Genomic DNA, 57,671 nt, shown 5'->3' on the forward strand with positions numbered 1-57,671 from the left:
GTACGTGGCGATGCGGCGTGAGGACCTGCACCTGCACTTCTTCGAGATCGCGGGCTTCGACCCGGAGCAGTCGTACGGCTCCTGCCTCGTCCTCACGTCGGACATCGAGGGACTGCACCGGGCGTTCGCCGCGGGCATGCGCGCCGCGTACGGGAAGGTCCTGGTGTCCGGGACGCCGCGGATGACCCGGCCGCGGGCGCGGAAGAACGCCGACGGGATGACCGGGTTCAGCGTCATCGACCCCGGCGGCAACTGGATCCGCGTCGCCCAGCCGGCCGCCGTCACCGAGTCCGGGCCGGTGGGGCGGCTGGCCAAGGCCCTGGCGGACGCCGTCGTGCAGGCCGACTCCAGGGGCGATGTCCGGCAGGCCGTCCGGATCCTCGACAGCGCGCTGGCCCGTACCCGGCCCGGAGACGATCCCGTCGCCCGGATCGAGGTCCTCGTCTACCGCGCCGAACTCGCGATGGTGCTGCGCGACCCCGACACCGCGGCCGAGATGCTGGCCCGGGTCGAACACGTCGTGCTGGACGCCGACGAGTCGGAACGGGCGGCCCCGGCGTTCCGGGACGCCGCCGAACTCGCGTCGGCGCTCAGTGACCCGGCGGACGTCGACGCACGTCGGTAAATCCCTGGCCGGCGGGCACGTGTATCGCCGATGATTGCCACCACCATGGATGTCACCGATCGTCCGGATCCTGGCCGCCGGCCGCCCGACGGATACCTCAGCGGCCCCGACGCCCCGGTCCTGGCGACGGCCCGCGCCCTGGCGAAGGTCGACGACGCCGTGGCGGTGGTGCTCGTCGAGGGCATCAGCGACCAGATCGCGCTGGAGACGGCCGCCGTGTGCCGTGGCCGCGACCTCGATGCGGAGCGGGTCGTGGTCGTGCCGATCGGCGGCGCACACGCGATCCGCCGCGTCCTGACGAGACTGGGCCCGCCGGCCGACCGGCTACGCGTCGCCGGTCTGTGCGACCTGCGGGAGGAGGAGCTGTTCCGGCGCGGCATCGTCGCCCGGATCGGCCCGGCCGCCACCCGCACCGACATGGAGGACCTCGGCTTCTACGTCTGTGTCGACGATCTGGAGGACGAGCTGATCCGTGCGGTGGGCGTCGCGGACGTCGAGGCGCTCTTCGCCGCCCACGGCGACCTCGGGTCGTTCCGCTCGTTGCAGAGCCAGCCCGCCTGGCGCGGCCGGCGGCCGGAGGCGCAGATGCGGCGGTTCCTGGGCAGCGGCGCGCACCGCAAGCTGCGCTATGCCCGGCTGCTCGTCGAGGCGGCGGTCGGCCGGGACGCCCTGCCCCGGCCGCTCGACGCGCTGCTGGCCGCCGTCTGACCCACCCGCTGCCAGGCGCGCACGAATCGCTGTCAGGCGCGATCAAGGAGAAATCGTGGCCCTCCCCGCCCGATTCGCGGCACACATCCCCTTGATCGCCGAGCCGCCCGAGCCGCCCCGGCCCTGTCCCGTCCGGCGGATGGTCAGAGGGTCAAGAGGTTGCCTTCCGGGACGACCACGCGGGGGCGGCCCCCGGCGAGTTGGGCGGCCGCCTGGCGGGCGGCGAACGAGGCGTTGTCGCGTTCGGCGGACGCGTACGCCGCGGCGGTGCGGGCGGCGATGGTCGCCCAGCCGTACCGTTCGCTGACCATCGACCGGGCCTGGCGGGCGACCCTCCGGGCGAACGCGGCGTTGCCGAGCAGGCTGTCGACGGCGCCGGCCAGGGCGCCGGGGTCGCTGTGCGGGAAGGTGACGCCGGTGACGCCGGGTTCGACGATCTCGGCGAGTCCGCCGGTGGCGGCGACGGCGAGCGGGGCGCCGGCCGCGGCGGCCTCCAGGGCGATCATGCCGAACGGCTCGTAGAGGCTCGGGATCACGGTGGCGTCGGTGGCGGCGAGGACGGCCGGCAGCTGGGTCTCGTTCATGAAGCCGGCGAAGCTGATGGTGTCGTCGAGGCCGAGGCGGCGGGTTTCGTCCTGCAGTTCGGGCCGGTACGGCCCGTCGCCGGCGATGACGACGCGCAGGCCGGGGTGCCGGTCGGCGAGTTCGGGTACGGCGCTGACCAGGTGCTGGACGCCCTTCTCGTAGACGAGGCGGCCGGCGAAGCCGAGCAGCGGGCCGTCGCCGGCGAAGCGGGCGCGGGCGGCGGCGACGGCGCGGGGGCGGGGCCGCCAGGCGCGGTCGTCGACGCCGTTGGGGATGACCTCGACCCGGCTGGCGGGCATCTCCAGCAGGCGGGTCACCTCCCACTTCATGTATTCGGAGCAGACCAGGACCCGGCCGGCCTCGTGGCCGAGCCACCACTCGACGGAGTGGATGCACCTGTTCATCTCGTCGGGCAGCCAGCCCTGGTGGCGGCCGGCCTCGGTGGCGTGGATGGTGGCGACCAGTGGCAGGTCGAGGTGTTCCTTGAGGGTGACGGCGGTGTGGGTGACGAGCCAGTCGTGGGCGTGGATGACGTCGTATTCGCCGGACTCGGCGGCGCGCAGCGCGGCCCGGGTCAGGGTGTGGTTGAACGCCATGGTCCAGGCCAGCAGGGACGGGGTGGCGAGCGGGAACAGTGGCGGGTCTTCGGGGGCGCGGACGATGCGTACGCCGTCGGCGTACTCCTCGAGCGGGGCGCCGGCGGCGTGCCGGGTGACGACGGTGACCTCGTGGCCGGCGGCGGCCAGGGCGACCGACAGCGCGTGGACGTGCCGGCCGAGGCCGCCGACCACCACCGGCGGGTATTCCCAGGACAGCATCAGCACCCGCTGCCGCCGCGGACTTCTGATGTCGAACACTTCGGCGTTTGTTGACATTGGCCCCGCCCCCTCGGCATCGTCCCGGCGCATGCGCGACCAGACACCTGTGCGGGTGTCAGCGCATCGTCTGGGTTGTGGCCAATCGTGCCGGGAACCAGATAACCAGCGAAGACACGGCCGTTGCAGGTGTGTAACGGCAAACGGTCAAAACCGTCGGGCGCGCCTGAACTCCGCAACCGACCAGGCCTGGAAAGGGCAGCCGGTGGCGGCGTGCGGGGCTTGCCCGTCCGCGGTCTCACTGACAGACCCTAGGCCAAATTCGGGCAAATGAGACTCGATTCCGATCAACGACTCGCCGATTTCCAGCCCGGCCCGGTGCATCGCCTCGGCGTACGGGCCGATCAGCCACGGCCAGACGGTGCCCTGGTGGTAGGCGCCGTCCCGGTCGGCCGGGCCGCCGCGGTGCTGTCCGGTGTAGTCGTGCGAGCCCGGGGCCAGGCTGCGCAGGCCGAGCGGGGTGAGCAGGGCCGCGCCGACGGCCTGCAGCATCCGCCGGTCCGGTGCCAGCGGCGCGTGCGGCAGCGACCAGGCCAGTAGCTGGTTGGGGCGCAGGTGGTCGTCGTCGTGGTGCGGCGCCCCGCCGAGCGGGTAGGTCGGTGCGGGGGCGTCGACGACGTCGTGCAGCCAGCCGGACGACGACGGGAAGCGCCGGCGGAACGACTCGACGGCCCGGGCGTGGGCGACCGGTACCGGTCCGGCGTCGGTGCCGGCCAGTTCGGCGAGGGCGGCCACCGTCGCCAGCCCGTTGATCCACAGCGCGTTGACCTCGACCGGCTTGCCGGCGCGCGGCGTCACGGGTACGCCGTACACGCGGGCGTCCATCCAGGTCAGCGCCTCACCGGGGGCGCCCTGGGTGAGCAGGCCGTCGGTCGGGTCGACGCGGATGCCGTAGCGGGTGCCGGTCAGGTGGGTGTCGACGACGGTGCGCAGCGCCGGCAGCAGTTCGGCGGCCAGGTCGGGGTCGCCGGCCACCTCGACGTGCCGGCCGACGGCGTGCAGGAACCACAGCGTGGCGTCGGCGGTGTTGTACTCGACCCGGCCGGTGTCGGCGGTGTTGGCGAGCATTCCCTCGGAGAGCCGGCCGGCGTACGCCCGCAGCAGCTCGCGTCCCTCGTCGGCGCGTCCGGTGGTGAGGAAGAGCCCCTCGTACGCCGTCATGGTGTCGCGGGACCAGGCGCCGAACCACGGGTAGCCGGCGACGACGTCCGGGCCGGCGGCGGTGGCGACCACGAACGCGTCGGCGGCCAGCGCGAGGGTCGCGTCGACGTTGTCGGCGGGTTTCGCGGCGGCGACGACCGACCGGTTGCGCCGGCGGGCGGCGGCGACCACCTCGACCGCCGGCGGCGGCTCGTCGGCGAGGTCGTCGGCCCAGGCCAGCACCTGCACCGTGGCGCCGGGGCGGTCCAGGGTGGCGGCGAAGCGGCCGGCGTACCAGAGGTCCTCGTTCGGGTTGAGGCCGCGCGCCGCCTCGGCGCGGTGGTGGGCGCCGTGCCACCACTGGCCCTCGGGCTCCCAGTCCGGGCCGGCGAGCCGGAACGCGCTCTCCACGACCGCGCCGCCGGCGACCGGCTCGACGTGCGGGGCGGGTCCGTCGGCGCGGCGCTCGCCGTGCGCGTCGCGCCAGGTGCAGACCGCGGCGAGGCTGAGGTGGACCGGGCCGCCGGTGACCAGCCGGTGCACGACGGCGACGCAGGACCGGCCGTACGTCATCGCGATCTCGCGTTCGATGACCACGTCGCCGATCCGCCAGCGCCAGCGGGGCAGCCCGTCGACCAGGTCGAACCGTTCGAGCAGTTCGTAGCCGCGCGGGTCGACGTCGCCGGAGGCCCACTCGTGGGCGCCGAGGCGTACGTGGGCGCCCGACGGGAACACCACGGCCGGGTCGAGGCCGACCAGGCCGACCCGGCGGTTGGCGCCGGTGTCGTCGGCGACGACCAGCAGCCCGTGGTAGCGGCGGGTGCGCAGCCCGCTGACGGTGCCCATGGCGTAGCCGCCGCGGCCGTCGGGAACCAGCCACTCGCGGGCGGTGCCGGCCTCCGGGTGACCGCACACCTGCGGGCCGAAACTGATCGGTATCAATGCTTCTCCTGGGGAGGGCTACGGGGAGTACCGACGGTGAGGCTGTAACACGCCGCGGTGACAATCACCAGTGTGGTCAAGTCTGCGGGCAAGATCGAGGATATGGCGGTGATCGACGACGTGCCGGCCCCCGGGGACCAGAACGTACGCGACGAGGAGGAGGAACTCAGGCGGATCGGATCGGCCGAGCGCCGGCGCCTGCGGGAGGCGGATTCCGGCGAACGGGCCTGGCGGTCGTGGGGGCCGTACCTGTCGGAGCGGGCGTGGGGAACGGTGCGCGAGGACTACAGCGAGCACGGTACGGCCTGGGACTACTTCCCGCATGATCATGCGCGGTCGCGGGCGTACCGGTGGAACGAGGACGGCATGGCCGGGGTCTGCGACGACCGGCAGACGTTCTGTTTCGCGCTGGCGCTGTGGAACGGCCGCGACCCGATCCTGAAGGAGCGGATGTTCGGCCTCGGCGGCGACGGCGGCAACCACGGCGAGGACGCCAAGGACTACTGGTGGTACGAGGACTCCACGCCCACCCACTCGTGGATGCGGTGGCGCTACCACTACCCGCAGGCCGCGTTCCCGTACGACGACCTGGTCGCGGTCAACGCCCGGCGCGGTCGCGACGAGTCGGAGTACGAACTGGTCGACACCGGCGTCTTCGACGACGACCGGTACTGGGCGGTGACCGTCGAGTACGCCAAGGAGTCGCCGACCGACATGTGCCTGCTGGTCACCGTCGCCAACCACGGCGCCGAGGCGGCCCGGCTGCACGTGCTGCCCACGCTGTGGTTCCGCAACACGTGGTCGTGGCGGCTGCCCGGCGGCGACCGGGTGCCGCACCTGGTCGGCGAGGACAACCGGCTGGTCGGCGAACACTGGGTGCTCGGCCAGATCGTGCTGGAGGGCGACGGCGAGCCGGTGCCGCTGCTGTGCGACAACGAGAGCAACGCCGACCGGCTGTGGGGGCTGCCGAGCCAGACCCGGTATCCCAAGGACGGCATCAACGACCACGTGGTGTCCGGGGCGGCGACGGTCAACCCGGAGCGTACGGGCACCAAGGGGGCGCTGCACTACGTGCTCGACGTACCCGGCGGGGGACAGGCCCGGATCCGGCTGCGGCTGCGGCTGACCGCGCCGCCGCCGGCCGGGGGAGCGGCGCCGCGGCTGGACCTCGGCGCCGGCTTCGACCGTACGATGATCGCCCGGTCGGCGGAGGCCGACGCCTTCTACGCCCGGGTCATCCCGGCCCGCGCCTCGCGGGCCGAGGCGGCGGTGGCCCGGCAGGCGCTCGCCGGGGTGCTGTGGGGCAAGCAGTTCTACCACTTCGACGTGCACCGCTGGCTGGTCGGCGATCCCGCGTCGACGGCACCGGAGGGCCGCCGCCACGGCCGCAACCACGCCTGGTGGCACATGAACAGCTTCGACGTCATCTCGATGCCGGACACCTGGGAGTATCCGTGGTACGCCGCCTGGGACCTGGCGTTCCACTGCGTCACCATCGCCCGCGTCGACCCGGGCTTCGCCAAGCAGCAGCTGCTGCTGCTGTTACGCGAGTGGTACATGCACCCCAACGGGCAGATCCCGGCGTACGAGTGGGCGTTCGGTGACGTCAACCCGCCGGTGCACGCCTGGGCGGCGCTGAAGGTCTTCGAGATCGACGGCGGGTGGGACCACGACTTCCTGGCCCGGGTGATGCACAAGCTCCTGATCAACTTCACCTGGTGGGTCAACCGCAAGGACGCCGACGGCCGCAACCTGTTCGAGGGCGGCTTCCTCGGCCTGGACAACGTCGGCCCGTTCGACCGGTCGGCGGCGCTGCCGGTCGCCGGGGTCCTGGAGCAGTCCGACGCCACCGGCTGGATGGGCATGTACGCGCTCAACCTGCTCGACATCGCGTCGATCCTGGCCCGACACGACCCGGCGTACACCGACATCGCGACGAAGTTCTTCGAGCACTTCGCGTACATCGCCGAGGCCGCCGCCGAGCAGGGGCTGTGGGACGAGGAGGACGGCTTCTTCTACGACGTGCTGCGACTGCCGGACGGCGACCGGGTGCCGTTGAAGGTCCGCTCGGTCGTCGGGCTGCTGCCGCTGGCCGCCGCCACGACGCTGACCTCGACGACGCTGGCCCGGATGCCGGAACTCGCCGCCCGGCTGCGCTGGTTCCTGACCAACAAGCCGGAGTACGCCGACGTGATCGGTGCCCGCCGGCTGGCCGGCGGCGGCCGGCAGCAGCGCCTGCTGTCGATGGTCGGCCCGGACCGGCTCGGCAAGATACTGGCCCGGATGCTCGACGAGGACGAGTTCCTGTCGCCGTACGGGCTGCGGACGCTGTCCCGGCAGCACCTCGCCGAGCCGTTCACGGTGTCGCTGGGCGGGCAGGACTTCACCGTCGGCTACGAGCCGGCGGAGTCGACCAGCGGCCTGTTCGGCGGCAACTCCAACTGGCGGGGCCCGATCTGGATGCCGACGAACTTCCTGCTGATCTGCGCGCTGCGCGACTACGCGGGCTTCTTCGGCGACGACCTGCTGGTCGAGCATCCGACCCGGTCGGGGCGCAAACGGACGCTGACCGAGGTCGCCGACGACCTCTCCGAGCGGCTGATCGCGATGTTCGTCCCCGACGAAGCCGGCCGGCGCCCGATGTACGGGGCGACCGAACTGTTCCAGACCCACCCCGGATGGCGGGATCTGATCGCCTTCCCGGAGTACTTCCACGGCGACAACGGCGCGGGACTGGGCGCCTGGCACCAGACCGGCTGGACGGCGCTGGTCGCCGACCTGATCCTGACCGTACGGGCCGGTGACCGGCCGCCGGCGGGCCCCCGGCCGCCGGCGCCGCGGGCCGGGCCCGGGCACAGGGATGGGAGCCGCCCGGCGGGGAACTCCGCCGGGTGACCACCAAGTGCGGCAAGTGCGGGTACGGCTACCACGAGGTGAAGAGCCCCGAGCTGGCCAACCGGATCCGCGCCTTCGGGCCGCTGTTCCGCGGCGTGCTGGTCGGCGTCGACCCACGGATCGTGCACCGGCGGCCGTCGCCGGACGAATACTCGGCGATCGAGAACGTCCTGCACGTCGCCGACGTCATGCGCCAGCAGCACAACCGGATCTGGCTGATGCTGGTCCACGACGAGCCCGAGGTGGTGCCGGTGCCCCGCGACGATTCGCTGGTCAACGCCGCCTACCAGAACTTCGACCTGGAAACGGCGCTCGACGGGCTGACCGAGGCGTCGTCGGCGCTGGCCGACGCGATCGAGGACCTGCGCGACGAGGAGTGGTCGTACACGGCGGTGCTGCACTTCCCGTACCGCAGTGTCCGCAACATCGACTGGGTGGTCCGCGACGCGATCCACGAGGGGGTGCACCACCTGGTCGACGCGCGGCGGTCGCTCACCCCGTGACGGGGTCGACGGCGAGCAGGTCCAGCAGCCGGCGGACCACCGGTGGTACGGCGCGGGCCGGGTGGGCCAGCGCGATGTCGACGGTCGGCACGGGGGCGGTGAAACGGCGCAGCCGTACGCCGGGCACCCGTAGGGCACGGGCCCGGCCGGCGGGCACCGCGGCGACGACCGAGCCGCCGGCGACGGCGCGCAGCAGCTGCTCGTCGTCGGGCTCGTGGCGGACCAGGTTGAAGCCGCCACGCGGCCAGACCTGGGCGATCGTGCGGTCGAACATGCCGGGGCCGTTCTCCCGGGGCCACATCACGGCGGGCTCGCCGACCAGCGGCTCGCGCGGGATCCGGCGCCGGGCCGCCAGCGGATGGCCGGCGGGTACGGCGAGCAGCAGTTCCTCGGTGTCGACGTGCACGCAGCGCAGGCCGGGCTCGTCGACCGGCGGGCGGACGAAGGCGACGTCGAACCGGCCGCCGAGCAGTCCCTCGACGTTCGGCGCGGTCCAGCCGGTCTCGGCGACGACCTCCACGTGCGGGTTCCCGGCGCGGAAGCGGGCCATCAGGGCGTCGACCCGGCCGCCGCGCGCCGACCGGGTGTAGGCCAGCCGGAGGCGTTCGGTGCCGCGTACGGCGGCCCGGATGCGGGCCTGCGCGGCGTCGGCGGCGGCGAGCAGGGTGGCCGCCTCGGCGGCGACGACGCGGCCGACCGGGGTGAGGCCGGCGGTGCCGGTGCGTTCGATCAGCACGGCCCCGACCTCGCGTTCGAGGGCGCGGATCTGCTGGCTCAGCGCCGGCTGGGCGATCCGCAGCCGTTTCGCGGCGCGGGTGAAGTGCAGTTCCTCGGCGAGCACCGCGAAGTAGCGCAGCCGGCGCAGATCCATGTCCGTCATCATAAGCTGTGCTTATCAGCTGGTAGCCGGGTCGTCTTGGACAGCACGGGGTGCGGCGCGGTTGCCTTGACGCATGACTGACGTGGTGATCGTCGGAGCGGGTGTGGTCGGGCTGACCAGCGCGCTGCGACTGCAACAGGCCGGCGCGCGGGTCCTCGTGCTGACCGCGGACGATCCGGCGGACACGGTCTCGCGGGTGGCGGCCGCGGTCTGGTACCCGACCCACACCGACGGCAGCGCCCGCATGCTCGAACGGGCCCACCGGACCTTCGACGAGTACGCCGACCAGGCGGCGCGGGGCGTACCCGGGGTCGTCATGCGCCCCACCCGGATGCTGCTGCGGGCACCCGCGCCGGCCGACCCGTGGTGGGCGCCGGCCACCCGCGACTTCACCGCCGACCGGGACGTGCCGGCGCCGTACACGGGGCGGTGGCGGTTCACCGTGCCGGGCGTCGAGATGGGGCCGTACCTGGAATGGCTCGCCGAACGGCTGGTCGCCGGCGGCGGGCGGCTGGCGCGACGCCGGCTCGCCCGGCTCGCCGACGTCGCCGACCTCGCCCCGGTCGTGGTCAACGCGTCCGGGCTCGGGGCCCGCACCCTCGCCGCCGACCCGGCGGTGCACCCGGCGCGCGGCCGGATCGTGGTGGTCGCCAACCCCGGGCTGCACGTGTCGGTACGCGACGAGGACGACCCGGCCGGGATCACGTACGTCCACCCGCGCAGCCGGGACGTCGTGCTCGGCGGCACGTTCGAGCCGGACGCGTACGACACCGGCCCCGACGACGCGGCCAGCGCCGCGATCGTGGCCCGGTGCACCGCCCTGGTACCCGAACTCGCCGGGGCCCCGGTGCTCGCCCGGCTCGCCGGGCTACGGCCGGCCCGGCACGGCGGGCCGCGGGTGGAAGCCGACCCGGTGGGGCTGCCCGGCGGGGTCCGGCTCGTGCACAACTACGGGCACGGCGGGGCCGGGATGACGCTGGCCTGGGGCTGCGCCGACGAGGTGGTGTCGCTGGTCAGCGGGCCGGGCGCAGCAGCGTGAAGACCGCGCCGGTCGGGTCGACCAGCGTGCTCAGCCGCCCGGTCGGGGTGTCCCGGGGCGGTACGACGACGGCGGCGCCGAGATCGGCGGCGACGGTGACGGTGTCGTCGACGTCGACACAGCCGAAGTAGACCATCCAGCCGGCCGGGACCGTGGCGGCGAGCTCCGGCGGCAGGGTGAGCCGGCCGGCGACCGGCCGGCCGCCGGCGGTGAACAGCACGAAGCCGTCGTCGGGTGCCCCGTCGGGACGCACCGGCGACAGGCCGAGCGCGGCCCGGTAGAAGTCGTCGGCCGCCGCCGGGGCGGTGGTCATGTATTCGAACCAGGAGGGCCGGCCGGGGCCGGGTGGCGGCGGGGTGTGCCCGGTGGTCACGGCGAAGGTGGCGCCGGCCGGGTCGGCGGCCCGCAGCATCCCGGCCGGGTCCGTCCCGTACACCCGGCCACCGGCGGCGACGATGCCGGCCCGGGTGGCGGCCAGATCGGCGGTGCCGAACACCGTCGACCATCCGGAGTGGAAGGTGCGGGTGGGGCGTACGGTCGCCACGGTGGCCCCGTCGACGGTGGCGACAACGGTGTCACCGGAGCCGTCGACCGACCAGCCGAGCAGCCGGGCGTAGAACGCCGCCGCGGACGACACGGCGGTGGTGGAGAGGTCGACGGCGACCGGAAGAGTCCAGGAGTCGGGCACGGATCCTCCACACAGGTCGAAGGACGCCGGATCGGCGCCAGAAAACCTTATGGGACCCCGGTTGCCGCGTCGAGGGGTATCGTGCGCCGCATCAGGTCGTCGAGGCGCTGCGGCCGGCCGAGGTGGAAGCCCTGCCCCCGGTCGACGCCGAGCATCTTGAGCACCCCGACCAGTTCCGGCCGGTCGATGTGCTCGGCCACGGTGTACATGCCCAGCCCGTGGGCGGCCCGTACGACGGCGTCGACGAGGATCGGGTCGGGGCCGCCGTGGTCGGCATGCCGGACGAACTCACCGGCGATCTTCACGGTGGTGAACGGCAGGTGCTTGAGGTAGACGAAGGAACCGTATCCGGCACCGAAGTCGTCGAGGCTGAACCCGCAGCCGGCGGACGTGATCGTCGAGGCGAGCCGGCGGGCGTCGTGCAGGTTGGCGATCGCGGTCGTCTCGGTGATCTCCAGGCCGAGCCGGGTCGCCGGCACCCCGGCCGACCGCAGGGCGTGGACCACCCAGTCGCCGAACGACGGGTCCTCCAGCGAACGGCTGGAGATGTTGACGTCGAAGCGCAGGGCGGCGCCGGCGGCGGTGGCCCGGGCCAGGGCCCGGATCGCCGTCTCCACCACCCAGCGGTCCAGCTCGCAGACCATGTCGCCGCGTTCGAGGGCGGGCAGGAAGTCGGCGGGTTCGAGTTCGGGCAGGTGGCCGTCGCGGACCCGGACCAGCAGTTCGTAGCTGTGCACCCCGAGGTCGGACAGGTCGATGATCGGCTGGGCGTCGAGTTCGAGCCGGCCGGTGTCCAGGGCCCGGCGGACCCGGGAGACCACACCGACCCGCTGGGCGGCCTGCCGGTGCTGCTCCGGGGCGAACAGCCGGGCGCGGTTGCGGCCCTCGTCCTTGGCCTGGTAGAGCGCCAGGTCGGCGTGGGCGAGGAGCAGGTCGTGGTCGTCGCCGGGCTCGAACGGGGCGGCACCGATCGACAGGGTCACCCGCAGCGGCTCGCCGCGTACGGCGAACGGGGTCCGGGCGACCAGGTCGCACAGCCGGCCCGCCACCGCCATCGCCGCTGCCGGGTCGTATCCGTCGAGCAGGACGGCGAACTCGTCGCCGCCGAGCCGGCCGACGACGGCACCGGCCGGCAGGTGACTGGTCAGCAGCCGGGCCAGCAGCCGCATGACCTCGTCGCCGACGCCGTGCCCACGTAGGTCGTTGATGTCCTTGAAATTGTCGACGTCGATGAGCAGCAGGGTGCCGCCGGCCCGGCCCTGGGCGGCCGCGCCGCTGATCGCCGCGGTCAGCGCCCGCCGGTTCGGCAGCCCGGTCAGCGGGTCGTGGTCGGCGAGATAGGTCAGCTCGTCCTGCACCCGCTGGACCTCGGTGACGTCGTGCGCGGTGCCGAGGACCCGGGCCGGCGCCCCGCCGGCGTCGGTGAAGACCTCGCCGTAGCACTCGAACACGCGCAGCGTCCGCCCGTCGGCCAGGTACATGCGGTGCGTGTAGCTGAACGGCGCCGGACGCTCCAGCGCCGCCGCCAGGGTCGACTCGATCATCGCGACGTCGTCGGGGTAGAGCATCGCCCGGTAGGCGGGGTAGTCGAGGGTGGAACCGGCCGGCAGGCCGAACATCGACAGCAGGGTCGGTGACCAGATGACGTCATTGGTCGCCAGGTCCCACTCCCACGTGCCGACCTTCGACAGCTGTTCGATGTGCTTCAGCCGCCACTCGTAGTTGTCGGCCCGGGCCCGGTCGGCGCGGGCCGCGGTGACGTCGGCGACCTCGTAGAGCAGTTCGGGCCCGACGCCGTCGCGCGGCGGCAGTTGCCGGCAGGTCACCCGCAGGTAGTGGGGCTTGCCGTCGGGCACCGGGCAGGGCAGCTCCCGGGACGGGCCGTCGGGGGTCACCGTGGCCAGCGGCAGGGTACGCAGGTCGGTGCCGATCGCCTGGCCGAGCCGGACGGCCGCCTCGTTGCACCAGTCGACCGTGCCGTCGGTGGTCGTCAGGAGGGCGCTGCCCATCACCTGGAGCACCGCGTCCGGAACACCCGGCGGCAGTGCTGCTGGCACGGTGCCTCCCCTGGATCGGTGACGGGGTCGGGGCCGACGACCGGGGGCACGGTCGGGGGCCACGGAGTGACCGAGTGTACAACCGGCTCGGCAACCGGCCGGCGGGCGAACCGCCCCCGCCGGCCGGTCCCCGCCGGACCGGGCCGGCGCCACCGGCCACGCCGGCCGGCGGCGCCGGGTGGGTTACGGACGGCCCCGCTTGACCTCGAAGAACGTCGGCGTACGCAGCAGCGGCTCGACGGCGTCCCAGATCGCCAGCGCCTCGGCCTTGTCGGTCACCTCGCCCACGATCGGGCCGTGCACACCGCGCGTGACCCCGTCGACGGTCAGCACGGGGGAGCCGATGTCGGGGCCGGCGGCCTCCCACGCCGTGGTGTGCGAGCGCCGTACGGCCTCGTCCCACGACGCGTCGTCGAGCGCGCCCGCGGCGTCGGCGACACCGGCGGCCTCGGCGGCGGCGCGTACCGAGGCGTCGGTGAGCGGGTTCATCGACTCGAAGGTGTGGGTGCCGAGTGCGGTGTAGAAGCGGCCGGCGTCGTCGTTGCGGCCGGCGGCCTGCAACGCCTCGATCAGCCGCAGCGCCTTGGTGGAGGCGGCCATCATCTCGCGGAACTCGTCCGGCGGCGGTTCGTCATTGAGCAGGGCGAGGCTGAACGGCCGCCAGCGGACGGCCAGATCACGCTCGGGGGCGACGCTGAGCAGCCAGCGCGAGGTGCGCCACGTCCAGGGGCAGGCCGGGTCGAAGTGGAACGTCACATCCATGCCCGAAAGTCTAGATCCGGAACGGCGCCGGGGAGGGGTGTAGCCGTCGGCCGGGCGACAGGATAACGGTCCCCGGTCGGGTTCGCCTGCTGGCCGCAGGTTTGCCGGCGGGCCGGGTAGGGCAGTGAGCGGTCACGCCCATCGCGTCACCGCCGACGCGCCTCGACGCGCCGCGGCCCACGCGACGGGCCTGATCAGCTGGCCTGCCGGGACCGCACCCGGCGGGGCAGCCGCCGAGGGAGGGGCGGAATGGGCAGACGCGTAGAGCGGACCACCGGGGGACGTGCCGGCCCCCGACGACGTGGCCGCCGGATGGTGGCCGCCGCGGCGGCGCTGGGGGTGCTGCTGCCGCTGGCCGCGTGTGGCGGCGGCGACGGCGGTGTGCCGACCATAAACCTGTACTACCCACCGGAGCAGAACCTGCAGACGGTGATCGACAACTGCAACGAGCAGGCGCAGGGACGCTACCGGATCGAATACCGGGTGCTGCCCCGTGGCGCCGACGACCAGCGGGTCCAGATGGTGCGCCGGCTCGCCGCCGGGGACCGGGGGATGGACGTGCTGGGGCTGGACGTGACCTGGACCCAGGAGTTCGCCAGCGCCGACTGGATCCTGCCGTGGACCGGCGACGCGCGGGCCGAGGTCGAGCGGGGCACGCTCGCCGGGCCGCTGGAGTCGGCCCGCTACGAGGACGAGTTGTTCGCGGCGCCGAAGAACACCAACGTGCAGCTGCTGTGGTACCGCACCGACCTGGTCGAGCAGCCGCCGGAGACCTGGGACGACATGATCGCGGCGGCACAGCGGCTCAAGGAGCAGGGGCAGCCGTACCAGGTGCTCACCATGGGCGCCCAGTACGAGGGGCTGGTCGCCTTCTACAACACCCTGGTCGCCAGCGCCGGTGGGCAGATCCTCAACGAGGACGGCACCGAGGCGGTCTTCGACGAGGGCGCGGTGCGCGCCCTGGAGGTGCTCCAGCGGTTCGCGACCGCCGGGGTGACCAGCGCGTCGTTCACCAACGCGCTGGAGGACGACGTACGGCTGGCGTTCCAGTCCGGCAACGGCGCCTTCCAGCTCAACTGGCCGTTCGTCTACCCGGCGTTGCAGGAGGGGGCGCCGGAACTGGCGGACAAGGTCGGCTGGGCCCGCTACCCGGGCGTCGACGCCGGCCAGCCGAGCCGGGTCACGATCGGTGGCGTCAACCTGGCGGTCAGCCGCTACTCCGATCATCCGGACGAGGCGTTCGAGGCCGCGCTGTGCATCCGCAACGCCGAGAACCAGAAGTTCTCCGCGATCAACGACGGCGTGCCGCCGACGATCGAGAGCATCTACGCCGACCCGGAGATGACCGAGGCGTACCCGATGAAGGACGAGATCCTCGCCGAGCTGCGGGACGGCGCCACCCGGCCGTTGACGCCGGCGTACCAGAACGTGTCGACGGTGCTGTCCGTGACGCTGTCCCCGCCGTCGGCGATCCGGCCGCAGGAGACCGCGGACCAGCTGCGCCGGTCGGTGCAGGACGCGCTGGAATCCAAGGGGGTGCTGCCGGGATGAGCCACCGAGCCGAACCGACCACCGAAGGAGGGCTCGCCGACCGTAAGGCCGGCCGGCGGGTCAAGGCGCCGCTGAGCGAGGGCAAGAAGGCCGAGCGCCGGCTGGGGTGGCTGCTGTGCGCCCCGGCCGCGCTGGTGATGGTCGCCGTGACGGCGTACCCGATCTTCTACTCGGTCTGGCTGTCGTTGCAGCGGTTCGACCTGAAGTTTCCCGACCAGCGCGAGTTCATCGGGCTGGAGAACTACGTGACGGTGCTGACCAACGAGTTCTGGTGGACCGCGTTCGGGGTCACCATGCTCATCACGGTCGTCACGGTCGCGGTCGAGCTGGTGCTCGGCATGGGGCTGGCGATCATCATGCACCGTACGATCGTCGGCCGCGGCCTGGTGCGGACCTCGGCCCTGATCCCGTACGGGATCGTGACGGTCGTGGCCGCGTTCTCCTGGCGGTACGCGTGGACGCCGGACACCGGCTACCTGGCGAACCTGTTCAGTGACGGGGCGCCGCTGACCGAGCGGGCCAGCGCGCTGGGCATCATCATGCTGGCCGAGATCTGGAAGACCACGCCGTTCATGGCCCTGCTGCTGATGGCCGGGCTGGCGCTGGTCCCCGAGGACCTGCTCAAGGCGGCGTCGATGGACGGAGCCAGCGGGTGGCAGCGGTTCACCAAGGTGATGCTGCCGGTGATGAAGCCGGCGATCCTGGTCGCGCTGCTCTTCCGGACCCTGGACGCGTTCCGGGTCTTCGACAACATCTACGTGCTGACCGCCGGGGCCAACCAGACCTCGTCGGTGTCGATGCTCGCCTACAACAACCTGATGAAGGGGCTCAACCTCGGCATCGGCTCGACGATGTCGGTGCTGATCTTCCTGACCGTGGCGGTCATCGCCTTCATCTTCGTGAAGCTGTTCGGCACCGCTGCCCCGGGCAGCTCCGACGAGGGGAGGCGCTGATGGCCGCGCTGGACACCACCCCGGCCAAGAAGTGGCGGTGGGGCCTGCTGGACGCGGTCGTCGTGGTCTTCGCGCTGACGCCGGTGCTGTGGATCGCGTCGCTGTCGTTCAAGACGCCGGGCACCCTGACCGACGGCAACTTCATCCCGCGGGAATGGACGCTGGAGAACTACCGCACGATCTTCCAGACCGACCAGTTCATCCGGGCGCTGATCAACTCGATCGGCATCGCGATGATCTCGACGGTGATCGCGGTGGTGCTCGGCATGCTGGCCGCGTACGCCATCGCCCGGCTGGACTTCCCCGGCAAGGGGCTGCTGGTCGGGGTGTCGCTGCTGATCGCGATGTTCCCGCAGGTGTCGCTGGTGTCGCCGCTGTTCGACATCGAGCGCCGGCTCGGGCTGTTCGACACCTGGCCGGGCCTGATCCTGCCGTACATCACGTTCGCGCTGCCGCTGGCGATCTACACGCTGTCGGCGTTCTTCAAGCAGATCCCGTGGGACCTGGAGAAGGCGGCGAAGATGGACGGCGCCACCCAGGGGCAGGCGTTCCGGCGGGTGATCGCGCCGCTGGCCGCGCCGGGCGTGTTCACCACCGCGATCCTGGTCTTCATCTTCTGCTGGAACGACTTCCTGTTCGCGATCTCGCTGACCTCGACCGAGCGGTCCCGTACGGTCCCGGTCGCGCTGTCGTTCTTCACCGGCGAGTCGCAGTTCGAGGACCCGACCGGGGCGATCTCCGCGGCCGCCGTGGTGATCACCGTACCGATCATTCTGTTCGTGCTGTTCTTCCAGCGTCGCATCGTCTCGGGCCTGACGTCCGGCGCGGTCAAGGGGTGAGTTTTCGTGGCTGACATCGTGCTGGACCAGGTGAGCAAGAAGTATCCGGACGGGACGGTCGCGGTCCGCGACGTCGACCTGACGATCGCCGACGGCGAGTTCGTCATCCTGGTCGGCCCGTCCGGGTGCGGCAAGTCGACCACCCTGAACATGATCGCCGGACTGGAGGACATCAGCTCCGGGGAACTGCGCATCGGTGGCGAGCGGGTCAACGACAAGGCGCCCCGCGACCGGGACATCGCGATGGTGTTCCAGTCGTACGCGCTGTACCCGAACATGACCGTGCGGGAGAACATGGCGTTCCCGCTCAAGCTGGCCAAGCTCGACAAGGCGACCATCGACGAGAAGGTCACCGAGGCGGCCAAGGTGCTGGAGCTGACCGCGCTGCTCGACCGCAGGCCGGCGAACCTCTCCGGCGGCCAGCGCCAGCGGGTGGCGATGGGGCGGGCGATCGTCCGCAGCCCGAAGGCGTTCCTGATGGACGAGCCGCTGTCCAACCTCGACGCGAAACTGCGGGTGCAGATGCGGACCGTGGTGTCCCGGCTGCAGAAGCGGCTCGGCACCACCACGGTGTACGTCACCCACGACCAGACCGAGGCGATGACACTCGGTGACCGTGTGGTGATCATGCGGGCCGGCGCGGTGCAGCAGGTCGGTGAACCGCAGAACCTCTACGACCACCCGGCCAACCTGTTCGTCGCCGGGTTCATCGGCTCGCCGTCGATGAACTTCCTCATCGCGACCGCCGAGGACGGCAAGCTGCGGACCTCGCTCGGCGACCTGCCGATCGGCGACCGGGTACGCCGCCAGCTCGAGGGCGGCGACGCCGGCCGGGAACTGATCGTCGGCATCCGGCCCGAGCACTTCGAGGACGCGGCCCTGGTCGACGCCGCGCACCGGGACCGGGGGATGGAGTTCGAGGCACCGGTCGACCTGGTCGAGTCGATGGGGTCCGACAAGTACGTCTACCTCTCGGTCGAGGGTGAGCGGGCCAGTTCCGCCGAACTGGAGGAGCTGGCCGCCGACATCGGCGCCTCGGACCTGCCCGGGGGTGGCGGCTCCAACCTGGTGACCCGGTTGTCGGCCGAGTCCGACGTACGCGAGGGCGAGAACCGGCGGATCTGGCTCAACCTGGAGAAGATCCACCTGTTCGACCCGTCCGACGGGCGCAACCTGACGCTGCACGAGGGCCGGTCCGGCGGGGTGACCGCCGCCTGAGCGGTTCGTACGGGGCCACCGTGGGAACGCGGTGGCCCCGTACGTGTGCTTGCCGGGGGTTTGGTTGCCGACCGGACGGGTAGCGACCACCAGACACGGTGCCGGACGGTTGAGGGAGTGGTTTCGGGATGGACGGCCAGGTCAAGGTCGCGGTTATCTACTACAGCGCCACGGGGACCACGTTCCAGATGGCCCGGGCGGCGGTCGTCGCGGCCGAGAAGGCCGGTGCCGAGGCCCGGCTGCGCAAGGTGCGCGAGCTGGCACCCGAGGAGGCGATCCGGTCCAACGCCGGGTGGCACGCCCACCACCTGGAGACCCAGGACGTCGACGTCGCCGAACTCGACGACCTGGAGTGGGCCGACGTGGTCATCTTCGGCACCCCGACCCGGTACGGGGTGATGGCGGCCCAGCTCAAGCAGTTCATCGACGGCAGCGGTCCACTGTGGTCGAGGGGCGGGCTGGTGAACAAGGTCTTCGCCGGCTTCTGCTCGACCGCGACCGCGCACGGCGGGCAGGAGGCCACCCTGTTGTCGCTGTTCACCGTCGTCTACCACTGGGGCGGGATCGTGGTCACCCCCGGGTACGTCGAACCGAGCCAGTTCGTCGCCGGCAACCCGTACGGCGGTTCGCACACCAGCAACAACGGCGAGGTCCCGCCGGACGAGCAGGCGCTGGGCGCCACGGCGCTGACCGCGCGGCGGGCGGTGGAGATCGCCACCGCGCTCAAGCGCGGCATCGCCTGACGTTGCCGGCTGACGGTACCGAGGGGGCGGGCGGATGCCGCCCCGACGCCGGTGATCGTCTGCTGTCCAGCCCGTCGACACGCCGTACCGCGACCGGCGGAGCAGCAGACGATCACCACGACCAGCCCCGGATACACCCTTGCGCACCCCGAAGACCGCGACCGCTACGCGGCACGGAAGGATGAGGTCGGCGCACCGCATCCGCTGCCGGGCGGCACCCGGGCCGGGTGCGCCTCCGATCGCGCAAGATCCGCGTGATCAGGGGCCGGAGGCGGCGACGCGCCGACGACACGCGCGACGTACTCCCTGATCACGCGGATCTTGCGCACGCGCTCACGCGGATCTTGGGGTGGCCGGAACCGGTGGTCCGGGCGGGGGCTCTCGTACCCACCCGGACCACCGGCCTGACTTCCCGCTACCCGTCTTCCGGCGGACTATTCCTCCGTGGTCAGACCGTTGCCGGCGGCTGCGTCGCCCCGGCGGGGGCGAGCAGGTGGCCGACCAGGTCGGTGAGGACCGGCAGGCCGTCCGGGCTGAGCACCGACTCGGGATGGAACTGCACCCCGGCGAAGGCCGGGCCACGTACGGCGTGCACGCAGCCGTCGGCCGGATCGCGGGCGACGTCGACCGGCCCGTACGCCGAGGCGAGGGCATCGGAGCCGGCCACAGCGGTGAACGTCGAGTAGAAGCCGACGGTACGGGTGGCACCGAAGAGTTCGACCCGGCGCTGCAGGCCCTGGTAGGGGGCGTCGCGGCGGTGCAGGCGCAGCCCGAGCAGCCCGCACAGCACCTGGTGGCCGAGGCAGACGGCGAGCAGCGGCCGGCGCCGGTCCAGCAGGCCGGCGACCAGCCGCCGCACCGCGGCCATCTTCGGGTCGGCGGCGTCGGTCGGGTCGCCGGGACCCGGCCCGGCCACCACCAGGTCGAAGCCCTCCGCCGGCTCGGTGCCGGCGGCCTGCCGCCACGGCCGCACCTCGACGGACATCCCGAGGGCCCGCAACTGGTGGGACAGCATGCCGGTGAACGTGTCCTCGGCGTCGACGACGAGCACCCGCCGGCCGGCCAGCGCGGGCACCACCGACGTACCGTCGCGCTGCTCCAGCCAGAACCGGGCCAGCCGGTCGTTGCGGGCGGCGAGCGCGGCGCGTACCTCGGGGTGGTCGGCCAGGCGGGCGGTGCCGGTGCCCGCGGCGGGCCCGGCCGCGGCGGGCCGCAGGCCGAGCGCCGCCAGCACCCCGGCCGCCTTCGCGTACGTCTCGGCGACCTCGCCGGCCGCCGTCGAGTGCCGGACCAGGGTGGCGCCGACCGGCACCCTCAGCCGCCCGGTGGGGGAGATCTCGGCGGTACGGATCAGGATCGGCGCGTCCAGCGTCTGCCGGCCGGCGTCGTCGTGGCCGAGCAGGGCCAGCACCCCGGCGTAGTAGCCGCGACCGCGCCGCTCGTGCCGGGCGATGACCCGGCACGCGTTCTCCATCGGGCTGCCGGTGACCGTCGGGGCGAACATCGTCTCGCGCAGCACCTCGCGTACGTCGAGCGAGCCCCGTCCGGCCAGCAGGTATTCGGTGTGGGTGAGGTGCGACATCTCCTTCAGGTACGGCCCGACGACCTGCCCGCCGTGCTCGGCGACGGTCGCCATCATCTTCAGCTCCTCGTCGAGCACCATGTACAGCTCGTCGATCTCCTTGGGGTCGGCGAGGAAACGCAGCAGCGCGGCGTGGTCGGCCGGCCCGTCCGGATGCCGGAAGGTGCCGCTGATCGGGTTCATCATCGCCAGCCCGTCCTCGACGCTGACGTGCCGTTCCGGGGTGGCGCCGACCAGGGTGCGGTCGCCGGTGTGCACCAGGAACGTCCAGTACGCGCCGCGTTCGCCGGTCAGCAGCCGGCGCAGCGCGGCCAGGGCGGCGGTCAGCGGCGGGTCGAGCAGGTCGGCGTGGAAGGCGCGGTGGACGACGAAGTTGGCGCCCTCGCCGCGGCCGATCTCGTCGCGCAGCACCCGGTCGACGGTGCGCGCGTACGTCTCGTCGTCGACGTCGAAGCCGCCCGGCCCGGTGCGTACCGGCGTGTCGGGCAGCGCGGCCAGTGCCGCCTCCAGCGGACTGGTGCCGTAGCCGGTGACGGTCAGGCAGGTGAGCGGGGTGCCGTCGTCGACGCAGGCGAACCCGCGCTCGGCGATCTGCCGGTACGGCACGAGGGCCAGGGTGCGCGGCCCGGGTGCGCCGGCCGGCAGCGGGATGTCGGCGAGCCGGTCGACGGCGTGCGCCGGCCCGGTGAAGATCTCCAGTTCGTCACGGCCCTCGCGGCGGATCAGGGCGAACGGTCCGGGGTCGGCGCCACCGGCGATGGTGGCGAGCAGTTGGTGCAGCAGCGGCATGTCGTTCCTCGGCTGGCCGGGGGCCGTCCCGGGCGAGGCGTCCGCTGGGGGAAGGGTTGCCGGCGGCCGCCTCGGTGGGGCGGCCGCGTGGATGAACTACGCGCGGGTGCGGGCCGCCGGGTCGGCGGGCCACCAGAACTTGCCCGCCGGGTCGGCGGGCTGCCAGGAACTGCCCGCCGGATCGGCGGGCTGCCAGGAACTGGCGTGCGCGGGCATGCGGTAACCCTATGCGCCGTACGACCCCGGCGGAAGCGGTCCGCGCGAAGCTGGCGGGTACGGCCGTGCCCGGCCGGGTACCGTGACCGGCGATGAAGGTTCTCGCCCTCGACATGGGCACCTCGTCGGTGCGTGGCATGGTGCTGGACGCCGACGCGGTGCAGTTGCCCGGCGCGCTGGCCCGCCGCAAGGTGCGGGTGTCGATCGACCGCACCGGTGCCGGCACCCTGGACGGCGCCGGCTACCTCGCCTGCCTGGTGGAGTGCCTCGACGAGTTGCACGCCGCCGGCCACCTCGACGGGATCGAGTTGGTGGCGACCGCCGCCCAGTGGCACTCGATCGTGCCGTTGGACGCCGCCGGTGACCCGCTCGGGCCGGTGCTGACCTGGCTGGACACCCGGGCGACCCCGCCGGGTTCGGTGACCGGCCCGGCCGACGAGGCGGCGTTCCACGCGCGTACCGGCGCCTGGTGGCACCGCTTCTACTGGACCGTACGGGTGCCGTGGCTGCGCCGGCACACGTCGGCGCCGCCGGCCCGGTTCGTCGGCCTGGTCGAATACGTCTTCGGGGTGCTGCTCGACGGGGCGCCGATGTCGGTGTCGCAGGCGTCCGGCACCGGGCTGCTCGACCTGCGGGCCATGACCTGGGACTTCGAGGCGTGCGAGCTGGCCGGGGTACGGCCGGGCGAGTTGCCGGACCTGGCCCCGACCGGGTGGCGCGGCCGGCTGCGACCGGCGTACGCCGCCCGCTGGCCGGCCCTGGCGGCGGCGCGCTGGAAGGCGCCGATCGGCGACGGTGCGGCGTCCAACATCGGCTCGGGCTGCGTCGACGAGAACCGGGCGGCGGTGACGGTGGGCACCTCGGCCGCCGTACGGCTGATGCAGCCGGCGCCGGCCGGGGCGGAGTTGCCGCCGCTGCCGGCGACCCTGTGGCGTTACCGGGTCGACCACGAGCGGATCATCACCGGCACCGCGTACTCGTCGGGCGGCAACCTGTTCGACTGGGCCGAGCGTGAGCTGCGGCTGCCGGCGGGGCCGGCCCTGGACGAGGCGCTGGAGCGGGTGACGCCGGGCCGGTCCCTACCGGCCGACATGCGGTTCGCCGGTGACCGGCCGCCGGGAATGGCCGGGGCCGGCTCCGGGGCGCTGGGCGGGCTGGGCTTCGGCAGCACCGCGGTGGACATCCTGGCCGGCCTGATGGACGCGTTGTGCCGGCAGGTCGCGGACGACCTCGTCGACCTGGAGTCCACGGTGGACCGACGGGTGGAGGTGGTGCTCGGCGGCGGTGCCGTGGCGGCCTCCGCCTGGTGGCGGCGGGCGTTCGCGGCGGCGCTGGCCCCCCGCCCGGTGCGGCACGTCACCAACCCGGAGGTGGGTGGCACCGGGGCGGGGATCCTGGCGCTGGGCCGGTTCGGCGACATCGACGCGCATAGCGGCATCGGCCGGACGGAGGAGGGCGGCTCGGCGGTGTCGGCAGGACGTGATCGGCCACATTATCCTTCGTGAACGACCCGGATGTCGCGTCGTTGACAGCTTTGCCTGGCCTGGTTGGATGGAGGCCGCCCCTCGGCCGGCCCGGCGCCGGGGACAGTAGGGAGGCGTTGGTGGGCGTCACCAACGGGCCGTCGGACGTGACGGCCCCGCACCAACGACGAAGCCTCTTCGACGAGCGGGTTCTGCCGCACCGCCGCCGGTCCCGGCTGCGGCTGCGCGACTGGCGGATGCGTACCAAGCTCGGCGCGGTGCTGATCGTCCCCTCGGTCGCGTTCATCGTGCTCGCCAGCGTGCAGACCGGTTCCCTGGTCAGCCAGGCGACGGTGCTGAACGAGTTCGCCGAGCAGGTCCGGGTCGGGCGGGAGACGACTGCCCTGATCCACGAGCTGCAACAGGAGCGCGACCGTACCTTCGGCGAACAGGTGGCCCCGGCGACCAGCTCCGACGGCCGGTACGACCCGGCCCAGGCCCGGGTGGCCCTGGCCCCGTTCCACGAACGGGTGGACGCGGCGGTCGGCGCGTTCCGGGCCGCCGGTGACCCGATGTCGCGTGGCGACGCCGCCTGGCGGGTCTCCTACACGCGGACGGTCGGGCTGCTCGACCAGTTGCCGGCCCTGCGGTCGGCGGCCGTCGGCGGCATCGTCACCGCCCCGACCATCGAGGGCAACTACACCCGGACCATCGACTCCCTGCTGGCGTTGCTGGCCGAGCCGTCGCCGGGTGTCGAACGTCCGGAGCTGACCGACGCGGTGCTGCGTTACGTGCAGTTGGCGCGGGTCAAGGAGGTCGGGTCGCGGATCCGGGCCCGGCTCTACAGCGCCGGCCGGCTCGGCGGCTACGGCGCCGAGGAGCTGGTGACCCTCAGCGACCTGCGGGTGCAGCAGTTGACCGCGATGGCGGAGTTCCGGGTCGTGGCGACCACCGAGCAGCTGGCGCGCTACGAGGAGGCGACCCGTGATCCGCGGTTCGTCCACGCCGGGCAGTTGGAGGAGACCTCGCTGCCGTCGGCGGGCGCCGGGCCGCGGGTGATCCCACCGGCGAGCTGGTGGTCGGCGAGCCAGGACCGGCACGACCTGTTGCGTGAGATCGAGACGACCGTTCTCGACGACGCCGTGCAGCAGGCCGACTCGCGCAGCGCCGCGCAGGTGCGCCGTACGGTGATGGTCGCCGCCGGGGTGCTCGCGGTGCTGCTGGTGGCGTTGCTGACCTCGGTCGTCATCGGCCGCTCGATCGCCCGGTCGCTGCGGATGCTGCGGGCGCAGGCGTTGCAGGTGGCGCAGCTCGACCTGCCGGAGACGCTGCGCCAGCTGCGGGAGGTCAACGCCGGCATCCCGGAGATCGAGGTGCCGCCGGCGACGGTCCGGTCGATGGACGAGATCGGTGACGTCGCCGAGGCGTTCGTGGCGGTGCACCGCAGCGCGGTCACCGTCGCGGTCGACCAGGCCACGATGCGGCGTACGTTCAACGCGATGTTCGTCAACCTGGCCCGGCGCAGTCAGGTCCTGGTCGAGCGGCAGCTCGAACTGCTCGACGAGCTGGAGCGCGAGGAGAGCGACCCGGACCAGCTCGAGAACCTGTTCAAGCTCGACCACCTCGCGGCCCGGATGCGGCGTAACGACGAGAGCCTGCTGGTGCTCGCCGGCACCGAGTCGACCCGCCGGTGGAACCGCCCGGTGGCGTTGTCGGCCGTCGTGCTCGCAGCCGTGGCCGAGATCGAGCAGTATCCGCGGGTGCGGCACGACGTCGCCGACGACCTGCACGTCGTCGGGCACGCGGTCGCCGACCTGGTGCACCTGCTGTCCGAGTTGCTGGAGAACGCCACCGCGTTCTCGCCGCCGGACACGCTGGTGCGGGTGACCGGCACCGGATACGGCCCGGAGACGGCACTGATCGAGATCGTCGACGAGGGCCTGGGGATGAGCCCGACCGGTGTCGCCGACGCCAACAAGCTGCTCGCCGCGCCGCCGGCCGCCGACCTCGCCGCGTCGGAGCGGATGGGGTTGTTCGTGGTCAGCCACCTGGCCGCCCGGCAGGGGGTGCGGGTGCAGTTGCGGGCCGCCGAGCGGGGCGTGGTCGCGACGATCTGGCTGCCCGGTTCGGTGCTGTCGCCGGCGCCGACGGCGCGGGACGCGGCCAACGATCCCGGGCGGGGGGTCGGCGGGTTGCGGCCGTACGCGATCGGGGCCACGGCGGGATTGCCGGCGCTGCGCGCGGCCGGACCCGGCAACGACCGGGGCGCGCCGGCTGCCGGCGGGGCGCCGCAAGACGCTGCCGCGCTCGCGGCGGGCGGTACCGACCCGGTCCGAGGACGTGCTGGCCGACGCCAGCGGGGCGCCGGACGCGCCGGAGGGCAGCACCTGGTGGTCGCGGCAGGCCCGGCCGGGTACGGCGGCCGCCGCCCGGTCCGCCACCGGCCAGCCTGGCACCGGTCAGCCCGCTGCCGTTCGGTCCGCCGCCGGCCAGCCCGGCGCCGGTCAGCCCGGCGGCCCGGCGGCTGCCGGCCGGTCGGCCGTACCGGCCCCGGCCGCCCGCTCCGGAGGCGCGGTCGGGGTGGCCCGGGCGGTGGGGCAGGCCCCGATGCGGCCCGCCGGCCAGGCCGGCCCGGGGCATGGCGACGCGGCTGCCGCACCGGTGGCCGGGGCCGACCACCGGCCGGCACCGGAACCGTTCTGGCCGACCGTGGTCCGCAACGCCAACGGGCTGCCGGTACGGGTGCCGATGGCGCACCTGCCTTCGGAGACCGAGTCGCCCGCGCCCGCCGCCTCGCGGCCGTACACCGACCCGGACCCGGACGCGGCCGGCTCGACGCTCTCCCGGTTCTACGGCGGCGTACGGCGGGCCGAGGCGGAGGAGACCACCGAAATGTCAAAGTTGATCACTAAGGACGAGGAGCGCCAGTGAACACGCTGAGCCAAGATGCACGCGACCTGAGTTGGCTGGTCAGCGGGTTCGCCGAGAAGGTACCCGGGGTCCTGCACGCGGTGGTGGTCTCCTCCGACGGGCTGCTGGTGGCGGTCTCCGACCACCTGCCCCGCGACCACGCCGACAAGCTCGCCGCGGTGACCTCGGGGTTGATGAGCATCACCACGGGCGCGGCGCAGATGTTCGACGGCGACATCGTCAAGCAGACCGTCGTGGAGATGGGGCGGGGCTACTTCCTGGTGATGAACATTCGGGACGGTTCGATCCTGGCGACGCTCGCGTCCGGTGACGCCGACGTCGGGGTGATCGGCTACGAGATGGCCCGGCTGGCCAAGCAGGCCGGCGAGAAGCTCACCCCGGCGCTGCGCGCCGAACTGCAGCAGGCGCTCCCGCGCTGAATCGCGGCCGGCGCTACCGCGCCGAGCCGCATCAGGCGCTGCCGCGCCGAGCCGCAGCAGGCTGGATAAAAGCCAGCTAGCCCGGTTGACCAGGCCGGGCTAGCTGGCTGTCCAGGTGTCACGGAGCGGCCGTCCGGAGGCTCCGTGCGATTACCTACACCGCGTTGTCGGCGATGACCCGGCGGTACCAGTGGGCGCTGCGCTTGAGAATCCGGCGCTGGGTCGGGTAGTCGACGTGGATGAGTCCCCAGCGCTGGTCGTAGCCCTCGGCCCACTCGAAGTTGTCCATCAGGGACCAGACGTGGAAGCTCTCCAGCGGTACGCCGTCGGCGATCGCCCGGTGGGCGGCGGCGATGTGGTCGCGTAGGAAGGCGACGCGGCCGGCGTCGTCGACGGTGTCGTCGGCGCCGAGCGGGTCGGGGGTGGGTAGGCCGTTCTCGGTGATGGAGATCGGCATCGGGCCGTAGTCGCGGGTGACCCGGGTGAGGATGTCGTACAGGCCGTCGGGGTAGATCTGCTGCCAGTCCGCCTGCGAGGTCGGCCACCTGGTCACGGTGCCGCCGTCCGCGGTGACGTAGATCGGCGTGTAGTACTGCACGGCGAGCAGGTCGACCGGGGTCGAGATGATGTCGAGGTCGCCGTCGCGGATGCCCCTGACCAGCCGGCTGTCCGGGCCGAGGTCGTCGAGGACGTCGGCGGGGTAGCGGCCGGTGAAGACCGAGTCGAGGTAGAACCGGTTCTCGTAGCCGTCGTACAGGGTGGTGGCCGCGGCGGCGGCCGCGCTGCCGTCGGCGGGATAGCAGGGGTGCAGGTTGAAGGCCGGGCCGATGCGGCCCGGCCCGCCGCGGGCGCGCAGTGCCTGTACGGCCATGCCGTGCGCGAGCTGCAGGTGGTGGGCGACGAGGTGGGCGGCGTCGGGGTCCTGCCGGCCGGGTGCGTGGTGGCCTTCGAGGTAGCCGTTCTGCACCACGGTCTTCGGCTCGTTGATGGTCAGCCAGACCGGTACGTCGTCGCCGAGGGCGGCGAAGACGGCGTCGGCGTACTCGGCGAAGCGGAGGGCGGTGTCGCGGGACTCCCAGCCGCCGGCGTCCTGGAGCGCCTGCGGCAGGTCCCAGTGGAAGAGGGTCGCCATCGGGGCGATGCCGCGGTCGAGGAGCCCGGCGACCAGGCGGCGGTAGAAGTCCAGGCCGCGCTGGTTGGGGGCGCCGGCGCCGTCGGCCTGGACGCGGGGCCAGGCGATGGAGAAGCGGTAGCTGTGCAGGCCGAGGTCGCGCATCAGGTCGAGGTCGTCGGCGTACCGGTGGTAGTGGTCGGCGGCCACGTCGCCGGTGTCCCCGCCCTTGATCCGGCCGGGGGTGTGGCTGAAGGTGTCCCAGACCGACTCGCCGCGGCCGTCCTCCTTGGTGGCGCCTTCGATCTGGTAGGCCGACGTGGCGGCCCCCCAGACGAAGTCGTCGGGGAAGCGCAGGCCGAGCGGTGCTTCGGCGTCCGCGGGCGGCGTGGCGTGGTGCAGCGGCTGCCGCCGGCTGGGAACGGACATGTTTCGGGTCTCCTCTTGGTGATCGGGGATCCCCGATGCTCGTCGTAACAATCGGGGGTTAGCGTGGGGGCGGGGAGGGCAATCCCCGCCCCCACCATCGGTTACACACACGCACGAGCGGGTTGGCGTCCAGGTCGTGCGTGCCGCGCGGGAGCCGGGCCACGCGAGTGGCTGGTGATCCCACCTCCCTTCCGATGTTCCGTGGGGCGGCCGGCGGCGGAGTCCGGGCTGGCCCGCCGTCGGCCCTTGCTTGCGCAGGGGTCGGGTCACGTACGAGGGCACATGACACGACTTGCATGTTCATCGATGGAAGCGCTCCCATCGGCGATGGTTCAGGACTGTAGTCCGCGTTACGGCTTTGTGAAAGCCCCAAAATGGAATCGAAACAAAGTCCGGAAAGCCCCTTCCCGCGGTTGATTCGGGAGCGCTCCCATGGAACACTCTCGAACTGTCGCGGGTGGGTGAGCCACCACGCGCGACCGTGGGCCGCCGAGGGCATCGGGCTTCCGAACGGCCGCCCCACCGACCGGGACCGCCGGTCAACCCCCGGTCCGGGCCGGGTCGCTCGCAACGTTCCCCCGCGCCTTCCGTCCCGCGCGACGACCGTCGTGCCGGAGGCGCCCGGCCGGTGGCCGTCGCGCCCCGGCCCGGTTCCGCGAGGAGACATTCATGAAAGTCACCGCAAGACGCCGTCGGGTGGCGATGGTCGCCGCCGGCGTGCTCGTGGCGGCCGGGGTGACCCTGCCGGTGGGCGCCGCCCACGCCGCCACCTCCTGCGACGTGGTCTACGCGACCAACGACTGGAACAGCGGATTCACCGCCAACGTCACCATCAAGAACCTCGGCGACCCGATCAACAACGGCTGGACCCTCGGCTGGACGTTCCCCAACTCCGGCCAGCGGGTCACCCAGAGCTGGTCGTCCACCGTCACCCAGAACGGCAGCCAGGTGACCGCGGTCAACGCGGCCTGGAACGCCAGCATCCCCACCGGTGGCACGGTCGACTTCGGCTTCAACGGCACCCACACCGGCAACAACCCGAAGCCGACGTCGTTCACCCTCAACGGCACCGTCTGCAACGGGTCCGTACCCAACCAGGCGCCGACGGTCTCGCTCAGCGTGCCGGCCGGCCCGTTCGTCGCCCCCGCCGACGTGCCGCTGACCGCCACCGCCAGCGACCCCGACGGCACCATCAGCAAGGTCGAGTTCTACCGCAACGGCCTGCTGGTCAACACCGACACCACAGCCCCGTACGGCTACACGATGGAGGACCTGCCGGCCGGCAGCTACACCGTGCAGGCCAAGGCGTACGACAACGCCAACGCGACCGCGACCGCGGAGCGGGCGTTCACCGTCACCCCCAGCTCCGGCCCGGTGCTGATCGCGACCCCGTCGTCGGTGAGCGTCAACGAGGGCGGCACCTCCACGGTGAACCTGAAGCTGTCGGCGGCGCCGACGAGCAACCGGGTGGTGACGCTGACGCGTACCGGTGACCAGGACATCACCGTCTCGCCGACCTCGGTCACCCTCACCCCGAGCAACTGGAGCACCGGGGTCAACGTGATCGTGGCCGCCGCCGAGGACGCCGACACGGTCAGCGGCACCGCGACCATCACCGCGTCGGCCACCGGCCTCGCGCCGCTGGCGATCGTCGCCACCGAGATCGACAACGACACCGGCGGCGGGAACAACGTCTACATCCAGCGGTTCCTGGAGCAGTACGGCAAGATCAAGAACTCGGGCTACTTCAGCCCCGAGGGCGTGCCGTACCACTCGATCGAGACGATCATCGTCGAGGCGCCGGACCACGGCCACGAGACCACGTCCGAGGCGTTCAGCTTCTGGATCTGGCTGGAGGCGCAGTACGGCCGGGTCACCCAGAACTGGGCGCCGTTCAACAACGCCTGGACGGTGACGGAGAAGTACATCATCCCGTCGAACGCCGACCAGCCGACCGCCGGCGTCGCCGGCACCCCGCAGTACGCCGCCGAGTACGACCTGCCCAGCCAGTACCCGTCGCAGCTGCAGCCGAACGTGTCCGTCGGCCAGGACCCGCTGCGGTCCGAACTGCAGACCACGTACGGCACCGGCAGCATCTACGGCATGCACTGGCTGCTAGACGTCGACAACGTGTACGGCTTCGGCCGCTGCGGCGACGGCACCACCCGCCCCGCGTACATCAACACCTTCCAGCGCGGGCCGCAGGAGTCGGTGTGGGAGACCGTGCCGCAGCCGTCCTGCGACACCTTCGCCCACGGCGGCACGCACGGCTACCTCGACCTGTTCACCCGGGAGAGCAACCCGCCCGCCCGGCAGTGGAAGTACACCAACGCCCCGGACGCCGACGCGCGCGCCATCCAGGCCGCGTACTGGGCCCAGACCTGGGCCAAGGAGCAGGGCCGCGAGGCCGAGATCGCCCAGACCGTGGCCAAGGCCGCAAAGATGGGCGACTACCTGCGGTACGCGATGTTCGACAAGTACTTCAAGCGGATCGGCAACTGCGTCGGGGCGACCCAGTGCCCGGCCGGCACCGGCCGCGACTCGGCGCACTACCTGATGTCCTGGTACTACGCCTGGGGTGGCGCCACCGACCCGAACGCCGCCTGGTCGTGGCGGATCGGTTCCAGCCACAACCACATGGGCTACCAGAACCCGATGGCCGCGTACGCGCTGACCGCCATGCCGGAACTGCGGCCGAGGTCGACGACCGCCAACGCCGACTGGACCAAGAGCCTGGAGCGGCAGATGGAGCTGTACCAGTGGCTCCAGTCCGCCGAGGGCGGCATCGCCGGCGGTGCCACCAACAGCTGGCAGGGCAGCTACAGCCAGCCGCCGGCGGGCACCCCGACCTTCTACGGCATGTTCTACGACCCCAAGCCGGTCTACCACGACCCGCCGAGCAACAACTGGTTCGGCATGCAGGTCTGGTCGCTGCAGCGGGTCGCCGAGCTGTACTACCTGACCGGCAACGCACGGGCCAAGACGGTGCTGGACAAGTGGGTGCCGTGGGCCCTGTCGGAGACCACGATCGGCACCGGCGGCGACTACTCCATCCCGGCGACGATGGAGTGGACCGGCGCCCCCGCGATCTGGAACCCGGTCAACCCGCAGCCGAACAGCAACCTGCACGTCGAGGTCGTCTCGCACAGCAAGGACGTCGGCGTCACCGCCGCGTACGCCCGCACCCTGATGTGGTACGCGGCCAAGTCCGGCCACGTCGGCGCGAAGAACGCGGCCAAGGGCCTGCTCGACGGCCTGAACGCCAACGCCGACGCGCAGGGTGTCTCGGTGCCCGAGCGGCAGGAGCACTTCAACCGCTTCGACGACGTCTACAACCCGTCGACCGGCCAGGGGCTCTACATCCCGCAGGGCTGGACGGGCACCATGCCCAACGGTGACGTCATCGCGCCGGGCAAGAGCTTCCTCGACATCCGCTCGTTCTACAAGGACGACCCGGACTGGCCGAAGGTTCAGGCCTACCTGGACGGCGGACCGGCCCCGGTCTTCAACTACCACCGGTTCTGGGCCCAGGCGGACATCGCCATGGCCTACGCCGACTTCGGGCACCTGTTCCCGAACGGCTGAACCACCGGCGGTGCGGGCCGGGTGGGATCATCCGGCCCGCACCGCATCGGCACACCGCCCGCCCCGGGTACGTACCCGGGGCGGGCGTCGTTGCCGGGCGACCATGGCGGGATTTTCCCCGGCGGTTGCCGCCCGATATTGGTGATCATCAGTCATGCAACAGATCTGACGATTTCGCAAGTCGGGGAGTCCGATGTGGAACACTGTGGACATTGGCGCGTCGTGCGGGCAGCACGATCAGTGCCGGAGCGCTAGACTCCGGCTGACCGGCCGATCAACTCCCCCCGTGGTTGATTGGCCGGTCCTTTTTGTGCGCCCGCCGGTTGTGGGGGCGGATGGGTGCCCGTCCGGTGCGTAGAGCGGGCACCCACCCGCCTCCGGTGACCATGCCGTCTGCCGTAACGGCATGGTCGGCGATCCGTCTCAATCCCCCCAGAGGAGACGGACCGAGGTCTAGTGGACGGCGCTGGCCGTCACGTGTTGCGGTAGCCGGAGCCACCAGGCGGCGGCGCCACGGGCCGGCTGCGGTGCGGCGGGGTCGTCCCGCAGCCGGCTGAGCAGGGCCTGCCGGCGGGCGATGCCGAGTCCGTAGACCAGGCCGCGCAGCGCCGACTCGTGCAGCGGGTCGCGGTGCCGTCGCCACAGGCGGTTGTGGTGGTCGACCGCGGCGGCCCAGTAGCGGTCGTCGCTGTGCCCGCCGAGGTGCCCGATCGCGTGGGTGGCCAGGACGACCAGCGGCCCGGGAATCCCGCTGCCGACGGTGATCCGTTCGACCAGCGGACGCTGCTCGGCGCCGCCGAGGGCACGCAGCGCCGCGATGATGCAGCCGTTGAGCTCCAGGCGTTCGGGTGCGCGGATGCCGGCGAGTTCGTCGGCCAACGCCCGGGCCAGCGGCTCCCGGTAGGGGGTCGCGGCGATCAGCATCGCGGTGTAGAGGCGGATGTCGGACAGCGGGTGGAACAGCAGTTCCCGGACCAGGGTGGGGAACATGTCGTTGGCCGGGTCGTGCGGCAGGGTGGCGGTGGTCGTGTTGACGACGCGGGTCACCACGGCGCGGGCGGTGTGCGGCGCGGCGAGCTGGCCGGTGGCGACCGCCTCGCCGACGGTGCGGTCGGCGGCCGCAGCGCGGCGCAGCGCCGCCTGCATCCCGGGCCGGTGCAGCTGCGGGGCGTGCCGCAGCAGCGCGGCGGCCAGCGGCTGGGCCTCGGCGCGGTGCGCGGGTTCGCGGACGAGTTCGACGATCAGCGCGGTCAGGTCGGTGAGCTGGTCCGTGGTGAAGTGCCCGAAGCGGATCTTGCGTACGCAGGCCAGCAGGGCACCGAGGAACGCCCGGTCGTTGGTGGGCTGGTGGAGTTGGGCGAGCACGTGCCGGCTGGCGTCGGGGTGCGGGCTGCCGTCGAGGGCACCGATCGTCTCGATGAAGACCTGGTTCGCCCGGTCGGCGCCGAGTCCGGCGCAGGCCGCGACGGCCGCCCGCTGGCACGAGGGGTGGGCGATGAGGCGGTTGAACGCCTCGAAGCGCTGCTGCCACGACAGGCCGTGGGCGACGATCATCTCGGTGAGCAGCCGCTCGGTGAGCGCGGCGCGGGCGCTGCGCGGGCTGATGATCAGGCTGGGCGCGGCGGAGACCAGCGCGGACAGTTCGTCCCACTGCCGGCCGGTCATGATCGCCGTGGACAGGGCCCGGTCGAGCAGGTCGTCGATGCGGCCGGCGGCCTCGTCGGCGGCGGGCAGGTGCCGGGCCAGCGCCGGCGCCCCGTGCCCGGGTGGGGCGGCGTAGCGGTGCAGGGTGTCGATGACGGCGGTCAGGGTGCCGGCCGGCAGGTCGAGCAGTTCCTCGTAGCGCGTCACGGCCCGGTGGGTGGGGCGTACGGCGGCGGTTTCCCAGCGGGAGATCCGGCTCTCGGTGGTGTGGCTCGGCCACGAGCCGCCGTGGAAGGCGGCGGCGAACGACTTGGCGCGGGTCCACCGCTGGTGGGGGTCGAGCAGGCGGTTGCTGCGCAGCAGCCAGGCGACCCGGTCGGCGAGCGAGGGCTGGCCGCCGCGGCGGTGGCTCGGGGGCTCCGGCGGTGCAAGGTCGACGGAGGCCGTGTGGCTAGTCGCCATGTTGCAGATCCTAGCGGCGGAGACCTATTTCATGTTTCCCGTTGCAGCGCGACAGATCCTCTGCAATCGATCTTTCGCCGTATTGGGAAGCATTTACCATACGCGTCCGTCGGCCGCCGAAGGTCCTTCGCCGGGACCGGCTCCGCTGGCTGGGCATATCCCGTTATCCGACTAAAAGCCGGTACGGAATTGTATTTCCGCTATTGCGATGAATTGGCGGTTGTCTTGCCTGGTTCGAGCGGATGCCGCAGGCCCGGGTGGTCGGCCGGCAGCGAGCGGCGGATCACCCACCAGCTGACCGCCAGGCAGGCGGCGACCAGCGGCCAGGTCAGCGCCGCCCGGGCGGCGGTCAGCGCGACGACCTGGTCGGCGAAGTAGAGCGGCAGGAAGACGAGCAGCCGGATCACGTACTGGCCGACCCACACCCAGCTGCCCCGGCTGTATGCCCGCAGCAGGGCCGGGTCGCGCCGCCACCGGGTCCGCTGCCCCAGGACGGTGCCGACCACGACGCCGAGCAGCGGCCAGCGCACCACGATGCCGACGATCCAGGCCAGCGCGCTGGCCGCGTTGGAGACCAGTTGCAGCAGGAAGAAATCGGTGGCCCGGCCGGTGCGCAGGGCGATCAGCGCGGCGACGCAGACGGCGAGCAGGCCGACGAGCACCGAGCGGGGCCGGTCACCACGGCGCAGCCGCCAGCCGGCCACCACCAGCGCGACGACCAGCGCGGCGACGACACCGCCGATGATCGACTGGCCGGTCAGCAGCCAGCCGACACCGAACGCGACCGGCGGCAGGGTGGCGTCGATCGCGCCCCGGCGACCGCCGAGCAGGTCGGCGAGGGATTCGCGGTCGTCCGCGCCCGGCGCCGTCATCACACCTCCCACGGCATTGCGTTAGGCGAGCCTAACCTAGGGTGCTGCCGCGGTCGAGGTGTCCTTGGTCATCAGTGCCCGCAGGAACGACAACCCGTCGACCGCCACCGCGTCCCGGCTCGCCGCCAGCGGCCGCCACACCGACATCGGCACCTCCAGGCCCGCCGCCGTGAACGACTCGATGCACAACGGACCGGCGTACCCGACGTCCTCCAGCGCGCCGAGGATCGCCGGCCAGTCGAAGTGGTCGGCGCCGGGCGTACCCCGGTCGTTGGCGCAGACCTGGACGTGGACCAGGCGGTCGCCGGCGGCCCGGAACGCGGCGGCGACGTCGCGTTCCTCGATGTTGACGTGGAAGGTGTCCAGGGCGATGCCCAGCCCGTCGACGCCGTCGACGACCTCCAGCGTCTGCTCGACGGTGTTCAGCAGGCTGCTGTCGAACCGGTTGAGCGGTTCGAGCCCGAGCGTCACCCCGTGCTCGGCGGCGTAGCCGGCCAGCGGTCGCAGCCGCGCGACCAGCCGGGCCAGCGTGTCACGGCGGCCGTCGGCGGACAGCGGCCACCGCCGGCCCGCCGGGGAGTACAGCGGCCCGGCGACCACGGCGGCGCCGACCGTCGCCGCCGCCCGCACACAGGCGCGGACAAAGTCACCGGTACGCCCCAGCACCTCGGCGTCGTCGGTCAGCAGGTCGTGGTCGGGCAGCAGCCCGGCACAGATGGTCGCGCCCAGCCCGTGGGCGGCGAGCAGGTCGGCGGCGTACGCCGGATCCCAGTCGCCGGTCGACATCATCGGCAACTCGACGACGTCGAACCCCCAGTCGCTGATCCGTGGCACCAGCCGGGTGAGCGCGTCGTCGGTCAACGGCGACACCCACACCCAGGTGTTGACGCCGATCGGGTAACCAGTCATCAGAAGTCCGCGAAGAGGTAGGGGATCTGGCGGGGGAACAGCAGCCGTAGCTGTGCGGCCGCGTCGTCGGGCACGGTGCCCAGGCCGCGCAGCCGGGCCTCGACCGGGTCGAGGACGCCGTAGAACAGGCCGGACAGGCCGGCGACGGTCAGCGTGGCCGCCGGGGCCGGCCCGTCGCCGCGGGTCACCTCCAGTCGACCCGAGCCGCCGTCGAGCACGTACCGGCCGGCGACGAACGGGTCGTCGACGACCTCGACCGCGACCCGGCCCGGTCCGGCGGCCACCCCGGCGAGCGCCTCCAGCGACAGCACGCGGGCCATCGGCCCACCCCGGCGCGGGAAGCTGACGTCCGCCTCGGTGCGGGCCGCGAGGTCGGTCACCCACAGTTCGGGTACGTCGTCGGCGCCGACGAGCACGCTGGCCCGCGACACCTGGTCGACGTGCCGGGCCAGGAACCGCAACAGCAGGGCCCGGCCCAGCGGCCCGGTCACCAGCAGGTCGTCGCCGACCAGTTCACCGCCGTAGCCCTCGATCCGGTACGTCAGCGCCCCGACGACCTCGCCGTCGACGCGGGCGGTGGCCAGCCAGCGCGGCTCCAGGTCGCGCAGCACGTGCCCGCGCCGCTCCGGAAACACCGCGAACCCGTGCCGCTGGCCGAGCAGCCGCAGCGTCAGGTCGCGGAAGTCGTCGTAGCGGTCGGCGACCGGGCCCCAGTCGACCTCGCCGGGCAGGTCGGCGCGCTGCAACCCGGCCAGGTCGGCCGGCGCGAACGTCGCCCGCCGGGCGCGCGGCATCCCGGCGTAACCGAAACGCTCGTAGAAGGACGGCCGGAACGGATACAGGGCGCTGACCACGTGCCCGTCGTCGCGCATGTCGCCGAGCAGCCGGGTCAGCAGGGTACGGGCGTGACCCTGCCGGCGGGCCAGCGGATCGGTGACGACCGCCGCCACCCCGGCCATGCGGTGTACGACCCCACGCACGTTCTGCCGCATCGGGATGCCGGCCACCGCGGCGACCGTACGCCCGTCGACCTCGGCGATCAGGTTGACGCTGTCCTCGTTGTACGGCGCGTACCGGCGGGCCCGGTCGAGCCGGTCGGCGGCGGGCGGCGAGGACTCGAAGGCGTACGCGGCCAAGGGAAAGGCTGTGGTCAGCCGTTCCTCGGCGTCTACCCGGCGGATGCGCATCAGGCCGGGCCGGTCATGATCGGCACAGTCATGCCGCGAGGCTACCCGGGTGGGATCGCCACCCGCGGGGCGGGCCGCCACGGGGGAAAACGTGTTGGCCGAGACGCCGTCGCGGGGTGAGGATCACGGCATGGCTTCACCTGGGCCCGACGGTCGTGCCGGAATCGACGCCGCGCTCGTGCGGCGCCTGATCGCCGCACAGTTTCCACAGTGGAGCGACCTGCCGGTGGTGCCGGTGGAGGTCGACGGCTGGGACAACCGGACCTACCGGCTCGGCGACGACATGACCGTACGGCTGCCGACCGCCGCCGGGTACGTGCCCGGGGTGGCCAAGGAGAACGAGTGGCTTCCGAGGCTGGCGCCGGCGCTGCCGGTCGCCGTACCGCCGGTGCTGGCCATGGGCGAGCCGGGCGAGGGCTACCCCTTCCCGTGGTCGGTGCGCGGCTGGCTGCCCGGCGAGACGGCCGACCGGGCACGCATCGACGACATTCCACAGTTCGCCGCCTCGGTCGCCGGGTTCGTCCGGGCCCTGCACCGCTGCGACACCACGGGCGGCCCGGCCGCCGGCGAGCACAGCTTCTGGCGGGGAGCCACACCGGCCCACTACGACGACCAGACCCGCCGCTGCCTGACCGCGCTCGCCGGTCACGTCGACACCGCCCGGGCCGCCGCCGTCTGGGAGGCCGCCGTCACGAGCCGGTTCGACGCGGTACCGGTGTGGTTCCACGGCGACATCGCCCCGGGAAACCTGCTGGTCGCCGACGGGAAACTGGCGGCGGTCATCGACTTCGGCACCTCCGGCGTCGGCGACCCGGCCTGCGACCTGGTGATCGCCTGGACGATGTTCGCGGGCGACAGCCGCGAGGCGTTCCGGGCGGTGGTCGACCTGGACGACGGCACGTGGGCGCGGGCCCGTGGCTGGGCGCTGTGGAAGGCACTGCTGGTCATGGCCGACTCGCTCGGCACCGACCCGGAACGGGCCGCCGCCAACGAGCGGGTGGTCGGCGAGGTCCTCGCCGACCACGACCGCCCCGGCTAGCGCGGGCCGGACCCGCGTTGTACAGCCGTCCGGCGGAGCCGGCCGGCGTTGGGCCGCGACGGCATGCGGTTCCGTGCCCGGGGGATGATGCCCGTCATGGCGACTCCTGCCGATGCCCACCCGCGGCGAACGTGAGCCGGGAGGACGGCGGATGACAGGCACGTACGTGATGGACGCGGCGGAAGCCGTCGCGTTGCTGGACCGGCTCGCGGACCACGGGGTCGAGGTGTGCGTGGGCGGTTGCTGTGCGCGCGGTTCGGGATCGACCTGCCGGAAGCGTTCCGGTAGCTTACGGCGCTGTCAGCTGTCTGAGCGTGATTGCATGGCCGGTGACGGGTAGACGGTGAACACCCGCTGGCCGTCCAGCCACTCAGTGAGCCTCCGCGCTTCGGATTGCAACGCTTTGTGTGCCGACGGGGTGACTTCTTCGAGAAGTCTCAGCTGCACCATGCCATCGGCGTCCTGTATCCAGGCACCCGCCACACGCCCGTCGACCCACACGGTCGTTCCGGCGTTGCCTGCGCTGTCGAACAACTGGGGTGCGTGCGGGCCGAGAAAGAAGTCCCGCCCTTTCCAGCCCATCACGGTAGGGTCGAGCAGCGGCAGGAGCGCAACCCAGGATTCGGGGGCGGTGACCGGATCCAGGTCGTCCTTTCGCAGCCAGCCGATCGAGCCGTCCTCCAGGGTCACGCCTTGTGCTCCGAGGTCTTCGAGCGCGGTTCGAACCGCGGCCTTGGTGCCGCCGAGCCACCAGGCGATGTCCTCGATGGTGCCGGGTCCGTACGACCAGAGCCACCGGTGTACGAGTTCGGCATAGCCCTGTCGTGCCTCTGGCACGTCGGGCACATCGGGCACATCGGGCACATCGTGACCCCACCATTGCGCGGTCGTTGTCCAGGTGGGACGGCTCGTGTACCAGGGGCCGGCGTTGCCCGCCCGCGCGACCACTCCGTCCATGCTGAGCTGAGCGAGTACTCGTGGGGCGATCGCCACCTTGCCGCCCCACGACTTGTCGGGGGCCTGCACGATGAACCCGCCGATTACCGGGACTTCCTTCCGCAGCTGTGCCGAGGATCGCGGCACGCCGTCGGCGAGGTGGTCCAGGACGGCGACCTCCGCAGCCTGCAACCAGGCCGCGCCTTCCCCGTCCGGTACGGAGCCCCAGCGTTCCAGGTCTTTGACGAATCGGGTGCGGTTGGCCGCGGCGAAGCGCGCGGAGGCGCTTCCCCAGGCGGCTGGGATCAGATCGCGGGGGAAGACGAAGAGCGTTTCGCCAATGGCTTGCTGCCTGACCAGGGAGCGCGTGTCGTATAGCGCTCGTTCAATGTCCTCGACGCTGATTTGCTCGGTGCGTGCCCAGCAGGAGAGATGCGCGCTCGGTGGATCGGTCGCGTGCAGGCACACGACCGCACGAGCAGCATCTTCGGGTGACTGCACCCGAACCGACTGTGCCAGGGCGTGCCTGACGCCCAGCCGCGCACGACGCTCTTCATCCGTCACCAACCGCACGATGGGGATGGCACCCTTCCGCATCAGGACGCTCCACGTTCGGTGGCGGCGAGGAGTCGCTGTCCCCAGCCGCGCATGTAGTCGGTGGCTTCGGGTGGGCCGTGGACGACGAAGGGGGCTCCGATGGCTGCGAGGCAGAAGGCGGCCCAGTCGAGTGACTCTGTGGGGATGTAGACCTCGCATGAGGTGTCGTCGATGGGTTCGACGCTGCCGTATTGCGCGACCTCCTGCTTGACCCGACCGGGCGGAGCCTGAACTGTCGCGTGGACCGGGTACTTCGCGGGCATCGATCTGATCTCGCGGTACACGTACTCGACGGGATCGGATTCGGGAAGCTGGCGCTGGGCGAACTTCCTGCCACTTCGGATCGGGTTGTCGATCCGATCGATGCGGAAGGTGCGCCAGTCTGATCGGTCGAGGTCCCAGGCGATGAGGTAGAGGCGGTAGTCCACGCTGACGGTTCGGTGCGGGTGGACGGTTCGCTCGGAAATCGAGCCGTCCCGTGCCTGGTAGGTGAAACTCAGCGCCTCATGGTCGCGGCAGGCCAAGGCGACGGTGGTCAGCGACGCGACATCGGCGATGTTCGTACGTTGACGATCAACCCGAGGTGTGGCAACGCTTCGCAAGCTGTCGACGCGACGACGGATGCGCACCGGAAGCACCTGCACGATCTTCGCCATCGCGCCGACAGCGGCCTCCGCAGATGTGGGGTGGATGCCGGAGGCGACCTCCTTGAGTCCCATGACCACGGCAGCGGCCTCGTCTTCGCTGAGCACCAGCGCGGCGAAGCCCACGACGACCGCGGCGACCACCGCGGCCCAGCGCCGGCCGGGGATCAGGGTGGGCAGGCCGTTGTAGAACGGGAAGTCGAGGCCGTCGGGGCGCTCGATGCGTCGTCCGAAGCGTTCAGGCGGAGGTGGCGTGGCGGCGGCGCGAGCCATGGCGGTCTCCTGTCGTCGACGGACCGGTGAGCCGACGGCCGTCCGCCCGCCCGCCGCGCGGTCGCACTGTCGATGACGTCACGCCGACCCTTCCAGCTCAATGGCTGGTCCGCAGGGTGGACGCGGTCCGTGACGCCCGTAGGGTGGACTGGCCTACCGTCGCCAGCGCAGTGGGCCGGGGTGCAGCGACCACAGCAGTCGCCGCCACCAGGACTGCCGCGCGCGGAGCGTGTCCGTGTACGCGGTCGCCCGGTCGGCGGCCCGGCGGGCGTCGTCGTCGCTGGCGGCCTCGGGCGCGAACGCGGCCCGGTTCACCAGGTTCGCGAGGTCGTCCAGTGGCGGCAGCGGGAGTCGTATCTTCCCCGCGGCGGCCGGGTCCGCGGCCGTGTCCGGCGGGTCCGGTACGGGCGGCGGGGTGGCCGCCGCGGCGGCGTGGGCCGCGACCTCGGTGGCGGCCAGGTGCGGCGGGGCGGGCCGGCCGGCGAGGCGCAGCGCGTCGGTCACCTCCCGCCAGGCGCCGGCGATCCGTTGCGGGGGCGGGCCGTCGGCGAGCCGGCGTTGCCGCTGGGCCCGGCGGAGCAGGACGACCAGTGCCGCCAGACCGGCTGCCAGCACGACGAGCAGGCCGGCGCCGCCGGACGCGAGCAGCGGGCCGGACAGGCCGCCCGGACGTGGCCGGTCGGCCGCCGCCTCGGTGCTCGGTTCGGCGCCGGGGGTGTCGGTCGGTTCCGGTTCCTCGGTCGGCGGCGGGGTCGGCTCCTGTGGCGGGGGCCGGAAGTCCTGCTCGACCGGGCGGGGCTGGGTGTCGGGGCGGGGGAGCGGGTCGAAGGCGACCCAGCCCGGCCCGGTGAAGTAGACCTCGGGCCAGGCGTAGGCGTCGCCGCCGCGGACCGGACCGGTGCCGGTGGCGCTGCGGAACCCGACGACGACCCGGGTGGGCAGGCCGGTCAGCCGACCGAGTACGGCGAACGACGCCGCGAACTGTTCGGAGGTGCCGCGCTGCCCGCCGGCGTTGCGCGGACCGAAGAGGAAGAACTCCAGGTTGGGGTAGGCGTGGCCGCTGGGGGCGTCGGCGTCGAGCCGGTAGTGGGTGGAGAGGAACTCCTCGATGGCCAGCGCCCGGTCGTAGGGGGCGCCGTTGTCGGTCGCGAGCTGGTCGGCGAGGCGCCGCATCCGGTCGGGTGTGCCGTCGCCGACCCGCAGCACGCGGGCCACGGCCGGCCCGGCCGGTACGTCGGCGGTCGACAGCAGGTTGGCGTCGGGGCGTTCCCGGGCCGAGGTGACGGTGTATCGCAGGCCGGGGGTGAGGCCGTCGGGGTGGATCAGGGTGCCGGTGTCCTGGTCGTAGGCGATGCGGGCGCCGTCGACCTGCCGCGGGGTCGGTACGGCGGGCAGCAGCCGGCCGGTCAGGTCGGCGACGGTGATCTCCTGGCGGACGGTGTCGACGGTCGTGTCCGGGTTGGGGGTCGGTGGTGGCAGGATGCGGCCGGCGTTGCGGTAGGTGGCGCCGACGCGCCAGGTGACGCCGTCGTAGTCGGACAGTACGGCGAGCCGGATCCGGGTCGGTGCCCCGGCCGGCCCGGCGTCGTCGGTGCCCTCGTCGGGGGTCGGCTGGTCGGGGTCGGCCGCGGCGCCGTCCGTGGCCGGTCCGGCGCCGCCATTGTCGAGGGTGGTCACGTCGAACAGCAGTTGTTCTGGTTCGAGTGCCCAGCCGGAGATCCGGATCAGGGGATTCTCGTCGAGGCTGTCGACCTGTGGCGGCTGCACGTAGCGGCGCGGGTCGACCGGGGTGCCGCCGACCCGGGTGGCGACGACCGGTGCGACCGCGGCGGCGAGCGCGACGACGACGGCGGCACCGGCCGCGCTGCCGGCGACGGCCCGGGCCCTGGTCGCGGCCCGGGTTCGCGCCGGGGTGTCGTCGCCGGTGGCCGCGACGGGCTGTGCCGGGCCGTACGGCGCCGAGGCGGCGGGCGACCCGGTCCGGCCGGGGGTGGAGACGGCCGGACGCCCGGTGACCGCCAGCCCGACGACGGCGGCGGCGGCGAAGGCGAGGGTGAGCCAGCGGGCCTGGTCGGCGTTCGGGCCGACGACGTAGACGGCCCCGGCGTAGAGCAGCGTCGGCGGCAGGTAGCCGAGCAGGGGCCGGGCCGCCCGTAGCGCCACCTCGGTGCCGGCCAGCCCGGTCAGCCACGCCGCGACCAGCGGCACGATCACCGTGTCGGGGATCGCCTCGACCGGGATCATCGAGGTGAGCAGGCGCGGTATCCCGTTGCGGACCGCGTCGGCGACGAGGACGCCGAGCGGGTCGGGCAGGTCGGCGCGGCCGGCGGCCAGGTGAAGGGCGAGCAGGGTGTAGCCGGTCATCGCCGCCACCGACAACGGGGCGACGAGCCAGGACGGCAGCCGCCGGGCGGCGACGCCGACCGCGACCGAGCCGGCGGCGGCGCCCCAGATCAACTGGGTCAGCAGGGGGCCGGCGTAGATGCGGCCGAGGGCCTCGCCGGCGAGGCCGATCATCGCGATCAGGGTGACGGCGACCGGCAGGTCACGGGACCACCTCACCATCGGTCCACCCCGTTCCAGGCGGCGGCGAACCGGGCGCCGTCCGCGGCGTCGATGACGACCACACCAGCGGAGCCGCCGCCGGTGCCGCCGGTCGGCCGGCCACCTGGTCCGGCCGGGCCGGCCGGCTCGACGTGGCCGGCGGCGGGCGGCTGCCCGGCCGGGTCGAAGACGGCGACGACCACCGACGGGTACGCCCCGTGCAGCGCGCCGAGCCGGCCCAGGTCGGCACGGCCGCCCGGCCCGGTCAGGAAGACCAGGGTGTCGCCGAGCCGCTGCTGCCGCAGCCGGTCGGTCGCGGTACGCAGCGGGTCGTCGCCGCTCCGGCCGCCGCGTGAGCCGCCGCCGGGTGAGAGGCCGCTGCGCGTGCCGCCGCCGCGTGCGGTGCTGTCGCCCGGGTTGCCGTGGCGCAGGTCGGCTTCGGTGAGCCGGTCGAGGTAACCGCCCTGCCCGCTGTCGGGGACGACCAGCAGCAGGCTGACGGTGAGGCCCTCCCGGGTCGCGGCGGCGACGACGGACGCGGCCGCCTCGCACGCCGACTCGAACGTGGCGGCGAACCCGTCGACGACCGGGTGGGCGACCGCTCGGTTGTCGAGCAGGACGACGATCGTCGGCAGGCTGGTGTCGACGTGTTCGCGGACCATCAGCTCACCGACGCGGGCGCTGGTGCGCCAGTGCACGCGGCGCAGCTCGTCGCCGACGACGTACTCGCGCAGCGAGTCGAAGGTGATCGAGCCGTGCGGTACCCGGTCGATCTGGCCGTCGAGACTGCGGGCGACACCGGCCGGGACCGCCGACAGCGGGTGGACGCGCGGGTGCACCCAGACGTCGGTGACCGGGCCGTGCCGGCGCGAGAACCGGACCAGGCCGAGCACGTCGCGGCCGGTGACCCGCAGCGGACCGACCGGGATCACGCCGCGGCGGTGCGTCGGCACCGGATAGCTGACCGTGGTGTCGTGGCCGGGACGTAGCCGCAGCAGCGGCACGGCGACCGGCTGGTTTCCGCACCGGTCCTCGGCGACCAGGCTGGCCCGCCGCAGCCGGCCGGCGTTGCGGACCGTGAGCGTCATCGTCGCCGGCTCGCCGCGGGCGACCCGGTCCGGTTCGGCGACCCGGGTGACCCCGAGCCGGGGGCGTCCGGCGGCGTAGCCGAGCGCGCACACCACGGCGACGGCGGCGCAGGTGCCGAGCAGGGCCAGTTCGGGGTATCCGAACCGGAAGCCGGCGGCCAGCAGGACGGCGGCGGCGCACAACAGCGCCACCCCCCGTGACGTCAACCTCATCGGCGGGTCAGGTGCCGCTGGCGGCGAGTTGCCCGGCCGGCAGCGGTACCGGCACCGACCGGACCACGTCGTCGAGGATTTCGGTGGCGGTGCCGCCGTGGAGCTGGGCGTCGGCCGACAGCAGGATGCGATGGGCGAAGACCGGGCCGAGCAGCGCCTTGAGGTCTTCGGGCAGCACGTAGCCGCGCCCGTCGACGAGCGCGTACGCGCAGGCGGCGCGGGTCAGCGCGATGACGCCGCGGGGGCTGACCCCGACCCGTACGCGCGGGTGGTCACGGGTCGCGGCGGCCAGCCGTACGGCGTAGGCGTAGAGCGGGTCGGCGATGTGGACCCGCTGCGCCATCCGGATCATCTCGCCGACGGTGGTCGTGTCGGTGACCGGTTCCAGCGCCTCGGGGGAGCGGGTCGTGGCACCGCGTAGGACCTCGATCTCGACGGCCTCGTCGGGGTAGCCGACGGACAGTTTGACCAGGAACCGGTCGAGCTGGGCCTCCGGCAGCCGGTAGGTGCCGTCCATCTCGACCGGGTTCTGGGTCGCGACGACCAGGAACGGGCGCGGTACCGGGTGCCGTACGCCGTCGACGGTGACGGTCCGCTCCTCCATCACCTCCAGCAGCGCCGACTGGGTCTTCGGCGACGCCCGGTTGATCTCGTCGGCGATGACGATGTTGGCGAAGACCGGGCCGGGGTGGAACTCGAAGCCCCGGGTGCCCTGGTTGAAGATCGTGACGCCGGTGACGTCGGACGGCAGCAGGTCGGGGGTGAACTGGATCCGCCGCCACTGCCCGTGCACGCTGGCGGCGACCGCGCGGGCCAGGGTGGTCTTGCCGACCCCGGGTACGTCCTCCAGCAGCACGTGCCCCTGGGCGAACAGTGCGGTCAGCGCCAGCCGTACGACGTCGGGCTTGCCGAGCACCACCGAGCCGACGTTGCCGGCGAGCCGGGTGGCGAGGGCGGCGAAGCCCTGCACCTCGTGCGGTGCGAGCGGCTGCGGGGTGGGCGGCACGGTGGTGCTCCTCAGGGTTGCGGGCGGTTCAGCAGTTGGGGAGGACGTTGACGTCGTCGCCGCCGTCGAGGTTGATCCAGACCCACGGGATGTAGTTGCGGCCCTGGTAGTCGACCTGGATCCACCAGGTGCTGCGCTTGTTGTCGTTGTAGATGTAGGCGAAGACCTCCTCGCCGCGCACCTTGCAGTAGGTGGCGAGCCGGGTCCCGGGCCGGGCCCAGCCGGCCTGCCGGTCGTTGTCCTGCCTCGGCACCTCGAAGATCTCGTTGCCGTTGCGGCCGGCATGGTCGCGATCGCAGTAGGTCGCTTCCTCGCCGGAGTCGCCGTTGCGGCAGGTCGCCGTCCCGTACAGGATCTCGGTGGCCCGGCTGCCGGTGGCGGTGCCCTCGCCGGCGGCGTTCTCGGCGGTGACGGTGAACCGGTGGGTCGTCCCCGGCCGCACCCCGCGTACGGTCAGCGACGTGCAGCCGCCGGTCGCGGTGGTCGCCCCGGCGATCGCCAGCGAGCAGGTCGCCTGGCCGCCACCGGCGTCGGTGGTGAACGTGACGGTCACGCTGGTCGCGGTCGCCGAGCTGCCGGTGACGGTGACCCGCGGCGGCGCGACGGTGCGGGCGGTGTCGGTGGCCTCGGGACCCTCGCCGGCGGCGTTGACCGCCCGGACCCGGACCGTGACGTTCTGGCCGTCGCCGAGCCCCTCTACGCGGGCCCGGGTGTCGGTGACCTCGGTGCGCCGGCCGCCGGCCTCGACGACGTAATGGCTGATCGGGCGGCCGTTGGCGGCCGGGGCCGCCCAGACGACCTGCACGGTTCCGGGCCGGTCGGCGACGGTGGAGGCGGCCAGCGCCCCCGGTCGCCCCGGCGCCGTGTACGGCACCACGGTGTTGCTGACCGGTGACGCCGCCGAGGCGGCGCCGTTGGCGCTGACGGCCGAGACGGTGAACGCGTACTGGGTGCCGTATTCGAGTTCGCCGGCCGGGATGACGAGTTCGGTGTTGCGGGAGTCGCCGGCGGGCGCGGTCGCGCCGGCGGACACGGCGGTCACGGTGTAGCGGGCGATCCGGTGGCCCTGGCCGTCCGACGCCGGCCAGCGCACCAGCACGGTCCCGTCGGCGCGTTCCTCGGCGGTGACCTCCGTCGGCGCGACCGGCACCTCGGAGGTCGGCACGACCGGGTTGCTGGTGCGGGCCGGGCCGGGACCCTTGGCGTTGACGGCGTGGACCGAGAACCGGTATGTCTCGCCGTTGGTCAGCCCGGCGACCTCGAACGAGCGCTGGTCGGCGCCGACCTCGAAGGTGCGGCCGTCGCCCTCGACGACGTAGCGGGTGATGGTGGACCCGTTGGCGGCCGCCGCCCGCCAGGTGATCCGGGCGCGGGCGTCGCCGGCCGTCGCGGTGACGGTGCGCGGCGCGCTCGGCTTGTCGACCACCGGCTTCGTCGGCGGCGGAGGGGCCGGCGGGTCCGGCGGCGGGTCGCCGCCCAGGATGTCGTTGGCGTACTTGTCGACGACCCGCACCTCGTGTTTGTCGTCCACGACGCGGGCGGTCGAGGAGTTCGGTGCGTTGATGAACAGCCGGCCCTCGCGCACCTCCAGTTCGAGCGGACCGCCGGCCCCCTTGACCTCGATCCGGTCGACGAGCTGGCCGGCGAGGTCGAAGGAGTAGACGGTGCCGGTGTCCTCGTCGGCGCAGTAGAACCGGTCGGCGAACGACACCGCCGGCCGCAGCCGCACACCGCTGCCGGGGACCGCGAACTGGCGTACGCCGCTGTCGTCCACGACGTAGATCTGCCGTTCCTCGGCGACGGTGACCGGCACCCGGTCGCCGCTGGTGTGGGTGGGCAGCGCACCCGGTCCGCCGGTGGTCAGGGTGACGACTTTCTGGTCCTCGCCGCGCACGGTGGTCAGCGTGTTCGCCGTCCGGTTGAGGACGGCGACCCCGTCGTCGAGGGTGGAGATGGTCAGGTCGTGGCTGGGTTCGGCGACGGCGACGGTGCGGACCTGCTTGGGGCTGACCCCTTCGCCGGCGGCGCTCGCCGCGGTCGGCGCGGCCGACGGCAGCGGCGCCGCGGTCACGGCGGAGACGGTGCCCTCGCTGGGTACGGCGATCCACAGCCGGCCGTCGCCGTCGAACGCCCCGCCGGTGATGCCCGGCGGGTAGCGGACGGGTTCGCCGATGGGGACCAGGGTGCGCGGGTCGAGCTGCCGGACCAGGCCCTGGACGGCGTCGACGACGAACGCGGCGTCGCCGTGCAGGGCGACGCTGACGCCGAATCCGGCGGTCGTCGGCGTCGTCGCGGTGATCTGCAGGGTGGCCAGGTCGAGGGAGCTGACCTGGCCGGTGTCGAGGTCACGCAGCAGCAGGAACCGGTCGGTCTGGACGACCTGCATCGGGTGGCTGCGGGTCTGCGGCACCGCGACGCGGGTGTCGACCCGGCCGGTGACGCCGTTGACCCGGGCGGCCTCGCCGCGGGCGACGCTCCACAGCCAGGAGCTGGCGTCGTAGCTGGCCACCGCGTTGTCGGCGGAGCCGAGACCGAGCACCGTCAGGCCCATCGCGGCGACGAGCGCCAGGACGGTGCCGACGGTGACGAGACCGCCCCGGGGGCGGGACCAGCGGGGGAGGAGCCGGCTGAACCGTTTCCGGCCGTCGGGCGGCGGCGCCGTCGTGCTGCCGGTGTCGCCGCTGGCTGTGGTGACCACGTTCCTGCCTCCCCGTGTGCGGTCGATGTCTCCGCACTTTGCAGTGTGTGTTCCTCCCCGGACCGGGGGTCATCCTATGGGGTGCTCCGGCGGAGACGGAATGCCGCTTTGCCAGCCTGTGGACAACCACCCGGACGTGGCTGTGGACAACCGCCGGTGTGCGGGGCGGGTCAGTCCGGCGTGGAGCCGGACCGGTCGGTGCACACCTGGCCGGAGGTGGCGTACCGCTCGGTCGAATAGACCGCGAGCACGGTGAAGCAGTAGTTCAGGCGTGGGTTGAGCCCGTTGACGGTGTGGCTGGTCTCGCCGGGGTTGATGGTGGCCATGGCACGTAGCTGCTGTCCGGCCCGGCCGCCGGCGACGATGAACGGGACCGTACCGGGGCTCGGGTCCTCCCAGGTCACGGTGATGGCGGTGCCGTCGTCGCGGACCCGTACCCCGGTCGGTGGTTCGCCGTCGACGACCGGCCCGGCGGTCGGTGCGGTCGGCGGCGGGGGAGGCGTCGGGTCGTCGCGTAGCACCATGACGGCGGTCACGGTCGCGGACACCGCGGCGACGACCGCGGCGGCCGCCGCGATGACGACCGGTGCCCGGCCGCGGCCGCCCGCCGGCCGTGCGGCCGGCGCCGGGGTCGCCGGTTGCGGTTCGAGCGGCGGGTACGGCGGCAGCCGGCCCGCCGTCGGGTCCGGGTACGGGGTGTCCAGCGACTCGACCCCGGGTGGTACGGCCGGCAGCGGCGGTGGCGTGCCGGGCTGCCCGGGGGCGTCGCGGGGCGGGCCGGGGCGGGCGGTGACACCTGTGCCCGCCCGGCGGGGCGTGCCGCGGCCGGGGGCGGGAGATTGGGTGGCGCGGGTGCCGGTGGGTGCGCCGGAGCGGGTGGGGCCGGCGCGGCCGGCGGCTCGCCCTGTGGTGCCGGTGCGTCGTCGCCCAGGTAGGCGCGGGCGGCGCTCACCGCCCAGTGGTCGGCGCCCAGTGTGGCCGGCCCGAACCGGGCGACCCGGCCGAAGTTGCGGCTGGCCTCGTGCCGGTTGCCGAGTTCCTCGGCGACCGTGCCGAGATCGAACGAAAGGCCCAGCATCAGCGCGTCGGCGTGGCCGTGGCGGCGCTCGCCGGCGGCGATGGCCTCCTCGAGCACCCGCCGGGCGCCGGCCGGGTCACCGGCCTCGCGGTGCAGGCGGCCGAGCTGGTGGGCCAGACCGAGGATCTCGGGGTGGTCCTCGCCGTACGCCGGCCGGGCCGCGACCAGGGCCTCGGCCAGCAGCCCGCGCGCCGAGTCCAGGTCGCCGGCGGCGCGGAACGCCTGCACGTCACGCCGGACGGCGTCGAAGGGCGAGGGCGATGACACGCCCGTCATGCTCCCCCGTCACCCGGCCGTGGTGTCAACGGGGGTCCCGGGTACCGGCGGCCCCGTCCACTGGACATCCGGTGGACGGGGCCTTCGGCTGCTCGCGGGATCAGCTGGTGGTGCCGGTGACGTTGCCTCCGGACTTGGTGACGTAGTAGGTGACGATCTCGCCGCTCCAGAAGTGGAACCGCAGGGTGACCCGGGAGTTGTCGTTGACCTCGGCGAAGAACTCCGGCTTGAGCACGATGTTGTTCGCGGTGTAGTTCGGCGCGAAGGTGTGGTCGAACTCCTTGAACGGCGTCCAGTTGTGCGGGCCGGCGTTGCTGCCGTCGGCGTACGTCGCCTCCATGGTGGCGAGCTGGTCGCCGCGGAACGTGGTCGGGATCGTGAACGAGCCGGTCGTCCCAGTGGCGTTCGCCAGCACCGGCCGGTCGTAGGTGACGAGGTTGATCCGCCACGGGACGCCCTGGGAGAAGCGGGCCGACAGCACCGCGTTGGTCCCGTACGCCCGGTTGCCGCTCAGTCGGGTCAGGGCGGCGGCGGTCAGCGTCAACTCGTTGCCGCTGACGGTGTAGTCGGTGCCCCGTACCAGGTCGGTGTTGCCGTGCCGGAGCCCGACGAACGACGTGCCGTTGAGGTTCAGGGTGAGGGACTTGGCGGTGACGGCGCTGGCGCGGGCGCTGAAGACCTGGTCGCTGGAGGCGGTGCCGGACCGGGTGGTCCAGCTCGACTTGATCTGGGCGAACAGTTCGGCGTCGTTCCACTGGTGGGTGTTGCGGTTGAAGTGTTGGCCGTTGTCCCACCACATCGTGGTGATCTGCCTGGCCCGGGCGTAGTGGCCGAGGAACTCGAAGAACTTCAGCTTCTCGCCCTGCTGGATGGTGCCGGTGTGCCGGTCGAAGCCGAGCAGGCCGTACTCGCCGAGGATGACCGGGATGCCGCGGGCGGTGAAGGCGGTGTGAATGCGGTCGAAGGCGTCGGTGAGGTCCTTCTGCACGGTGGCGTCGAAGCGGGTGCCGCCGGCGACGTTCACGCTGAACGGCCAGTAGCCGTAGAAGTGGTAGGTCGCGATCAGGTTGGGGTCGTCGAGGGCGTCGAACGTGGCGACGAGTTCGTCGATCCGGGGCTGGTCGGACGAGGTGTGCAGGGTCGGCAGGACCAGCAGGCGGGTGGCGTTGTTGCCGCCGGACTGCCGCACGATGCTGTGGAAGGAGGTGTTGAGTTCGTGCAGCAGCGTGGCGTTCTGGGCGTCACCGGAGCTGCCGGTGAACTGGGGTTCGTTGACGCTTTCGAAGACGAGCTTCGGTGAGGAGTTGCGGAAGGTGCTCGCCACCTGGGTCCAGATCGCGTTGTAGCGGGCCAGCACCGTGGTGCGGTTGCTGGGCATGTTCGCGATCCACTGCCACGAGTCGTGATGGATGTTGATCATCACGTAGAAGTCGTCGGCGAGGGCCCAGTCCACGACCTCCTTCACCCGGTTGAGGTAGGTCGAGTTGATCGTGTAGTTGGGCGCCGCCCCGTGGTGCTGGCCCCAGGTGACCGGGATCCGGATGCTCTTGAAGCCCTGGGCCTTGATGTTGTCGAGCAGTTGCGCGGTCACCCGCGGGTTGCCCCAGGAGGTTTCGCCGTCGCCGGTGGCGTCGAACGAGTTGCCGAGGTTCCAGCCGGGCTGCATCGCGGCGACGGCCGCGGCCGGGTCGGTCGGGTTGCCGGTCGGCGGCGGCGAGGTCGGCGGCTGGGTGGTCGGCGGGGTGGTCGGACCGACGCTGCCGGTGCAGGTGACGCCGTTGAGCGCGAACGACGACGGGGCGGTGTTGGCGCCGGTCGAGGAGCCGTTGAAGCCGAACGACACGGTCGCGTTGGTGGCCAGGGCGCCGTTGTAGCTGACGTTGGTGGCGGTGACGTTGGCGCCGGACGAGGTGACGTTGGCGTTCCAGGCCTGGGTGACCTGCTGCCCGGACGGGAACGTCCAGGTCAGGCTCCAGCCGTTGAGCGGGTCGCCGAGGTTGGTGATGGCGACGTTGGCGGTGAAGCCGCCCGGCCACTGGTTCGGGGCGGTGTAGACGACCCGGCAGCCGGCGGCGGCCTGGGCGCTGACGGCGAACGTCAGGCCGAGGGCCGCCAGCAGGACCGACAGGCCGCTCGCGAGCAGGCCGTTCCGCCATCGGGTCCGTCTTGTCGTGCTGCGCAAACCGGTCATGGTGCTCCTCGCCAGGGGAAAGTGCGTGCCGTTTCGGGGGGACGGGTTACGGCGGGGCGCCGTGCTGACCGCGGACGGCGCCCGGACTGACCAGGAGAATAAGTATGGAGTCTAAACTTTGTCAATCGTACGAACTCTATATTCGCAGGTCGGATGATGTGTAAATCTGGAGATAGCTGCGCGGAGCGTGCTTGCCCTGCGCGGCCATGTGCCCGGCGTGCGGCTGCCGGCGCCGGGGGTTGTCAGCCGGGCAGCGACGCCGTGACGTCCAACTCCACCAACTGACCGGGAAACCCGAGCTGGGCCACCCCGACCAGCGTGCTCGCCGTCGTGAACGCCGGCGCCAACGGCGACGCCAGCAACCGCCGCCACACCCCGGCCAGCATGGCGCCGTCGTCGCTGACCACGTAGATCACCGTGCGTACGACCCGCTCCGGACCGGCCTCCACTGCGGCCAGCGCCACCAGCGCGTTCGACACCACCTGGTCGACCTGCGCGTCGATGTCGCCGGCCCCGACCAGGGCGCCGTCCGGACCGAGCGGGCACTGCCCGGCCAGATACGCGGTACGGCCCGCCGCCACGACCGTCACGTGGTGGTAGCCGGGGGTGGCATGCAGGACTTCGGGGTTGATCCGGGTGATCGTCATCCGGGCAGTCTGCCGGCCGGGGCTCTCCGACGCCCTCGAATTTGCTGCTCAGCCCGGGGTCGGCGGGTGGCGGGCGGGGCGTTGTGCGGTGCCCGTACGGCCCGTGTACAGTAATGCCCCGTGCCCCTGAAGGAGGCCGAAGCCGGACGAGAGATCGTCTGGCCGATCTCCGGTAGGGTGGAACGTGTAAGTCCGGGTGGCGGAATGGCAGACGCGCTAGCTTGAGGTGCTAGTGCCCGTATAGGGCGTGGGGGTTCAAGTCCCCCCTCGGACACGTACAGTTACCCCACAGTAATCAGCGTCAGGCTTAGCCTCGACGCTGATTTTGTTGTGGCCGGGGTTGTAGGTGAGGGCGAGTCGTAGCTCGCGGTAGACGGTGCTTTTGTCCTCGCTGTTGGCGTCGCGCATCGCACCGGCTGAAGACCGTGACGACGCAGGTCAAGGTCGACGGTGACTTCGCCGATGTCGATCACTGGACGCTGGAGCATACTTTCCCGGCGACGATGGAGAGCGCGGCGTTGACGTTCCCGTCGTTGTGGCTGGACCGGATCAAGCACGAGGGCCGCGCCGGCGGGACCGCGTCGGTGCCGGACGTGACGACCGCCGGAACCCGGTACGCCAACCGCACCGACCACAACGTGTCCGCCGGGGTGGCGGTGACGAACAAGTACCGGCTGCACAGGCTGACCCTGGCCGCCCAGTGCGCCGGCATCGCCGGCCTGGTCATCGACGGCGGAGTACGCGACGTCGACTCGATCGTCGAAATGGGCTTCCCGGCATTCTGCAGGGCGGTCTCCATCAAAGGCACCACCAAGAACCGGCCCGGCGTGGTCGGAGCACCGATCAGTTGCGGCGGTACACCAGTACACCCCGGTGACGTCATCATCGGGGACCGAGACGGGGTCGTCGTGATCCCCGGGGACCGGCTCACCGCGGCAATCGACGCCGGGATCGAACGAGAACGCAAGGAGGACGGCATGCGTGCAGCTCTGGAGTCGGGCATGCTGACCCTGGACCTGCTCGGCCTGCGCTGAGGACTTATCCCATAGTGACTACACGGCTGCTTCCCCGGACCGTCGTGGTCGGCCAGGTGCTGCCGTGCCCGGCCGCGCACCACCCAGGTGTCTGCGGCTGCCATGTGGTCCGCTCATCCGCTGGGTGGCGGTACCGGTCGGGTGCGACCACCAAAGCGCCGTGAATCGACTCGAACACCAGGTTCAGTAACTCCGCGACAAGCTGCCCCCCGTTGCCGGCCGCACGAGGTGGAGCCGGTCCGGCCGGACGAGGGCGCGGCGCCGGGCGACCCTGGCGAGCTGATCCCAGCGTCCTGACGGTTGCCGTCCTGCCCGGACGGGTCGTCCGGGCCGGCCACCGGCCACACCACGAACCGGCGGGTAGCCCGGACCTTGCGTCGGGGCCACCCGCCGATCGCGTCATTCGGGGGGTACGGCCATCTGGATCCGCAGCGGCGACCCGAGATGGCGGATCGCCGTGACGGCCAGCCTGGTCAGCGCCAGGGCATTGTCGTCCCCAGCGGCCCGGTTCGATCCGAGGCCGCCGCAGCCGACGCAGCGGTGGATGATCACCCACTCCCCGTCGCCGCGAACGGCGATCGAGATGGGTTCCATCCGGGCATGGCAGGTCGAGGCGCGGTCGCCGGGGCACGACCGGTCGACGTGCTTGCTGCTCAGACAGTTCGGGCAGTGGTTACGGTGTGCCGTGCCCGGGGCGGACATCGACACGTCGAGGCGACAGTGCAGGCACCGGAACGACTCGCCGTACTCGTCGCGGTTCCTGCCGGGCATCCGTTTCTGGCGTTGCGTCCGGCCGTGCGGCTGTCGCCGCCCCGGTCGCTCCCTGTTCCGGCGTGGCATGGCGGAACTCCTGATCAACCCGCCGCCCAGAGGGCGCCGAGATGATCCAGCGGGAACGGTGGCTGGGCGAGCGGCCGGACCGCGAGGCGGATGAGGAGCAACTGGTTGTCATCCGGTTCGACGTGGTCGTCGGCGAGCTCGGAGCAGCCGGTACAGCGCTGGATGAGCGTCCAGTCGCCGCCACGCAGCACCGCGACCGAGATCGGTTGCATGCGGGCACCGCACCTACCGTCGGTGGTGCGTGTTTCGCGCATCGTGGTGTGTCTGCTGGTCAGGCAGTTGGGGCAGTGGTTACGGATCCGGCTCGAAGGGGTGTTCGTGGAAACGCTGTTCCCGCACCGCATGCAGTTGAAGAAGGCAGGGAGCGAGGAGCCGTTCTTATCGGAGGACAAAGTGCTATCTCCTGGCGAGAGTTTCCGATAGGTCAGGAAACGCGCCGAGCGATGATGCTCGGCCTCGCGGGAGACTCACTGCCGGTGAACGCCGGTAGCGGAGATGGGTCAGCGGCAGGAGCCTTCGCCGAGGCGACAACGTGCGCTCGGCGCTGACCAGGGCATACACCACTCTCCAGCGGGTTGGGCGGTACTTGGGCTCACCACGCGAACGATGCTCGTGGAGCTGGAGCGAACCCGCAACCCATTTGTCGCGTACGCCGGTAGGCCGTACCGCCCCCGACCAGCCGGCGCCCAACTGCGCCGAACTCGGGTCAGCCCTCTGGGCGGTTGAGCAGGGCCACCGCGAGGTGTCATCGACGCCTGTGCACTCCTCGCGCATGCTGCGGCCCCGGCGGTGCGTTCTCCGGGGTCCATGACCATGTTGCGGGCCTGCTGGGTTACCCACGCAGGGCCAGCGACTCCGCGAGCACCGCGCGGTCGCTGCGATCCGCGAGGAGCAGAGCGCCGACACGCGGATCGCGACCAGATAGATCAGATGGAAGGCCATGACCACGAAAGGTGCCTCATTCCCACGAACCCCCAGCTCACAGCAGGTGCGACAGGTATTGGCACCGTACGGGCGGTCAGGTCGTGGGTGTAGCCCGGGCAGCGCGGGTGAGGTCCACGTCGGCCGGCCGGGTCGGCGATGACCTGGGCGTTGACACCGTGGCAGCGATGTTTGCCGGCGTAGTGGCGTCGGTCCTGCCCACCGGAGAGCCGGTCGGTGTGGATGAGCGTGCCGTCGAGAATCCCGTGCGTCAGGCACTCGCCGTACGGACCGCCGTGCCGGGGGCCGATCATCGGCCCCGGTCGCCCGGTGCTGGCGGGGATTCCACCATCCCGGCGAGGAGCGCGGCCACCGGCGCGGTGGCGAATCCGACCCGGGCGTCGCTGGCCCCGTATGGCAGCCACAGCTCACCCTCGTGGACGAGGCCGCCGCAGGAGTAGACGACGTTGGGGACGTATCCGTCCCGGTCGGCGTCGTCGGGTGACAGGAGTGCACCAGGGAGCCGCGCGACGACCCGTTCCGGTCGACGCAGGTCGAGCAGGAGTGCGCCGATGGCGTACCGGCGCATCGGGCCGACCCCGTGGGTGAGCACGAGCCAGCCGGCATCGGTTTCGATGGGCGATCCGCAGTTGCCGACCTGGATCAGTTCCCAGCTTTCCCGGGGGCCGTGCAGAGGCAGCGGATCCTGCCACCGGTTCTCGGCGTCCAGGCAGGTCAGGCCGATGGTCTCGCCGTCGGCGCGGCACAGGGCGAGGTGCCGGCCGCCGACGGTACGGGGGAACAGCGCGACGCCCTTGTTGCGGACGCCCGGCCCGCGCATCGGGGTGACCTCGAAGCGGCGCAGGTCGCCGCTGGCCAGCGCGCGGGTGGCGATGCGCCGCCCGTCGTAGGCGGTGTAGGTGGCCCGGTACACCGGTCCGGACTCGTCGAGGAACCTGACGAACCGGGCGTCCTCCATGCCGTTGCTCTCCGCCGGGGTGGCTGGCCAGAGCACCCGTTGGTGCAGGGTGGTGTCGGCGGGGAAGGTCGTCGCGTAGCTGGCGGCGTTGGTGCGGCGCATGTGTTCGAGGGTGCCCAGTCCGGTGCTGCGGTAGAGCAGGTCCGGTGGCAGGTCGCCGAGCACCAGTTCGAAGGTGGCCTCGTCGTAGCGTTCGGGAAGGGCGTCCAGCACGGTGGCGGTGATCTCGTTGTCGCAGTCCACCTCGGTCAGGCCGGCGGCGAGGAGGTCCCGACGGTGCCGTACGCCGGTCCGCTGCCCGACGACCAGCGGGCCGGTACGGTCGGCAACGGTGAGTCGGCGCTCGGGTCCGACGACCGCGGTGGCGAACCCGATGGACGACAGGTGGCCCTCGCCGATCTGGCGTAGGCTGACCGCGACGCGCAGTTGCCCGGCGCCTAGACCGGTCTGGTCGGGGTGGGGCACCATCGAGGGGTTGCACAACGCGGCCGCCTCGACCGAGTACTCGTGGCTGAAGTAGGCGCCGATCAGGAGCCGGGTGGTGGCGGTTAAGTCCCGGGCTCGCGCGGCCCGGTGCCGGACCAGGTCGTAGTGGTGGTGGAAGGTGCCGTCCAGGTCGCGGTGCCGGGTTCCGAAGCGGCTGAAGCTCTCCCTCAGCAGCCTGCCCGTCTCCTCGTCGTCGAGGTGCGCGACACGGTCGATCAGCGCCCCCGCGCGGCTGCGTACCACAGCCGCGTCCTCACCGGGGACGAAGAGCTTGACGATGACCCTGCCTGGATCCGGGGTGAGGGTGATGCCGTGTCGGACCGCCAGGGGGCCGGTCACGACCACCGCCGGGCGTGCTGCAGCGTGGAGATGAGCGCGAGGGTTGATTCGGCACCCTGGTTGAGGTTGGGGCCGTGCGGGGTCAGCCCGTCGTAGCCGCCGCCGGTGTCCGGATCCCACATCCGTGTGCCGATGTCGTTGTCGCCGAGAAACCACCCGACCGCCTGCCGTACTCCGGCCTCCCAGCCGGGGTCGCCGGTGATCGTGGCGGCCGTCGCACAGGCGTCGGCGAAGGCGGCGACCTCGATGGGCTGCTGGTCGTGGCGAAGCCGCGCCACGCCGCGTCCCCACCCGGCGGCCGGCACCACCGACAGCCGGCCCCTGCGTAGTTGTACGTCGCGCAGCCAGTTCAGCATCCGCAGCCCGTCGTCGAGCGGTGGGCCGTCGTGGCGCAGTTGGCTGGCGGCGATGACGACCTCCGCGAGGGCAGCGTTGGCATAGGTCAGCCGCTGCTGTGGCCAGGGCCACCCCGGATCCGTCTCGGGGGTCCCGATCGTGGTCGCGGCGTCGGCCAACAGCGCGGCCGCGGCGGCGTGGGCCGGGTGGCGGCGCAGCACTTCGGCGGCGCCGAGCCCGGCGAAGGCCATCGCGTGCGGGGCCGGGGAGCGCCGGGTGGCGCCCCGGCTGAAGGCGACGAGCGCCCCCTCCCGGATCCAGGCGGCGGGACTGCGCGCGGCGGCGGTGCCCAGCCCCCACAGCGCCCGACCCCACCAGTCGCCGAGGCCGGGCTGGTCGGTCCAGCGCCGGTCGTGCCCTAGACGGTTGCGGAAGGCGCCGGCGGCGTCCTGCGCGTGGGTCAGGAAGGCGAGGTAGCACTCCGCGAGCCGGAGCACCTCCTCGGTCGGCTCCGGCTCGCGGCTGGTGACGACCAGGCCGCGCCCGACGTCGTCGGTGCAGTAGCCGTACTCGCGGCGGACGATGGCGTGGCGGGCGTGTTCGAACAGGCCGGTGTCGTCGCTCAACCGGCTCAGGTGCGCGAAGGTAGGTCGGAGCGCCGACTGCCCCGGGCCGCTGTCCGGTGTGCCGGGGAGGTCGGTGGTCGCGGTCACGCCGACGCCGCGCTGACCACGGAGGCGCGGGCGGCGACGAGCCGCTCGGCGAGAGTGCCGTAGCGGGCCGCCACTACCGGCCAGCGCAGGTCCGCAGCCGGTGGCCGGATGCGGCCGGCCAGCCGGGCCGCGAGGCCCGGTTCGGTGAGGATGCGCCGGATGGCAGCGGCCAGCGCCGCCGGATCTTGATG

General features: G+C 72.6%; 43 protein-coding genes and 1 tRNA gene (2 of these 44 only partly in view). 17 read left to right on the plus strand and 27 right to left on the minus strand.

Annotation, left to right across the window (positions count from 1 at the left end):
* Together QCD66_RS10705 and QCD66_RS10710 are read left to right on the plus strand one after the other, a co-directional pair.
* Positions 1-625 carry the 3' portion of a VOC family protein gene (locus QCD66_RS10705; protein ID WP_375734093.1) on the plus strand. 113 nt of this gene lie to the left of the window's left edge, so the window shows 625 of its 738 coding nt (coding positions 114-738); its start codon lies beyond the left edge, outside the window; its stop codon occupies positions 623-625.
* A 45-nt stretch (positions 626-670) separates the two neighbouring features.
* Positions 671-1,333, plus strand: coding sequence for a TOPRIM nucleotidyl transferase/hydrolase domain-containing protein (locus tag QCD66_RS10710; RefSeq protein ID WP_375734094.1), 663 nt, complete (start codon positions 671-673; stop codon positions 1,331-1,333).
* Positions 1,334-1,476: 143 nt separating this feature from the next.
* Here QCD66_RS10710 and QCD66_RS10715 read toward each other — a convergent pair whose 3' ends face one another.
* Complete coding sequence (locus QCD66_RS10715) at positions 1,477-2,793, minus strand: glycosyltransferase family 4 protein (RefSeq protein ID WP_375734095.1); 1,317 nt, start codon at positions 2,791-2,793, stop codon at positions 1,477-1,479.
* 147 nt (positions 2,794-2,940) lie between these two features.
* Positions 2,941-4,875, minus strand: coding sequence for an amylo-alpha-1,6-glucosidase (locus tag QCD66_RS10720; RefSeq protein ID WP_375734096.1), 1,935 nt, complete (start codon positions 4,873-4,875; stop codon positions 2,941-2,943).
* A 63-nt stretch (positions 4,876-4,938) separates the two neighbouring features.
* Here QCD66_RS10720 and QCD66_RS10725 point away from each other — a divergent pair, with 63 nt between their 5' ends.
* Positions 4,939-7,770 (plus strand): MGH1-like glycoside hydrolase domain-containing protein, encoded by a 2,832-nt coding sequence (locus tag QCD66_RS10725; protein ID WP_375734108.1) that lies wholly within the window; start codon positions 4,939-4,941, stop codon positions 7,768-7,770.
* Entirely contained in the window at positions 7,767-8,273 is a 507-nt protein-coding gene (locus QCD66_RS10730) for a DinB family protein (RefSeq protein WP_364220297.1), read from the plus strand. The genes QCD66_RS10725 and QCD66_RS10730 overlap by 4 nt, the downstream gene beginning before the upstream one ends.
* Here the strand turns inward: QCD66_RS10730 and QCD66_RS10735 are convergent.
* Complete coding sequence (locus QCD66_RS10735; RefSeq protein WP_375734097.1) at positions 8,263-9,144, minus strand: LysR family transcriptional regulator; 882 nt, start codon at positions 9,142-9,144, stop codon at positions 8,263-8,265. The two genes, QCD66_RS10730 and QCD66_RS10735, sit on opposite strands and share 11 nt — an antisense overlap.
* 82 nt (positions 9,145-9,226) lie before the next feature.
* Here QCD66_RS10735 and QCD66_RS10740 point away from each other — a divergent pair, with 82 nt between their 5' ends.
* A complete protein-coding gene (locus QCD66_RS10740) occupies positions 9,227-10,192 on the plus strand; it encodes an FAD-dependent oxidoreductase (protein WP_375734098.1) in 966 nt (321 codons plus the stop codon).
* On the opposite strand, the gene QCD66_RS10745 is transcribed toward QCD66_RS10740, so the two are convergent.
* The 3 genes from QCD66_RS10745 to QCD66_RS10755 all read right to left on the minus strand — a co-directional run bounded on the left by QCD66_RS10745 (position 10,167) and on the right by QCD66_RS10755 (position 13,699).
* A complete protein-coding gene (locus QCD66_RS10745) occupies positions 10,167-10,880 on the minus strand; it encodes a VOC family protein (RefSeq protein WP_375734099.1) in 714 nt (237 codons plus the stop codon). The two genes, QCD66_RS10740 and QCD66_RS10745, sit on opposite strands and share 26 nt — an antisense overlap.
* Positions 10,881-10,927: 47 nt before the next feature.
* Positions 10,928-12,937 carry an EAL domain-containing protein gene (locus QCD66_RS10750; RefSeq protein WP_364220285.1) on the minus strand — a complete coding sequence of 670 codons (2,010 nt, stop codon included), beginning with the start codon at positions 12,935-12,937 and terminating at the stop codon, positions 10,928-10,930.
* Between the two features lie 183 nt (positions 12,938-13,120).
* Positions 13,121-13,699 carry a DsbA family protein gene (locus QCD66_RS10755; RefSeq protein ID WP_364220282.1) on the minus strand — a complete coding sequence of 193 codons (579 nt, stop codon included), beginning with the start codon at positions 13,697-13,699 and terminating at the stop codon, positions 13,121-13,123.
* A 249-nt stretch (positions 13,700-13,948) separates the two neighbouring features.
* Between QCD66_RS10755 and QCD66_RS10760 the strand changes: the two genes are divergently transcribed.
* The 5 genes from QCD66_RS10760 (at position 13,949) to wrbA (ending at position 19,003) form a co-directional block, all read left to right on the plus strand.
* A complete protein-coding gene (locus QCD66_RS10760) occupies positions 13,949-15,250 on the plus strand; it encodes an ABC transporter substrate-binding protein (RefSeq protein ID WP_375734100.1) in 1,302 nt (433 codons plus the stop codon).
* Entirely contained in the window at positions 15,247-16,203 is a 957-nt protein-coding gene (locus QCD66_RS10765) for a sugar ABC transporter permease (RefSeq protein ID WP_364220279.1), read from the plus strand. Before QCD66_RS10760 ends, QCD66_RS10765 begins: the two co-directional genes overlap by 4 nt.
* On the plus strand, positions 16,203-17,042 hold the full coding sequence (locus tag QCD66_RS10770; protein WP_357541784.1) for a carbohydrate ABC transporter permease: 840 nt from the start codon (positions 16,203-16,205) through the stop codon (positions 17,040-17,042). Before QCD66_RS10765 ends, QCD66_RS10770 begins: the two co-directional genes overlap by 1 nt.
* Positions 17,043-17,048: 6 nt before the next feature.
* Complete coding sequence (locus QCD66_RS10775) at positions 17,049-18,260, plus strand: ABC transporter ATP-binding protein (RefSeq protein ID WP_375734101.1); 1,212 nt, start codon at positions 17,049-17,051, stop codon at positions 18,258-18,260.
* Between the two features lie 128 nt (positions 18,261-18,388).
* On the plus strand, positions 18,389-19,003 hold the full coding sequence (wrbA, locus tag QCD66_RS10780; RefSeq protein WP_375734102.1) for an NAD(P)H:quinone oxidoreductase: 615 nt from the start codon (positions 18,389-18,391) through the stop codon (positions 19,001-19,003).
* 448 nt (positions 19,004-19,451) lie between these two features.
* Here wrbA and QCD66_RS10785 read toward each other — a convergent pair whose 3' ends face one another.
* On the minus strand, positions 19,452-21,374 hold the full coding sequence (locus QCD66_RS10785; RefSeq protein WP_375734103.1) for an anthranilate synthase family protein: 1,923 nt from the start codon (positions 21,372-21,374) through the stop codon (positions 19,452-19,454).
* Positions 21,375-21,682: 308 nt separating this feature from the next.
* Between QCD66_RS10785 and QCD66_RS10790 the strand changes: the two genes are divergently transcribed.
* The 3 genes from QCD66_RS10790 (at position 21,683) to QCD66_RS10800 (ending at position 26,403) form a co-directional block, all read left to right on the plus strand.
* Positions 21,683-23,095 carry an FGGY family carbohydrate kinase gene (locus QCD66_RS10790; RefSeq protein ID WP_364220264.1) on the plus strand — a complete coding sequence of 471 codons (1,413 nt, stop codon included), beginning with the start codon at positions 21,683-21,685 and terminating at the stop codon, positions 23,093-23,095.
* Between the two features lie 98 nt (positions 23,096-23,193).
* Positions 23,194-25,965 (plus strand): nitrate- and nitrite sensing domain-containing protein, encoded by a 2,772-nt coding sequence (locus tag QCD66_RS10795; RefSeq protein WP_407567099.1) that lies wholly within the window; start codon positions 23,194-23,196, stop codon positions 25,963-25,965.
* Positions 25,966-25,989: 24 nt separating this feature from the next.
* Positions 25,990-26,403 (plus strand): roadblock/LC7 domain-containing protein, encoded by a 414-nt coding sequence (locus tag QCD66_RS10800; protein WP_357541885.1) that lies wholly within the window; start codon positions 25,990-25,992, stop codon positions 26,401-26,403.
* A gap of 154 nt (positions 26,404-26,557) precedes the next feature.
* Here QCD66_RS10800 and QCD66_RS10805 read toward each other — a convergent pair whose 3' ends face one another.
* On the minus strand, positions 26,558-27,943 hold the full coding sequence (locus tag QCD66_RS10805) for a GH1 family beta-glucosidase (RefSeq protein WP_364220258.1): 1,386 nt from the start codon (positions 27,941-27,943) through the stop codon (positions 26,558-26,560).
* 669 nt (positions 27,944-28,612) lie between these two features.
* Here QCD66_RS10805 and QCD66_RS10810 point away from each other — a divergent pair.
* Positions 28,613-31,528, plus strand: a complete 2,916-nt coding sequence (locus QCD66_RS10810) for a glycoside hydrolase family 48 protein (RefSeq protein ID WP_375736151.1) — start codon at positions 28,613-28,615, stop codon at positions 31,526-31,528.
* Between the two features lie 453 nt (positions 31,529-31,981).
* On the opposite strand, the gene QCD66_RS10815 is transcribed toward QCD66_RS10810, so the two are convergent.
* The 4 genes from QCD66_RS10815 to QCD66_RS10830 form a co-directional block, all read right to left on the minus strand.
* On the minus strand, positions 31,982-33,634 hold the full coding sequence (locus QCD66_RS10815) for a hypothetical protein (RefSeq protein ID WP_375736152.1): 1,653 nt from the start codon (positions 33,632-33,634) through the stop codon (positions 31,982-31,984).
* A 200-nt stretch (positions 33,635-33,834) separates the two neighbouring features.
* Positions 33,835-34,506 carry a DUF3159 domain-containing protein gene (locus QCD66_RS10820; RefSeq protein ID WP_375736153.1) on the minus strand — a complete coding sequence of 224 codons (672 nt, stop codon included), beginning with the start codon at positions 34,504-34,506 and terminating at the stop codon, positions 33,835-33,837.
* Between the two features lie 36 nt (positions 34,507-34,542).
* Positions 34,543-35,415 (minus strand): sugar phosphate isomerase/epimerase family protein, encoded by an 873-nt coding sequence (locus tag QCD66_RS10825; RefSeq protein ID WP_375736154.1) that lies wholly within the window; start codon positions 35,413-35,415, stop codon positions 34,543-34,545.
* Positions 35,415-36,602 (minus strand): enhanced intracellular survival protein Eis, encoded by a 1,188-nt coding sequence (locus QCD66_RS10830; protein ID WP_375736155.1) that lies wholly within the window; start codon positions 36,600-36,602, stop codon positions 35,415-35,417. Before QCD66_RS10830 ends, QCD66_RS10825 begins: the two co-directional genes overlap by 1 nt.
* A gap of 130 nt (positions 36,603-36,732) precedes the next feature.
* On the opposite strand from QCD66_RS10830, the gene QCD66_RS10835 reads away from it, so the two are divergent.
* Positions 36,733-37,641, plus strand: coding sequence for an aminoglycoside phosphotransferase family protein (locus QCD66_RS10835; RefSeq protein WP_407567100.1), 909 nt, complete (start codon positions 36,733-36,735; stop codon positions 37,639-37,641).
* Between the two features lie 300 nt (positions 37,642-37,941).
* Here QCD66_RS10835 and QCD66_RS10840 read toward each other — a convergent pair whose 3' ends face one another.
* The 10 genes from QCD66_RS10840 to QCD66_RS10885 form a co-directional block, all read right to left on the minus strand.
* Positions 37,942-39,141 carry a winged helix DNA-binding domain-containing protein gene (locus tag QCD66_RS10840; protein ID WP_375736157.1) on the minus strand — a complete coding sequence of 400 codons (1,200 nt, stop codon included), beginning with the start codon at positions 39,139-39,141 and terminating at the stop codon, positions 37,942-37,944.
* Positions 39,142-39,173: 32 nt separating this feature from the next.
* Complete coding sequence (locus QCD66_RS10845) at positions 39,174-40,091, minus strand: helix-turn-helix transcriptional regulator (RefSeq protein ID WP_375736158.1); 918 nt, start codon at positions 40,089-40,091, stop codon at positions 39,174-39,176.
* Positions 40,092-40,244: 153 nt separating this feature from the next.
* Positions 40,245-42,656: a DUF3488 and transglutaminase-like domain-containing protein gene (locus QCD66_RS10850; protein WP_375736159.1), complete on the minus strand. Its 2,412-nt coding sequence runs from the start codon at positions 42,654-42,656 to the stop codon at positions 40,245-40,247.
* The gene (locus QCD66_RS10855) at positions 42,650-43,936 is read right to left on the minus strand and encodes a DUF58 domain-containing protein (protein ID WP_375736160.1); all 1,287 of its coding nucleotides are present in this window, start codon (positions 43,934-43,936) and stop codon (positions 42,650-42,652) included. Before QCD66_RS10855 ends, QCD66_RS10850 begins: the two co-directional genes overlap by 7 nt.
* Before the next feature lie 7 nt (positions 43,937-43,943).
* Entirely contained in the window at positions 43,944-44,942 is a 999-nt protein-coding gene (locus QCD66_RS10860) for a MoxR family ATPase (protein ID WP_364220221.1), read from the minus strand.
* Between the two features lie 28 nt (positions 44,943-44,970).
* Complete coding sequence (locus tag QCD66_RS10865) at positions 44,971-47,640, minus strand: fibronectin type III domain-containing protein (RefSeq protein ID WP_407567101.1); 2,670 nt, start codon at positions 47,638-47,640, stop codon at positions 44,971-44,973.
* A gap of 170 nt (positions 47,641-47,810) precedes the next feature.
* On the minus strand, positions 47,811-48,188 hold the full coding sequence (locus tag QCD66_RS10870) for a fibronectin type III domain-containing protein (protein ID WP_407567102.1): 378 nt from the start codon (positions 48,186-48,188) through the stop codon (positions 47,811-47,813).
* Positions 48,173-48,985 (minus strand): tetratricopeptide repeat protein, encoded by an 813-nt coding sequence (locus tag QCD66_RS10875; protein WP_407567103.1) that lies wholly within the window; start codon positions 48,983-48,985, stop codon positions 48,173-48,175. Before QCD66_RS10875 ends, QCD66_RS10870 begins: the two co-directional genes overlap by 16 nt.
* 109 nt (positions 48,986-49,094) lie before the next feature.
* Entirely contained in the window at positions 49,095-51,185 is a 2,091-nt protein-coding gene (locus tag QCD66_RS10880) for a cellulase family glycosylhydrolase (protein ID WP_375736506.1), read from the minus strand.
* Positions 51,186-51,427: 242 nt separating this feature from the next.
* Positions 51,428-51,832 (minus strand): RidA family protein, encoded by a 405-nt coding sequence (locus QCD66_RS10885; protein ID WP_375736507.1) that lies wholly within the window; start codon positions 51,830-51,832, stop codon positions 51,428-51,430.
* A 190-nt stretch (positions 51,833-52,022) separates the two neighbouring features.
* On the opposite strand from QCD66_RS10885, the gene QCD66_RS10890 reads away from it, so the two are divergent.
* Both QCD66_RS10890 and QCD66_RS10895 read left to right on the plus strand, forming a co-directional pair.
* A tRNA-Leu gene (locus QCD66_RS10890) sits at positions 52,023-52,106 on the plus strand.
* Between the two features lie 151 nt (positions 52,107-52,257).
* Positions 52,258-52,866 carry an RraA family protein gene (locus tag QCD66_RS10895; protein ID WP_375736508.1) on the plus strand — a complete coding sequence of 203 codons (609 nt, stop codon included), beginning with the start codon at positions 52,258-52,260 and terminating at the stop codon, positions 52,864-52,866.
* A 399-nt stretch (positions 52,867-53,265) separates the two neighbouring features.
* Here the strand turns inward: QCD66_RS10895 and QCD66_RS10900 are convergent, their stop codons facing one another.
* From QCD66_RS10900 to QCD66_RS10920, 5 genes are all read right to left on the minus strand, one after another.
* The gene (locus tag QCD66_RS10900; protein ID WP_375736509.1) at positions 53,266-53,637 is read right to left on the minus strand and encodes an RNHCP domain-containing protein; all 372 of its coding nucleotides are present in this window, start codon (positions 53,635-53,637) and stop codon (positions 53,266-53,268) included.
* A gap of 83 nt (positions 53,638-53,720) precedes the next feature.
* Positions 53,721-54,050 (minus strand): RNHCP domain-containing protein, encoded by a 330-nt coding sequence (locus QCD66_RS10905; RefSeq protein ID WP_375736519.1) that lies wholly within the window; start codon positions 54,048-54,050, stop codon positions 53,721-53,723.
* Between the two features lie 887 nt (positions 54,051-54,937).
* Complete coding sequence (locus QCD66_RS10910) at positions 54,938-56,431, minus strand: glycoside hydrolase family 130 protein (RefSeq protein WP_375736510.1); 1,494 nt, start codon at positions 56,429-56,431, stop codon at positions 54,938-54,940.
* Complete coding sequence (locus QCD66_RS10915; RefSeq protein WP_375736520.1) at positions 56,428-57,480, minus strand: glycosyltransferase; 1,053 nt, start codon at positions 57,478-57,480, stop codon at positions 56,428-56,430. The genes QCD66_RS10910 and QCD66_RS10915 overlap by 4 nt, the downstream gene beginning before the upstream one ends.
* Positions 57,477-57,671 carry the final stretch of a glycosyltransferase gene (locus QCD66_RS10920; RefSeq protein WP_407567104.1) on the minus strand. Its footprint extends 942 nt past the window's final position, so only the last 195 of its 1,137 coding nucleotides appear in the window; its start codon lies off the right edge, out of view; the stop codon is at positions 57,477-57,479. The genes QCD66_RS10915 and QCD66_RS10920 overlap by 4 nt, the downstream gene beginning before the upstream one ends.

Source organism: Polymorphospora sp. A560 (assembly GCF_045781765.1).
Classification (GTDB): Bacteria; Actinomycetota; Actinomycetes; order Mycobacteriales; family Micromonosporaceae; genus Polymorphospora; species Polymorphospora lycopeni.

Coding starts and splice junctions, on each gene's coding strand:
- QCD66_RS10710 (WP_375734094.1), top strand. CDS start 671: ATGGATGTCACCGATCGTCCGGATCCTGGCCGCCGGCCGCCCGACGGA.
- QCD66_RS10715 (WP_375734095.1), bottom strand. CDS start 2,793: ATGTCAACAAACGCCGAAGTGTTCGACATCAGAAGTCCGCGGCGGCAG.
- QCD66_RS10735 (WP_375734097.1), bottom strand. CDS start 9,144: ATGGATCTGCGCCGGCTGCGCTACTTCGCGGTGCTCGCCGAGGAACTG.
- QCD66_RS10740 (WP_375734098.1), top strand. CDS start 9,227: ATGACTGACGTGGTGATCGTCGGAGCGGGTGTGGTCGGGCTGACCAGC.
- QCD66_RS10755 (WP_364220282.1), bottom strand. CDS start 13,699: ATGGATGTGACGTTCCACTTCGACCCGGCCTGCCCCTGGACGTGGCGC.
- QCD66_RS10760 (WP_375734100.1), top strand. CDS start 13,949: ATGGGCAGACGCGTAGAGCGGACCACCGGGGGACGTGCCGGCCCCCGA.
- QCD66_RS10765 (WP_364220279.1), top strand. CDS start 15,247: ATGAGCCACCGAGCCGAACCGACCACCGAAGGAGGGCTCGCCGACCGT.
- QCD66_RS10770 (WP_357541784.1), top strand. CDS start 16,203: ATGGCCGCGCTGGACACCACCCCGGCCAAGAAGTGGCGGTGGGGCCTG.
- wrbA (WP_375734102.1), top strand. CDS start 18,389: ATGGACGGCCAGGTCAAGGTCGCGGTTATCTACTACAGCGCCACGGGG.
- QCD66_RS10785 (WP_375734103.1), bottom strand. CDS start 21,374: ATGCCGCTGCTGCACCAACTGCTCGCCACCATCGCCGGTGGCGCCGAC.
- QCD66_RS10790 (WP_364220264.1), top strand. CDS start 21,683: ATGAAGGTTCTCGCCCTCGACATGGGCACCTCGTCGGTGCGTGGCATG.
- QCD66_RS10805 (WP_364220258.1), bottom strand. CDS start 27,943: ATGTCCGTTCCCAGCCGGCGGCAGCCGCTGCACCACGCCACGCCGCCC.
- QCD66_RS10810 (WP_375736151.1), top strand. CDS start 28,613: ATGAAAGTCACCGCAAGACGCCGTCGGGTGGCGATGGTCGCCGCCGGC.
- QCD66_RS10815 (WP_375736152.1), bottom strand. CDS start 33,634: ATGGCGACTAGCCACACGGCCTCCGTCGACCTTGCACCGCCGGAGCCC.
- QCD66_RS10820 (WP_375736153.1), bottom strand. CDS start 34,506: ATGACGGCGCCGGGCGCGGACGACCGCGAATCCCTCGCCGACCTGCTC.
- QCD66_RS10825 (WP_375736154.1), bottom strand. CDS start 35,415: ATGACTGGTTACCCGATCGGCGTCAACACCTGGGTGTGGGTGTCGCCG.
- QCD66_RS10830 (WP_375736155.1), bottom strand. CDS start 36,602: ATGCGCATCCGCCGGGTAGACGCCGAGGAACGGCTGACCACAGCCTTT.
- QCD66_RS10835 (WP_407567100.1), top strand. CDS start 36,733: ATGGCTTCACCTGGGCCCGACGGTCGTGCCGGAATCGACGCCGCGCTC.
- QCD66_RS10845 (WP_375736158.1), bottom strand. CDS start 40,091: ATGGCTCGCGCCGCCGCCACGCCACCTCCGCCTGAACGCTTCGGACGA.
- QCD66_RS10850 (WP_375736159.1), bottom strand. CDS start 42,656: ATGGTGAGGTGGTCCCGTGACCTGCCGGTCGCCGTCACCCTGATCGCG.
- QCD66_RS10855 (WP_375736160.1), bottom strand. CDS start 43,936: ATGAGGTTGACGTCACGGGGGGTGGCGCTGTTGTGCGCCGCCGCCGTC.
- QCD66_RS10880 (WP_375736506.1), bottom strand. CDS start 51,185: ATGACCGGTTTGCGCAGCACGACAAGACGGACCCGATGGCGGAACGGC.
- QCD66_RS10885 (WP_375736507.1), bottom strand. CDS start 51,832: ATGACGATCACCCGGATCAACCCCGAAGTCCTGCATGCCACCCCCGGC.
- QCD66_RS10900 (WP_375736509.1), bottom strand. CDS start 53,637: ATGCCCGGCAGGAACCGCGACGAGTACGGCGAGTCGTTCCGGTGCCTG.
- QCD66_RS10905 (WP_375736519.1), bottom strand. CDS start 54,050: ATGCGGTGCGGGAACAGCGTTTCCACGAACACCCCTTCGAGCCGGATC.